At 72.8% G+C, this 57,341-nt stretch carries 43 protein-coding genes and 3 pseudogenes (1 of these 46 running past the window's edge); 21 read left to right on the top strand and 25 right to left on the bottom strand.

Features of this window, described 5'->3' with window-relative positions; all coding sequences use genetic code 11:
• Window positions 1-303 carry the 5' portion of an Ohr family peroxiredoxin gene (locus ACFW9Z_RS23140; RefSeq protein ID WP_384643949.1) on the bottom strand. The gene continues 108 nt to the left of window position 1, outside the view, so only the first 303 of its 411 coding nucleotides appear in the window; the start codon lies at window positions 301-303; the stop codon falls past the left edge of the window.
• 115 nt (window positions 304-418) lie between these two features.
• Between ACFW9Z_RS23140 and ACFW9Z_RS23135 the strand changes: the two genes are divergently transcribed.
• The gene (locus ACFW9Z_RS23135) at window positions 419-907 is read left to right on the top strand and encodes a MarR family winged helix-turn-helix transcriptional regulator (protein WP_384643948.1); all 489 of its coding nucleotides are present in this window, start codon (window positions 419-421) and stop codon (window positions 905-907) included.
• Window positions 908-989: 82 nt separating this feature from the next.
• Complete coding sequence (locus ACFW9Z_RS23130; RefSeq protein WP_384643946.1) at window positions 990-1,616, top strand: hypothetical protein; 627 nt, start codon at window positions 990-992, stop codon at window positions 1,614-1,616.
• Between the two features lie 169 nt (window positions 1,617-1,785).
• On the opposite strand, the gene ACFW9Z_RS23125 is transcribed toward ACFW9Z_RS23130, so the two are convergent.
• The gene (locus tag ACFW9Z_RS23125; RefSeq protein WP_384643944.1) at window positions 1,786-2,652 is read right to left on the bottom strand and encodes an oxaloacetate decarboxylase; all 867 of its coding nucleotides are present in this window, start codon (window positions 2,650-2,652) and stop codon (window positions 1,786-1,788) included.
• 295 nt (window positions 2,653-2,947) lie between these two features.
• The gene (gene thpR, locus ACFW9Z_RS23120; protein WP_384643943.1) at window positions 2,948-3,583 is read right to left on the bottom strand and encodes an RNA 2',3'-cyclic phosphodiesterase; all 636 of its coding nucleotides are present in this window, start codon (window positions 3,581-3,583) and stop codon (window positions 2,948-2,950) included.
• 68 nt (window positions 3,584-3,651) lie between these two features.
• On the opposite strand from thpR, the pseudogene ACFW9Z_RS23115 reads away from it, so the two are divergent.
• Window positions 3,652-4,131, top strand: a pseudogene (locus ACFW9Z_RS23115) (ATP-binding cassette domain-containing protein); the annotation flags it as partial.
• Between the two features lie 61 nt (window positions 4,132-4,192).
• Window positions 4,193-4,831: pseudogene (locus ACFW9Z_RS23110) on the top strand (ABC transporter ATP-binding protein); the annotation flags it as partial.
• Window positions 4,832-5,547: 716 nt separating this feature from the next.
• Here the strand turns inward: ACFW9Z_RS23110 and ACFW9Z_RS23105 are convergent.
• The 4 genes from ACFW9Z_RS23105 to ACFW9Z_RS23090 all read right to left on the bottom strand — a co-directional run bounded on the left by ACFW9Z_RS23105 (window position 5,548) and on the right by ACFW9Z_RS23090 (window position 9,104).
• Window positions 5,548-6,468, bottom strand: coding sequence for an NAD-dependent protein deacetylase (locus ACFW9Z_RS23105; protein WP_384643941.1), 921 nt, complete (start codon window positions 6,466-6,468; stop codon window positions 5,548-5,550).
• 63 nt (window positions 6,469-6,531) lie between these two features.
• Window positions 6,532-7,716 (bottom strand): GDSL-type esterase/lipase family protein, encoded by a 1,185-nt coding sequence (locus ACFW9Z_RS23100; protein ID WP_384643939.1) that lies wholly within the window; start codon window positions 7,714-7,716, stop codon window positions 6,532-6,534.
• Window positions 7,717-7,794: 78 nt separating this feature from the next.
• Complete coding sequence (locus ACFW9Z_RS23095) at window positions 7,795-8,367, bottom strand: TetR/AcrR family transcriptional regulator (protein ID WP_384644136.1); 573 nt, start codon at window positions 8,365-8,367, stop codon at window positions 7,795-7,797.
• 143 nt (window positions 8,368-8,510) lie between these two features.
• Complete coding sequence (locus ACFW9Z_RS23090; protein ID WP_384643938.1) at window positions 8,511-9,104, bottom strand: NADPH-dependent FMN reductase; 594 nt, start codon at window positions 9,102-9,104, stop codon at window positions 8,511-8,513.
• Window positions 9,105-9,218: 114 nt separating this feature from the next.
• Here ACFW9Z_RS23090 and ACFW9Z_RS23085 point away from each other — a divergent pair, with 114 nt between their 5' ends.
• On the top strand, window positions 9,219-10,052 hold the full coding sequence (locus ACFW9Z_RS23085; protein WP_384643936.1) for a helix-turn-helix domain-containing protein: 834 nt from the start codon (window positions 9,219-9,221) through the stop codon (window positions 10,050-10,052).
• A gap of 59 nt (window positions 10,053-10,111) precedes the next feature.
• Here ACFW9Z_RS23085 and ACFW9Z_RS23080 read toward each other — a convergent pair whose 3' ends face one another.
• The 3 genes from ACFW9Z_RS23080 to ACFW9Z_RS23070 all read right to left on the bottom strand — a co-directional run bounded on the left by ACFW9Z_RS23080 (window position 10,112) and on the right by ACFW9Z_RS23070 (window position 11,614).
• Complete coding sequence (locus tag ACFW9Z_RS23080) at window positions 10,112-10,657, bottom strand: DoxX family membrane protein (RefSeq protein ID WP_384643934.1); 546 nt, start codon at window positions 10,655-10,657, stop codon at window positions 10,112-10,114.
• 107 nt (window positions 10,658-10,764) lie between these two features.
• Window positions 10,765-11,133 (bottom strand): DUF4180 domain-containing protein, encoded by a 369-nt coding sequence (locus tag ACFW9Z_RS23075; RefSeq protein WP_384643933.1) that lies wholly within the window; start codon window positions 11,131-11,133, stop codon window positions 10,765-10,767.
• Window positions 11,126-11,614, bottom strand: coding sequence for a helix-turn-helix domain-containing protein (locus ACFW9Z_RS23070; RefSeq protein WP_384643931.1), 489 nt, complete (start codon window positions 11,612-11,614; stop codon window positions 11,126-11,128). Before ACFW9Z_RS23070 ends, ACFW9Z_RS23075 begins: the two co-directional genes overlap by 8 nt.
• A gap of 178 nt (window positions 11,615-11,792) precedes the next feature.
• On the opposite strand from ACFW9Z_RS23070, the gene ACFW9Z_RS23065 reads away from it, so the two are divergent.
• The 4 genes from ACFW9Z_RS23065 (at window position 11,793) to ACFW9Z_RS23050 (ending at window position 16,027) form a co-directional block, all read left to right on the top strand.
• A complete protein-coding gene (locus ACFW9Z_RS23065; RefSeq protein WP_384643929.1) occupies window positions 11,793-12,227 on the top strand; it encodes a hypothetical protein in 435 nt (144 codons plus the stop codon).
• A 289-nt stretch (window positions 12,228-12,516) separates the two neighbouring features.
• Entirely contained in the window at window positions 12,517-13,755 is a 1,239-nt protein-coding gene (locus ACFW9Z_RS23060; RefSeq protein WP_384643927.1) for a lycopene cyclase family protein, read from the top strand.
• Window positions 13,752-14,468 carry a class I SAM-dependent methyltransferase gene (locus tag ACFW9Z_RS23055; RefSeq protein WP_384643925.1) on the top strand — a complete coding sequence of 239 codons (717 nt, stop codon included), beginning with the start codon at window positions 13,752-13,754 and terminating at the stop codon, window positions 14,466-14,468. The genes ACFW9Z_RS23060 and ACFW9Z_RS23055 overlap by 4 nt, the downstream gene beginning before the upstream one ends.
• On the top strand, window positions 14,468-16,027 hold the full coding sequence (locus ACFW9Z_RS23050) for an FAD-dependent oxidoreductase (RefSeq protein WP_384643923.1): 1,560 nt from the start codon (window positions 14,468-14,470) through the stop codon (window positions 16,025-16,027). The genes ACFW9Z_RS23055 and ACFW9Z_RS23050 overlap by 1 nt, the downstream gene beginning before the upstream one ends.
• 76 nt (window positions 16,028-16,103) lie before the next feature.
• On the opposite strand, the gene ACFW9Z_RS23045 is transcribed toward ACFW9Z_RS23050, so the two are convergent.
• From ACFW9Z_RS23045 to ACFW9Z_RS23030, 4 genes are read right to left on the bottom strand one after another with little or no spacing between them, the layout of a single operon-like run.
• Entirely contained in the window at window positions 16,104-17,132 is a 1,029-nt protein-coding gene (locus ACFW9Z_RS23045) for a DUF5914 domain-containing protein (RefSeq protein WP_384643921.1), read from the bottom strand.
• Window positions 17,129-18,166, bottom strand: coding sequence for a phytoene/squalene synthase family protein (locus ACFW9Z_RS23040; RefSeq protein WP_384643919.1), 1,038 nt, complete (start codon window positions 18,164-18,166; stop codon window positions 17,129-17,131). The genes ACFW9Z_RS23045 and ACFW9Z_RS23040 overlap by 4 nt, the downstream gene beginning before the upstream one ends.
• Window positions 18,163-19,668 (bottom strand): phytoene desaturase, encoded by a 1,506-nt coding sequence (locus ACFW9Z_RS23035; protein WP_384643917.1) that lies wholly within the window; start codon window positions 19,666-19,668, stop codon window positions 18,163-18,165. The genes ACFW9Z_RS23040 and ACFW9Z_RS23035 overlap by 4 nt, the downstream gene beginning before the upstream one ends.
• Window positions 19,665-20,957, bottom strand: coding sequence for a polyprenyl synthetase family protein (locus ACFW9Z_RS23030; protein WP_384643915.1), 1,293 nt, complete (start codon window positions 20,955-20,957; stop codon window positions 19,665-19,667). Before ACFW9Z_RS23030 ends, ACFW9Z_RS23035 begins: the two co-directional genes overlap by 4 nt.
• A gap of 398 nt (window positions 20,958-21,355) precedes the next feature.
• Between ACFW9Z_RS23030 and ACFW9Z_RS23025 the strand changes: the two genes are divergently transcribed.
• The 4 genes from ACFW9Z_RS23025 to ACFW9Z_RS23010 all read left to right on the top strand — a co-directional run bounded on the left by ACFW9Z_RS23025 (window position 21,356) and on the right by ACFW9Z_RS23010 (window position 23,671).
• Window positions 21,356-22,045, top strand: a complete 690-nt coding sequence (locus tag ACFW9Z_RS23025; RefSeq protein ID WP_384643913.1) for a HemK2/MTQ2 family protein methyltransferase — start codon at window positions 21,356-21,358, stop codon at window positions 22,043-22,045.
• On the top strand, window positions 22,029-22,352 hold the full coding sequence (locus tag ACFW9Z_RS23020) for a CDGSH iron-sulfur domain-containing protein (RefSeq protein WP_384643911.1): 324 nt from the start codon (window positions 22,029-22,031) through the stop codon (window positions 22,350-22,352). The genes ACFW9Z_RS23025 and ACFW9Z_RS23020 overlap by 17 nt, the downstream gene beginning before the upstream one ends.
• Window positions 22,352-23,359, top strand: coding sequence for an iron-containing redox enzyme family protein (locus ACFW9Z_RS23015; protein ID WP_384643909.1), 1,008 nt, complete (start codon window positions 22,352-22,354; stop codon window positions 23,357-23,359). Before ACFW9Z_RS23020 ends, ACFW9Z_RS23015 begins: the two co-directional genes overlap by 1 nt.
• A gap of 135 nt (window positions 23,360-23,494) precedes the next feature.
• A complete protein-coding gene (locus ACFW9Z_RS23010; protein WP_384643907.1) occupies window positions 23,495-23,671 on the top strand; it encodes a DUF6381 family protein in 177 nt (58 codons plus the stop codon).
• A gap of 10 nt (window positions 23,672-23,681) precedes the next feature.
• Here the strand turns inward: ACFW9Z_RS23010 and ACFW9Z_RS23005 are convergent, their stop codons facing one another.
• Together ACFW9Z_RS23005 and ACFW9Z_RS23000 are read right to left on the bottom strand one after the other, a co-directional pair.
• Window positions 23,682-24,437 (bottom strand): transporter substrate-binding domain-containing protein, encoded by a 756-nt coding sequence (locus ACFW9Z_RS23005; RefSeq protein ID WP_384643906.1) that lies wholly within the window; start codon window positions 24,435-24,437, stop codon window positions 23,682-23,684.
• A 110-nt stretch (window positions 24,438-24,547) separates the two neighbouring features.
• On the bottom strand, window positions 24,548-26,962 hold the full coding sequence (locus tag ACFW9Z_RS23000; protein ID WP_384643904.1) for a polysaccharide lyase 8 family protein: 2,415 nt from the start codon (window positions 26,960-26,962) through the stop codon (window positions 24,548-24,550).
• Window positions 26,963-27,312: 350 nt separating this feature from the next.
• Between ACFW9Z_RS23000 and ACFW9Z_RS22995 the strand changes: the two genes are divergently transcribed.
• The 6 genes and pseudogenes from ACFW9Z_RS22995 to ACFW9Z_RS22970 form a co-directional block, all read left to right on the top strand.
• Window positions 27,313-28,416 carry a substrate-binding domain-containing protein gene (locus tag ACFW9Z_RS22995; protein ID WP_384643902.1) on the top strand — a complete coding sequence of 368 codons (1,104 nt, stop codon included), beginning with the start codon at window positions 27,313-27,315 and terminating at the stop codon, window positions 28,414-28,416.
• A 240-nt stretch (window positions 28,417-28,656) separates the two neighbouring features.
• The gene (locus ACFW9Z_RS22990; protein ID WP_384643900.1) at window positions 28,657-29,964 is read left to right on the top strand and encodes an ABC transporter substrate-binding protein; all 1,308 of its coding nucleotides are present in this window, start codon (window positions 28,657-28,659) and stop codon (window positions 29,962-29,964) included.
• Window positions 29,965-30,078: 114 nt separating this feature from the next.
• A complete protein-coding gene (locus ACFW9Z_RS22985) occupies window positions 30,079-31,053 on the top strand; it encodes a carbohydrate ABC transporter permease (RefSeq protein WP_384643898.1) in 975 nt (324 codons plus the stop codon).
• Window positions 31,050-31,979: a carbohydrate ABC transporter permease gene (locus tag ACFW9Z_RS22980; RefSeq protein ID WP_384643896.1), complete on the top strand. Its 930-nt coding sequence runs from the start codon at window positions 31,050-31,052 to the stop codon at window positions 31,977-31,979. Before ACFW9Z_RS22985 ends, ACFW9Z_RS22980 begins: the two co-directional genes overlap by 4 nt.
• Before the next feature lie 47 nt (window positions 31,980-32,026).
• Entirely contained in the window at window positions 32,027-33,013 is a 987-nt protein-coding gene (locus ACFW9Z_RS22975) for a hydroxyacid dehydrogenase (protein ID WP_384644135.1), read from the top strand.
• 45 nt (window positions 33,014-33,058) lie between these two features.
• Window positions 33,059-33,916: pseudogene (locus ACFW9Z_RS22970) on the top strand (alkaline phosphatase family protein); the annotation flags it as partial.
• 100 nt (window positions 33,917-34,016) lie between these two features.
• On the opposite strand, the gene ACFW9Z_RS22965 reads toward ACFW9Z_RS22970, so the two are convergent.
• The 3 genes from ACFW9Z_RS22965 to ACFW9Z_RS22955 all read right to left on the bottom strand — a co-directional run bounded on the left by ACFW9Z_RS22965 (window position 34,017) and on the right by ACFW9Z_RS22955 (window position 38,205).
• Window positions 34,017-34,886, bottom strand: a complete 870-nt coding sequence (locus tag ACFW9Z_RS22965; RefSeq protein WP_384643894.1) for a ketose-bisphosphate aldolase — start codon at window positions 34,884-34,886, stop codon at window positions 34,017-34,019.
• Between the two features lie 58 nt (window positions 34,887-34,944).
• Window positions 34,945-35,829, bottom strand: a complete 885-nt coding sequence (locus tag ACFW9Z_RS22960) for an SIS domain-containing protein (RefSeq protein WP_384643893.1) — start codon at window positions 35,827-35,829, stop codon at window positions 34,945-34,947.
• A 165-nt stretch (window positions 35,830-35,994) separates the two neighbouring features.
• Complete coding sequence (locus tag ACFW9Z_RS22955; RefSeq protein WP_384644133.1) at window positions 35,995-38,205, bottom strand: HelD family protein; 2,211 nt, start codon at window positions 38,203-38,205, stop codon at window positions 35,995-35,997.
• Window positions 38,206-38,534: 329 nt separating this feature from the next.
• On the opposite strand from ACFW9Z_RS22955, the gene ACFW9Z_RS22950 reads away from it, so the two are divergent.
• Window positions 38,535-38,789, top strand: coding sequence for a hypothetical protein (locus ACFW9Z_RS22950; RefSeq protein ID WP_384643891.1), 255 nt, complete (start codon window positions 38,535-38,537; stop codon window positions 38,787-38,789).
• Between the two features lie 94 nt (window positions 38,790-38,883).
• Here the strand turns inward: ACFW9Z_RS22950 and ACFW9Z_RS22945 are convergent, their stop codons facing one another.
• The 3 genes from ACFW9Z_RS22945 to ACFW9Z_RS22935 form a co-directional block, all read right to left on the bottom strand.
• Window positions 38,884-39,312, bottom strand: coding sequence for a pyridoxamine 5'-phosphate oxidase family protein (locus ACFW9Z_RS22945; protein ID WP_384643890.1), 429 nt, complete (start codon window positions 39,310-39,312; stop codon window positions 38,884-38,886).
• A gap of 153 nt (window positions 39,313-39,465) precedes the next feature.
• Window positions 39,466-40,380: a serine hydrolase gene (locus ACFW9Z_RS22940; RefSeq protein ID WP_384643888.1), complete on the bottom strand. Its 915-nt coding sequence runs from the start codon at window positions 40,378-40,380 to the stop codon at window positions 39,466-39,468.
• Entirely contained in the window at window positions 40,377-41,339 is a 963-nt protein-coding gene (locus ACFW9Z_RS22935) for a LysR family transcriptional regulator (RefSeq protein WP_384643886.1), read from the bottom strand. The genes ACFW9Z_RS22940 and ACFW9Z_RS22935 overlap by 4 nt, the downstream gene beginning before the upstream one ends.
• Before the next feature lie 190 nt (window positions 41,340-41,529).
• Here ACFW9Z_RS22935 and bla point away from each other — a divergent pair, with 190 nt between their 5' ends.
• On the top strand, window positions 41,530-42,516 hold the full coding sequence (gene bla, locus ACFW9Z_RS22930; RefSeq protein WP_384643884.1) for a class A beta-lactamase: 987 nt from the start codon (window positions 41,530-41,532) through the stop codon (window positions 42,514-42,516).
• A 31-nt stretch (window positions 42,517-42,547) separates the two neighbouring features.
• Here the strand turns inward: bla and ACFW9Z_RS22925 are convergent, their stop codons facing one another.
• The 3 genes from ACFW9Z_RS22925 to ACFW9Z_RS22915 all read right to left on the bottom strand — a co-directional run bounded on the left by ACFW9Z_RS22925 (window position 42,548) and on the right by ACFW9Z_RS22915 (window position 57,080).
• Window positions 42,548-43,768 (bottom strand): pyridoxal-phosphate dependent enzyme, encoded by a 1,221-nt coding sequence (locus ACFW9Z_RS22925; protein ID WP_384644131.1) that lies wholly within the window; start codon window positions 43,766-43,768, stop codon window positions 42,548-42,550.
• A 130-nt stretch (window positions 43,769-43,898) separates the two neighbouring features.
• Window positions 43,899-56,357: an amino acid adenylation domain-containing protein gene (locus ACFW9Z_RS22920; protein WP_384644130.1), complete on the bottom strand. Its 12,459-nt coding sequence runs from the start codon at window positions 56,355-56,357 to the stop codon at window positions 43,899-43,901.
• 201 nt (window positions 56,358-56,558) lie between these two features.
• Complete coding sequence (locus ACFW9Z_RS22915) at window positions 56,559-57,080, bottom strand: hypothetical protein (RefSeq protein ID WP_384643882.1); 522 nt, start codon at window positions 57,078-57,080, stop codon at window positions 56,559-56,561.
• Window positions 57,081-57,341 lie beyond the last annotated feature (261 nt).

The raw sequence follows: 57,341 nt of genomic DNA, 5'->3' as shown, positions 1-57,341 counted from the left end.
GTCGGGCAGCTCCACGCGCATGACGACCGCGAGCCCGAAGCCGTCGCCGTCCTTGCCGATGGAGACCTCGGCGGTCACGGAGACGTCCTTGGTGTCGGCCTTCATCTCGCGGCCGACCGCGGCCATCGCGCTGGCGAAACAGGCCGCGTACCCGGCGGCGAAGAGCTGCTCGGGGTTGGTGCCCTTGCCGTTGCCGCCGAGCGCCGGCGGCAGGGCGAGGGGCAGGTCGAGCCGACCGTCCGAGCTCACGGCGCGGCCCTCGCGGCCGTTGGCGGTCGCGGCGGCGGTGTACAGCGCGTCCATGGGGTGGTCCTCCTCGTCGGGACTGCGACCGGGGTGGTCGCAGCCATGGGTACAAAGATTGCACATCATTAAGTTGTGCACAACTCAATAGTGTGGCCGGCGGTACGCTGGCTCCATGACCTCCGCCCCGGGCACCTCGCCCGACCTCTCCGCCGTCCCTGACGAGGAGCTGCTGCGCCTCGACCACCAGGTCTGCTTCTCGCTGCACGCCGCGTCACGCGCGTTCGGCGGCTACTACCGCCAGGCGCTGAAGGGCCTCGGTCTCACCTACCCCCAGTACCTGGTCATGCTGGTGCTGTGGGAGGACGGCCCCCAGCCGGTCAAGGCCATCGGGGGGCGCCTCCACCTGGACTCCGGGACCCTCTCGCCGCTGCTGAAGCGCCTGGAGGCGGCGGGGCTGGTCCGGCGGGAGCGCAGCCGCGAGGACGAGCGCTCCGTCCTGATCGAGCTGACGGACGAGGGCGCCGGGCTGCGTGAACGCGCGCTGAGTGTCCCCCGGGGAGTGCTCGCCGCGACGGGCCTGTCCGTGGGGGAGGTGCTGGGGTTGCAGGAGGTGCTTGGCCGCGTCACCGCCGCCCTGGGGGAGGCCGCGGACGCTCGTTGACGGCGCACGGCCATTGGCGGCGCGCGGTGCTGAATGACAAATTTACTTGTCACCACGCATCAGTGACAGTCATGCTTGTCGTATGGATGAAAACGGTGCCATCCCCACCCCGGGCAAGCACGACGAGAACTTCTGGCCCCTGGTCATGAAACTGGTGGAGCCCGCCTGGAGCGAACCCGGCGACGACGACACGTTCGTCATGGACGAGAAGGTGCTCGACGCGGTCCGGGCGCTGGCCGAACGGATCTCGACACGCGCACAGGCCTACCGCACCGCCGACAAGCCCTTCGATCCCGCGCTCCTGGCTGCCCCGGATCTGCAACTGGCCATGCTGAGGGCCCTGTACGAGGCCAAGCGGTCCGTCGACCGGCTGGCCGAGAGCGCGGCCACCGCCGCCGGTCGCAGCGGGGCCAGCTATGCCCAGCTGGGCGCGGCCTGGGGCGGCATCAAGCGCCAGTCCGCCCGCCTCAAGTGGCCCCACGCGGTGGTCAAGAGGTCCGCCGGTGAGTCCGTCCCGCTCCGCTACGCAGGTGGTGCCGCCGTCATCCACCATGATCCGGGCGTGGACGCCTGGTGGTACACCGCAACGGGAGCGGACCGGCAGGAGGACGAGTCCGAGGCCGTCTGCGCCACTTCGGCCGAGGCCATTGCACGGGCGACCGAGTTCCTTCTCTCCCACGCCAAGCCCGCAGGGCAGGAGAACGCATGACCGGACGGGCACACATCTGACGCGACGAAAGCTCCGATGAGTCCGACGAGCCCCGACAAGTCCCCGCGAGTCCGACGAGCCCCGGCGGGTTCGTCGGGCACGCGCCTTCGGCGAGGACGCGGAGCTGTACGAGCGGGTCGGCCGTGCCACACCGTCACCGACGCCCGCCTCAGGAGGTGGCGATCCCCTGGCCGAGCGGGTGGTGCCGACTGATGTTCTGCTCCAGCAGGGCGGTCGAGGCCCGTACGCCGACCGACGTGCCGGGGGAGAACTCCGGGAGCCGCCCGTCGGCCCGCTTCAGTTCGCCGAGCGCGCTGTCGATGGCGGTGTGCGCGGCGAAGAGGCAGGGCGTGCTGTAGATGGCGACCTGGCATTCCAGATCGGTCAGTTCGGAGAGCGAGAGCCTCGGCGACCTGCCGCCCGCGATCTGGTTGAAGAGGAGGGGCTTGTCGTCGATGACCTTCCGGATGCGCCGGATCCACTCCACGTCCCGCACTCCGTCGACCAGCACCACATCGGCATCGGTCTCCGCGAGCGCCTGGGCGCGGCGCAGGATGTCCTCGTCCTCGGTGGCATCGGTGCGGGCCACGACCACGAGGTCCCGCCGGCTTTCCAGGACGAGGTTTAGCTTCTCCAGGTACTCCGCCAGCGGCAGGACGCTCTTGCCGTCCGCGTGGCCGCACCGGCGCGGGCGCTTCTGGTCCTCCAGGATGACGCCGGACGCTCCGGCCCGCTCCAGCCGCTGGACCACGTGGCACGCCACCTCCGGGTCCACGTACCCGTCATCGATGTCCACCAGCAGATGGTGGGAGGGGAAGGCGAGCCGGAGCCGTTCGACGAACGCGACCATGTCCGGCCACGCGATGAAGCCGATGTCCGGCAGCCCGTAGTGGGAGGCGGCGAAGCCGAAGCCGGACACGAAGAAGCCGTCGTAGTGCCGGGCGGCGATCGACGCCGAGTACATGTCGTAGATGCCGATGAGCGGGGTGGTCCCGGGCGTCCGGATCTGCTCGCGCAGCGCGCTTCCGTAGCGCATGTCTCTCTCCTTGCGTGCGGCCGTGAACGGGCCGGCGGCGGAACGGTTCGCGCAGAGGGGAGTGATCCCTTTGCGGGTGCTGGCATAGATATACCGGCCGGAAGAGTGCGCCGCTCCTCGACACGCGGGCGGGGCGCCGGGGCCGGGCGGTCCTCAACTCCCTTGAGGCGAGCGGGCGGGGCGTCCGGGCCGGGCAGGCCTCAACTCCCTTGAGACGCGCGGGCGGGGCGTCCGGGCCGGGCAGGCCTCAACTCCCTTGAGGCACGCGGGCTGGGCCGCCCGGGCCGGACGGTCCTCAACTCCCCTGGCCGAGGCTCCCGTGGCCGAAGTCCCAGGCCTCGATGTCCCGGTAGTGGATCGGCCCCGGGCCGCGGCCGGCGTTGCTGCCCACCAGGTGGAGGCGTTCGGCATCCCAGCCGCGACCGGTGAACGTGTCGAGTCCGGCGGCCGCCTCCGCCACTGCGGAGTGGTCGCCCCGGCGGGCACGGGCCAGCGTCAGATGGGGCCGGAACGGCCGCTCCGCGAACGGGACACCGCACTCCTTCACCAGGGCGCGTACGTCGGTGGCGAGCCGGTGCAGCCCTTCGAGGTCCCCCGTGATCCCGCTCCACAGGACGCGCTCGTCGAAGTGCCCGCCGCCGTTCAACGCCAGGCGCAGGGAAGGGCGTTGCTCCGCGAGCGCGGCGAGCGGGGGAATCAGCGGCGGGACGGTGGTGACCGGAAGCTCACCGAGGAACGCCAGGGTGATGTGCCAGTCCTCGATGCGATTCCACCGCAGCCGCGGATACGTCTCGTAGGCCGGGCGCAACGCCCGAGCCAGCTCCTCCTTGGCGTCGTCGGGCGGAGCGAGGGCCAGGAACACGCGGATGGTCGGGGCCGGTACCCGTTCGTTGGCAGCGGTCCCGGAGACGGCTTCGGACGATTTGTTCACCCGCCGTACCGTACGTGCCGCCCCTGACGCTCCCGGCACGAGGGGGCCGACGACCGCGTTCCCCAGCGATGGACGACGTTCACCCCCTCCGCAGCCTGCGGCGCTTTTCGGTCAACTACGTTACCGAGACGGGCCAGATCATCTTCCGCTCCCGGGGCTGTCCACCGGGTCGAGTAGGTCTTCCCGGTTACGGCAGCCGGTCGGGGGCGGTTGTCGCACGCGTCCCGGCCCTGCTGTCACCGCCCCTTTTCCGGCCGTACGCAGGGGACGCGCACGCTGAGTCCTGCCGCCTTCGGCCGCCCCGTTCATGCAGGAGAGGGACAACCGCTCACGTGGGCAGGAACGTGGCGATCACCGCCACCCAAGTCGGCAAGACGTTCCCCACGGGAAAGCAGACCGTGACCGCGCTGCGGGACATATCGCTGTCCGTCCCTGCCGGTACGCTGACCGCTCTGACCGGCCCCAGTGGCTCCGGCAAGAGCACGCTGCTCCATCTGATCGCGGGCCTGGAGCGGGTCGACTCGGGCACGCTCGACGTCCTGGGGAGCGGGCTCCACGCCTGCACCTCGGCCGAGTCGGCCGCGCTGCGGCTGCGGGAGATTCGGCTTCGTCCACCAGGACTTCAGCCTTCTGGCCGACCTGACGCTGATCGAGAACGTATGCCTCCCGCTCGAAGCCCTGGGCACCGCGCGAGGCGATGCGACCGTGGCGGCGCGCGCGGCGATGGGCCGGGTCGGTCCGGCCGGGCTGGAGGAGCGGTTTCCCGCCGAGGTCTCCGGCGGCCAGCAGCAGCGCGCCGCGATCGCCCGCGCCATCGTGGGGGAGCGCACGCTCGTGCTGGCGAACGAGCCCACGGGTTCCCTCGACTCCAAGACGGGCGCGGAGATCATGGGCGTGCTGGCCCAGCTCCGCGACGAGGGCGTCACCGTCGTCCTCAGCACCCACAACCCGGCCAACCTCTCCCACGCGGACCGGATCGCCGTCCTGCACGACGGCACGCTCGTCGCCTTCGACGACGCCGATGACACCGACACCGCCGACTCCACCGAGGCCGGCACGGCCACGCCGGCCGCCGGGGTGTTGGCCTCGGTCGCCCCTTCCGTGGAACAGCGGGCCACCAGCACCCTGGGCCGTGCCGACGGACTCGTCAGCCACTCGGACCCCGAGGTGACAGCCGAACTCGCACAAGAACTGCGGCGGTACGCCCCGGGCATCACCATGCTCGCCATCGACGCCAACAGCGAATGACGCACGGCCGATACCGGCTGCTGGAGGGGCAGTTCCCTGCGGAGCCGGGGGGATCGCGGTGAGCCGGGCCCTCGCCGACGACCACGGGCTGAGCCTGGGCGACAGCCTGCCCTACCGCTGGAAGCGCGACGCACCCGCGCGGATCGTCGGCCTGATCGAGAGCCCGCAGGCACACCTCCTACGACTACCTTGCCGCCCCCGGCCAACTGCGGGCCTGGCCGAGGACCGGAGACGACAGCACCAATCCGGCGTCCTCGGCCTACCTCGCGGTATCCGGCAGGGCTCCCCGCCCGTGAGCGGGCCCGCACCACTCCCCGCGCCGCCCGGCGGGCCCGCCTGTGGGCGCCGGTGCTGTGCGGACTCGCCGCACTCGGCATCACCATCGCGGTGGCCTTCCAGGACGACGAGACGATCTCCGCCGCGGCGGCCGTCTCGGCCATCGTGTTCCTGGCCGCCGCCGCGCTCACCCGCACCGGAGACGCGCTGCGGGCCCTGGCCCGGCTGGCCGACCGCACGCTCGGCGCACGGATCGCCCTGCGTGCCTTCGCCCGCGACCCCCGCCGACCCGTCTCGGCGATCGTGATCGGGGCCGTCGCGCTCGCCCCTCGGAAACACCCTCAACCGCACCGAAGCCTGACGCGAGTGCGCCGGGCCGTCCACGGCTCGACCGACGAGAGCTGTGCCCTCTACGGCTTGGCGGACGTGAGCCGTGCTCTCTACGGCTCGACCGACGCCGGACCCGGCGGCTCCGGCACGGCGACGGGGATGCCCAGCCGGTTGGCCACGGTGGTGAGGGCCGCTCCCAGCGGGAGCGCGATACGGGTGACGGCGTGCCGGTCACCGCGGGTCGGGTCCCGGTTGACGATCAGCACCGGCTGCCCGGCCCGCTCCGCCTGCCGGACGAACCGGAGGCCGGACATCACCGTCAGCGAGGAGCCGAGAACCAGCAGCGAGGTCGCCTCACGGACCAGTCGGCGACAGTGCTCGACCCGCCGCGGAGGCACGGTTTCGCCGAAGAACACCACGTCAGGCTTGAGGATGCCGCCGCAGACGGTGCAGGGCACCACGTGGAAGTCGCCGACCTGCTCATCGGTGAGGTCGGCGTCACCGTCCGGATTGATCGCGGCGGCCACGGGGGCGAACCCGGCGTTGGCCTCCTCCAGCCGACGGGCGAGTTCGCGGCGCGGGCTGACGGCCTCGCAGGTGAGGCAGACGACCCGGTCCAGGCCTCCGTGCAGCTCCACGGCCTCGTCGCTTCCGGCCGCCTGGTGCAGGCCGTCCACGTTCTGGGTGATCACCCCGGACAGCAGACCGTGCCGCCCGAACGCGGCCACGGCCCGGTGCCCGGCATTGGGGCGGGCCCGGCCGAAGGTCCGCCAGCCCAGATGGCTCCGCGCCCAGTACCGGCGCCGCGCCTGGGCGCTCGCGGTGAAGTCCTGGTACGTCATCGGGGTGTGCCGGCTCAGGCTCCCGCCCTCGCCCCGGTAGTCGGGAATACCCGATTCCGTGGAGAGGCCCGCCCCGCTCAGCACCAGCACACCGCCGCCGCTCAGCGCATCGGTGACCGGTTCCAGGTCGGTGGTGGCGGGCGACAGGTCCTCGGGAGGGGTCCAGCTGAGCGTGGGGCGCATGCGCATGCCTCCAGGGTACGGAAACGGGCTGCCGTCACCCGTTCCGTACCGCTCGGCTTCGGGCCGGGGTCAGCGGGCCTCCGTGCCGAAGGGCCCGCCGGGGGCGAAGGCGAGGCGGGCGAACCGTTCGGCGATGCGCCGGTGAGCCGCCGGGTCGGGGTGGAGGGCGTCGGGCAGCGGCAGTTCGGCGTGGTCGCTCTCGCCGTAGAGGGCGAGGCCGTCGAGGTAGTACAGGTGCGGGTCGGTGGTGGCGCGCTGCTCGACGATCCGGGCCAGCTCGTCCCGGATGACGGTGAGGGTCAGCTTCCCGGCGGCGGTCTCCGCGGGGTTACCGGTGGCCGTGAACCGCAGGCGCCCTTCGCTCAGCGCGCTGGGGTCGGGGGCGCTGGGGCCCGGTGTGTGCTCGTGGATGGGGCACAGGACCGGCGAGACGACCAGCAGCGGAGTGGTGGGGTGCCCCTCGCGGATGGTGTCGAGGAAGCCGTGGACGGCCGGGCCGAACGCGCGCAGCCGCATCAGATCCGCGTTGACGAGATTGATGCCGGTCTTGACGCTGATCAGGTCGGCGGGGGTGTCGCGCAGGGCGCGGGCGGTGAACGGGTCGAGCAGGGCGCCGCCGCCGAACCCCAGGTTGATCAGTTCCGCTCCGCCGAGAGCGGCGGCCAGGGCGGGCCAGGTGCCGGTGGGGGCTGTTGCGGTTGAGCCCTGGCTGATGGAGCTGCCGTGGTGCAGCCAGACCCGGCGGCCGGTGGGCCGTGCGGGGGCGAGGGGCGCGTCGGTCCGCAGGGAGACCAGCCGGGTGGCCTCGTCGTGCGGCAGCCAGATCTCGACGTCCTTCTCGTGCTCGGGCAGACCGGTGAACCGGAGGGTCGCCACGGGGCCGGGCCGGGCCTGCGCGGTTCCCGAGGCCATGTCGATGGTGAGCGTGTCACCGTCGGGAGCGCCGGCCCGGCCTGCGGGACGGCCGTCGACGAGGAGTTCGTACACCCCGTCGGGGCGAGGCGGCGCTCCGAGGTAGACCCGCTTCGTGGCCACCACGTCCAGCTCGACGGCGGTGGCCCGGGTCCGGAAGACCAGCCGGACCCCGGACGGCTGCGACTGGGCCATGGCCAGTTGGCCGTCGGGTATCTGCGCCCGGGCGTTCGCGGGCAACCGGTGGGGGAGTACGCCGCGTTCGGTGTGCTCCAGGTCCAGGGCACCGCGCACGATGCCGGGGCTGATGGGGGTCGTGGTCCAGTCGTTCCGGGTGTCCATGTTCTGCGTCTCTTCGGTCGGAGTTCGGGGTTCTGTGTCCCTTCGGTCAGGAAGGGAAGGGGCGGGGGAGGTCCGGGCTCAGGCGGATTCCGGCCAGTTGCGCAGGAGGGCGTCGAGCGCGTTGAGGATCTCGGTCCAGCTCTCCTGGGAGGCGGGGGCGCTGTGGCTGAAGCCACCGGCCGACTCCAGACCGACGTAACCGCTGAAGACGCTGCCCAGCAGCCGCACCGCGTGCGTCTGCTGCGGCTCGGTCAGGTCGTAGCCGCGCAGGATCGCCCGCATCATCAGGGCGTGCCGGACCCCGGCGCTCGCGGCGGCCGTCTCCGGGTCGAGCCGGAACCGGGCCGCGGTGAAGCGGCCCGGGTGCTCATAGGCGTAATCGCGGTAGGCGTCCGCGAAGGCGATCAGCGCGTCCCGGCCCGCCCGTCCCGCGAGAGCGGTGGACGCCCGGTCGGCCAGCTCCTCCAGGGCGAGCAGGGCGATCTTCGTCTTGAGGTCGTGGGCGTTCCTGACGTGCGAATACAGGCTCGCGGTCCTGACACCCAGCCGCCGGGCGAGCTCGGAAGGGGTGACGTACTCGAAGCCGATCTCGTCCGCCAGCTCCGCCCCCGCCCGCAGCACGCGCTCCGCCGCCGGTCCGGCCTTCGCCATCTCACCCTCCGAACGCCCCATGATGATTGCCTAAAGAAATATACGTTTGCCTAAGCCTTTTAGGCAAACGGGTGCGGGGTGCAGGTAGGGGGGTGGGGGGCCTGCCGTCGCACACGCGGCGGAGGCGGCGGCAGGCCCCGTACTCAGGAGGGGAACGGCGCCGCGTGGCGCGCCGAGCGAAGTGCGGTCGCCCACCAGTCCAGCTGGTCGAACAGCGCCTTGGCGTACCCCGGGGTCTCGGGATCGAGGGGGCTGCCGTCCTGCCAGGTGATGAAGTAGTTCGGGAAGGCGAGGCACTCGCGGATGGTCACCGCGTGCAACTCGGTGAGGACGTTCTCCAGGTGCAGGGCCGCGTGCCGGCCGCCTGCCGCGCCGCCGTAGCTGACGAACGCGACGGGCTTGGCCGTCCACTGGGTGAAATGCCAGTCGATGGCCGCCTTGAGGGAGGCGGGGTAGCTGTGGTTGTACTCCGGCGTGACGATGACGAACGCGTCGGCCTCCTCCAGGGCCGAGGTCAGCGCCGCCATTCCGGCGGGGCGGGGGTAGTCGTCACCGGCGAACATGGGTGACGCGGCGGGCAGGGGCAACGGGATGTCGATGTCGGCCAGATCGACCACGGTCACGTCGAAGGCGCCATGCGTATCCGCCTGTCCGGCGACCCAGGAGGCCACGGTCGGGCCGAACCGGCCCTCGCGGACGCTTCCGATGATGATCACGAGCTTGTGCTTGTTGTCCATGGCCACCACGGTCCGGCCAGGGCGTGGGTTCCCACCAGGCCGTGGTCAGACTGGCCCCCGCAGGGCCACCCTGAGCGCTCCCGCCATCCCGGAACCGCGTCGTATCCTCGCGGCATGGGTTCGCCATTGGGGGATTTCATCCGTGCGAGGCGCGACAGCGTGCAGCCGGAGTCGTTGGGGCTGCCGGACTGGGGGCGCCGCCGGGCGCCGGGGCTGCGGCGCTCCGACCTTGCCGTGCGGGCGGGCGTCAGCGTCGAGTACCTGACCCGCCTGGAGCAGGGCCGTGACCGCAATCCTTCGGTGGCGGTGGTGCAGGCCCTGGCCGACGCGCTCGGTCTGGACCCGTCGGAGCGCGAGCACCTGCGCTATCTGTCGAAGATCACCGGCGGCGAATGCACCGCGCACACCCGGTCCGCGCCGCCGCGCCGCGAGGTCCGGCCGTCCGTCCTGGAGACGCTCGGTCTCCTCGAACCGGGCATCGCCGTGGTGACCAACCGGCTGGGCGACCTCCTCGCCCGGACCGACGGCTTCGAAGCGGTGACGAGGGGCACCGGGCTGCTCGACGCCGACCCGCCCAACCTCACCCGTTACGTCTTCACCGACCCCCGGGCCCGGGGGTTCTTCGCCGACTGGGACGAGGTCGCGGACGAGCGGGCCTTCGACCTGTGGCGCGGGCCCTCGTCCGAGAGCTTCGAGTGGTTCACCGCGGAGCTCGCCCCCCTCGCCGGCCCCGACTTCACCCGCCGCCTCAACGGCCATGTGATCCCGAGGAGGGGGCCCCTCCGCCTCAACCACCCGTCCGGATGCGAACTGGAGTTGGTCCGCGAGGTCCTCGAACTTCCCTCCGACGAACAGCAGTTGATCGTCCTCCTCCCGGCGGACGAGAGCACGGCACAGGCCGTCGACCGGCTGCGCGGCCGGTCGCCCGGCCGACTGCGGGCCGTCTGAACCATGCGCGGGTCCGTGCCGGGATGGCGGGGAGGACCAGGGCAGACGCCTACGGGTTCTTACAGATGCTTGCGGGTCGTTTCGACGGCGCCCGCGATGCCGTCCACGGCGCTGCCTGTCGCCGCATGCACCTGACGGGTGACGGCGTGGGAGGCGTGGCCCGCCGCACTGCGGGCGCGGTAGGCGAGCGAGGGCTTGCCGTGGGTGTCGGCGGCGGCGATGAGGAGTCCGCCGAGCAGGGACGCGTTCTTGAGGAACTGGACCCGCTGGGCCGCGCGCTTCTCGGGGTCCTCGATCGTCCAGTACCGGTGGGCCGCCAGGGTCGTCGGCACCAGGGTCGCGGCGAGGGCCGCCGACGCCAGTCGCGGCGTACGCCCCAGCGCGAGCAGGAGTCCGGCGCCGAGCTGCACGGCACCGTTGAGGCGTACGAGGCTCGCGGGATCCTCCGGCCACAGGGAGGTCCGGGGCGCGAGCAGGGCGGTGACACGATCGGTTACGGGCTCCGCGACGGGGACCAGGCGCGCGGGGTCGCGCACCGCGCCGTATCCGCCGCTGATGAACATCGAGGCCAGCAAGGGCCGGGCGACTCTGCGCAGAACAGTCATGGCCGTCGAGTGCCCCGCCCGGCGGGGAGCACACGCGTCCGTGCGGGTGGTGGACGCCGAGCGCGGCCGAGGGGCCGTCACCGGGCACCCCGCTGCGGGGTGTCCGATCACGGTTGGGCCAGACGGGCGGCCAGGGCGTCCAGATCGGCCACGAACCAGATGTCCCGGCCCCGGTTGGCCTCGCGGACCAGGTCGGGCAGGGCGGCGCTCGCCGTCAGATGGCGGGTGATGTCCCCGACGACGACCAGCCGCAGCCGGTAGTTGGAGAACTTCTGGAGGATCCCGCCGGCGACCCCGGTGCTCAGGTCGAAGAAGCGGTCGTCCAGCCGTTCCGCCGGGACCGCGACCACCTCCGCACCCTGGAAGGCCGGGCCGATCAGATGATCGAGCGCGTCCTGCACGGTGGCGATCGTGGGGCCCTCGGGGCCGCAGGCCAGGACCGGTGTCCCGTGGTGCTCCATCAGCAGGTCAGGCACGGTGCGTCTCCTGTCCGCCGTCGGTGGTGAACATGCCGTTGTCCGGGCCCAGCAGACCGTCGACCAGATGCAGCAGCTCGGCGGTGTCGGCGGCGCCGCCGAGGATCACGATCTTCATGCGGGCCCGCTCCCTGTCGTAGACCGTCTGGACGCGCAGAGGCTCCCGCGCGTCCCGGGGGGACTGCGCGCTCGCGGTGACGAAGGTGCTCAGCCGGTGTGCGGCGTCGGGGCCGACCCCGTCGACCTGCACGATGCTCGACACCTCCAGATGCCCCCGCCCGCCGGGATCACCGGAAGGCGCGTCGGTGGACGGGCGGCTGGTCAGGGCCTCGAAGTCCTCGCGGCTGATCCGGTACTGCTTGCCGATCCGGACGGCCTTGAGCCGCCCGTCCCGCACGTAGTTCCGAACGGTCCGCACATGCAGACCCAGCCGCTCGGCCACCTCACCGATCGAGTACAGCTCACGTTCCGCGCTCTCCATACGCCGGACTGTACCGAAAACAACCCTGTTGAAGGAACGATAGGGAATGTTGGAGAGTGTTGAGGGAGGGTGGGGATCCCTTGGTCCGGGTGGAGCCCCCGGCAGGTGTGCTGAGCCCCTGACGAGGAAGGTGGGGAGCGAACCACCGCTCGGATGCCGCATGCCGACCAGGAGATCCATGAACGCCGAAACCCGGCCGCCCGACCCACGGCACCAGCGCCCCGAAGGTGTCACCGACACCACCGTCGAAGCGCTCGGTGCCCTCTCGAAGGCGCTGGAGACCACCGAGCGTGCCCGGGGCGCCCTCTACACGTTCCACCAGCTCACCGGCAGCGCCGACCTCAGCCTCGACGACGCGGTGCGGCTGCTCCGCGAGGCCGGGCACGGGGCCCAGGCCGACCGGGTCGAGCGGGAGATCCTGGGCCGCAACGTCATCCCCGGCCACTGGACCTTCCAGATCGTCGAGGAGTACAACTCCACGTACTACGAAGCCTTCCGGACGGTCGAGCAGGAGATCCGGGGCGAACTGGCCGAGGGTCGCGACCATCTGTACGAGGCCGAGATGAAGGAAGCCCGCCGCACTCAGGGCCACCCGGACCACACCGCCGGCTAGCCGGTTGCCGGGTTTCCGGCGACCAGGTTTCCAGCGACCGGGTTTCCAGTGGCCGGGATTCCGGTGGCCGGGTTTCCGCATTCCAGTGGCGCGCGGGCGCGTCGCGTGCATCCGTCCGGCCCCCCGGTGCGGAAGGATGCGGTACCCGCCCAGCCGGGGAGGACCCCATGCCCGTCCGGCCGGAAGGATCCGTCCCCGCCCAGCCGGAAGAGTCCGTCCCCGTCCGGCCGGAAGAACCCGTCCCCGTCCGGCCGGAAGAACCCGTCCCCAGCCAACCGAGAGGGAAGCCGTGCCTGACCCCGACGTCGTCATCGTGGGCGCCGGAGCGGCCGGGCTGAGCCTGGCGTACCGGCTGTGCGCGCCGGGCGGCGCCGTACCGCTGTCGGTCGTCCTCGTCGACGCCCCGCCGGGACCCTTGAGGCCGCCGCCGCGCACCTGGTGCTTCTGGGAGCCGCCGGGCGGCGACTACGACTCCGCCCTCGCCGCGTCCTGGTCACAGCTACGGGTGCGGGCGGCCGACGGGGCGGCCACGGTGATCCGGCCCTCTCCCTTCCGCTACAAAATGCTGCGGTCCGACGCCTTCGAAGCCCTGGCAGACCGGCGGCTCTCCCGTGCGCCGGGGTTCCGCCGGATCGAAGCTACGGTGACCGCCGTACGCGACACACCCGACGGCGGCGGCGAAGTCCTCGCCCACGACACGCGGGGCGAACCCCTCCTCCTGCGCGCCCGCCGGATCTTCGACTCCCGCCCGCCCCACCGCCTGCCGCCCGCCCGCACCACCCTGCTCCAGCACTTCATGGGCTGGTTCGTCCGCACCGACCGCCCGGCCTTCGACCCGGCGACCGCCGACCTGATGGACTTCCGTACACCGCAGCCCGCGCGAGGGCTCTCGTTCGGCTACGTCCTGCCCCTCGGCCCGCACACCGCCTTGGTCGAGTACACCGAGTTCTCGCCCGCCCCGCTGGAACCCGAGGGCTACCTGCGCGCCCTGCGCCACTACACCCAAGAGGTCCTGGAGATCGGGGAGTTCCGGGTCACGGCGCAGGAGCGCGGTGTCATCCCCATGACGGATGGTCACTTCCCGTCCCGCGCAGGGCAGTCGGTGTTCCGCATCGGCACCGCCGGAGGCGCCACCCGCCCCTCCACCGGCTACACCTTCGCGGCCGTGCAGCGCCAGAGCAGGGCCATCGCCGCTCAACTGCGCGCCGGACACGGGATGCGGATACCCGCGCCGTACGGGGCGTGGCCGCGCGCGATGGACGCCGTCATGCTGCGGGCGCTGGACAGCGGCCGGGTGGCGGGAGCCGATTTCTTCACCCGCCTCTTCCGGGGCGTCCCCGGCGAACGGCTGCTCCGCTTCCTGGACGGCAGTTCGCGGATCCACGAGGACCTGCTGATCGGCCTGCGCACACCGGTCGTCCCGATGCTGCGGACCGTCGCCGAACTCCCCTTCAGGGCAAGACGCGAACCGCCCCCGCCCTCCTCCTCACCACGACCACCGACCGGCCACGAAGAGAGCACCCCATGACCCTGTTGCGCGGCGACGCACTGTCCGCAGCCTTCGACCACGGCTCCGCCGCCTACGACCGCCTCGTCGCGGCCAGCCCCGGCTACCACGCCCATCTCCGCCGATCCGCACGCCGGTTGGGGCTGCCGGACGGTGGACGCGGGCTGCGCGTGCTCGACCTGGGATGCGGTACGGGTGCCTCCACGGCCGCGCTCCTCGCCGCCGCCCCGCACGCCCGGATCACCGGCGTCGACGCGTCCGCGGGCATGCTGGAGCGGGCGGCGGCGAAGGCCTGGCCGGCAGGCGTCGACTTCGTGCACGCCCCGGTCGAGGAGCTGGCCGGACGGCTGCAACCCGACTTCTACGACGCGGTGTTCGCCGGATACCTCTTCCGCAACCTCGCCGACCCCGACAAGGTGCTCGACCTCGTACGCCATGTACTCGCCCCGGGCGGCCGCCTCGCCGTGCATGAGTACACACTCGGAGGGTCCCTGCTCCACCGTGCGGTGTGGAACGCGGTCTGCGCCACGATCATCCAGCCCGCCGGACGGCTCACCGGGGACGTCGAGCTCTACCGCCATCTCCGGTGCAGCGTGACCGAGTTCGACACGGCACCCGCCTTCGCCGCCCGGCTGCGCCGCGCCGGATTCTCCGACGTACGTGTCCTCCCGCTGCCCGGCTGGCAGACCGGCATCACCCACACGTTCGTCGGCCGCGCGGGGGAGGGAGCGTGATGTTCCTGCGGGACACGGGAACGGGCCACCGTCGCGGCCGCGACCGGCAGGCGGCCGTGGTGCCGGCCCCGGACGGCCGCACCCGGTTCACACGGCAGGAAGCCCCCACGGCAGCGGTCGTGGGCGGCGGCATCGCCGGGATCGCGGCGGCCACCCTGCTGGCCGAGCGCGGCGTACGCGTCACCCTCCACGAGCGCGAACGGAGCCTGGGCGGACGGCTGTCGGGGTGGCCGACCGAACTCGCCGACGGCACCACCGTCACCATGAGCCGCGGCTTCCACGCCTTCTTCCGGCAGTACTACAACCTCCGCGGCCTGCTCCGCCGGGTCGACCCGGGCCTCGACTCGCTGACCCGGCTGCCCGACTACCCCCTCCGGCACAGCTCCGGCCTCCACGACAGCTTCGCCCGGGTCCCGCGCACCCCGCCCCTCAGCGCCCTGGGATTCGTCGCACTCAGCCCCACCTTCACCCCGCGCGACCTGGCCCGGATGAACCCGCGCGCCGCCCTGCCGCTGCTCGACGTACGCGTCCCCGAGGTCTACGACCGGCTCGACTCCACCAGCGCCCACGACTTCCTCTCCGGCATCCGATTCCCCGAAGCCGCCCACCACCTGGCCTTCGAGGTGTTCTCCCGCAGCTTCTTCGCCGACCCGCGCGAACTGTCGGCCGCCGAGCTGGTGTTGATGTTCCACATCTACTTCCTCGGCTCCAGCGAGGGCCTGCTCTTCGACGTCCCCGACGAGCCGTTCCCCACCGCCCTCTGGGATCCCCTCCGCCGCTACCTGGAAGGCCATGGCGTCCACGTACGGACACAGACACCGGTCCGGCAGGTGCGGCCGCTGCCGGACGGCGGGCTCGACCTCACCACCGACGACCGCACCACGCGGTACGACGCCCTCGTCCTCGCCCTGGACAGCGGCGGCCTGCGCCGGGTCGTCGCCGCCTCCCCCGAGCTGGGCGACGCCGACTGGCGCGCCCGCGTCGAACGGCTGCGCACCGCCCCGCCGTTCCTGGTCTCACGGCTCTGGCTCGACCGGCCGGTGGCGTACGACCGGCCGGGCTTCCTGGGCACCAGCGGCTACGGTCCGCTGGACAACGTGAGCGTCCTGGACCGCTGGGAGGGCGAGGCCGCCCGCTGGGCCCGGCGCACCAGGGGCTCGGTCGTCGAACTGCACGCGTACGCCGTCGCACCCGACGCGGACCGGGGAGCCGTCCAGAGCGAGGTGCTGCGGCAACTGCACCGCATCTACCCTGAGACGCGGAGCGCCCGCATCCTCGACGAGCGCCACGAATGGCGGGCGGACTGCCCGATGTTCCCCGTGGGCGGCTACGCGGACCGGCCGGGCGTCCGCAGCCCCGACCCCGCCGTCACCGTGGCCGGTGACATGGTCCGCACCGGGCTGCCGGTGGCGCTGATGGAACGCGCGGCCACCAGCGGATTCCTCGCCGCGAACGCCCTGCTGGAGCGATGGGGCGTACGCGGGCAGACGCTCTGGACCGTCCCGCGCACGGGCCGCTCGGCCGCCCTGCGCCGGCTCGCGGCCCTGGGGGCCGACTGACCGGGGAGAGCTGCCGGGGGAGGCAAGGAGCGCGGCGGCCGCCCTTCGGGCGACGACGGCAGTTTGACGACAGGCCCTAGCCCGGGAACCGCCCGCTGTCGCGCAGCTCCCAGCGCCTCTCCGCGTACGCCAGGTCATCCCGCCACAACCGGCCCGCCGAGGCACGCATCAGGGGCCGCAGCAGCGGAGCGGCCGCCCGGGCCACCGCGAAACCGCGCCGGTCCGACGCCGCGACCAGCGCCTCCGTCACGGCGGTGCGCGGCCTGCCGTGCGCGTCAGGGGCCAGGGGAGTGGCATGCGTCTCCACCACGGACCCCGCGCCCTCGCCCGCGACGATGTGCATGACGACCGTACGGGGCTCGGGTGCCGTGAACCGCGCCCGGACCGGCACCACCAGACGGCCCGCCACCTTGAAGGACACATCGACGGTGAACCCGTCGTCGTCCGCCGGGTCGCCCTCCGCGCCGTCCGAGGGCGTTCCAGTGACGGTCAGGTCCACGAACGAGTACGGGTGGAACCATGCCCCGTGCCACGGGTCGAGCCGGTTGGCCACTACGTCCTCCGGCTCGCAGCGGCCGACGCCCGAGTAGACCGCCTCCACGGCGTCCCGGACCTTCGGCCGGACCGGAACGTACGGCCGCTCCGAAGGCGTCTCGCCGCCCACCGCATCGAGCCGTACCCAGAGCAGCACCCCGTCGTCGAAGGCCGGATACGGCTCCCATCCGGCGAACGGGCCACCGTCCAGGGCCAGTCCGTGCCAGTGGCAGACCAGCGTCCCGCAGCGGACAGGGCTGTCGCGCAGCGGCGCCCCCAGGTGCGGGCAGGCCCCCGGACCCGCGCGGAGCCTCCCCTCGCCGTCCCGCCACGCGACCACTTCGGTGGCGGCGACCGTCACCCCGAGGGTCCGCCCGGGAGGGAGGGCACGCGAGGCGCCGACGACGTACCAGTTGCCGGACGGACGGCCCTGCGCGCGCTTGAGGGCGTCCGCGATGAGCCCCGGTTTCGCCTCCCGCCACGTGGGCGCCTGCCGCTCCCACGGGACGGGCGCCCGCCGCAGCCGCAACGGAACACGGCCGGGGCGGGGACGTCCTGCCGCCGGGCTCATACCGCCTCCTCCCGTACGGGGGTTGCGGTGCGGTCCACCACCCGTGGCCGGGACGGCTCGGAGACGTACGCCCCTGCCTCGACCGCTCCCCGGCGCAGCCTCCTCCTCCCCGCGCGTACGGCGACCGCCCGTACCAGCCCGTCCAGCGCCACGGCGGCCCGTCGTCGGCGCGGGACGACCGCCCGTCGGTGCAGGACCGCGTACCCGTCGGCCTCGATCGCGTCGAGAATGCCGCTGTACAGCACGAACGCCGTACGGATGCACGGCCGCGACACCGGATCGAGCATCGCGACCCCGGGCAGGGCGTCCCGGTACACGGCCCGGTTGTGGGACGCGGCGGCCCGCAGGACATCGGTGATCCGCCCGTCCCGCGCCCCCGTGCTCCGGCTCCATTCGAAGCGCTCCCGGTCCACCCCGTGCGCGGCCAGCAGCTCGGCCGGGAGATAGAGCCGGCCCCGGTCCAGGTCCTCGCCCACATCCCGCAGGAAGTTGGTGAGCTGGAAGGCGACACCGAGCGCGGCCGCATGCGGAGCGGCCTCCTCGCGCGGCCCCACCGTCCCGAGCACCGGGAGCATCTGGAGGCCGATCACCGCGGCCGAGCCGTGCATATACCGGCCGAGCTCCTCGTACGAGGCGTACCCGCCGACCGTCAGATCGCTGCGCATGGACGACAGGAACGCCGCGAAGTGCCGGTGGTCGATCCCGTAACGCCGTACGGTGTCGGCGAGCGCGCGGATCACCGGCTCGGTGGCCCGGTCCCGCCGCAGCCCCTCCGCCAACTGGGCCTCCAGCGCGAGCAGGGCGCGGGCGCGCTCCCCGGGGGCGGCCGAGGAGTCGAGATCGTCCACGATGTCGTCGGCATGGCGGGCGAAGCCGTACAGCGCGTGGACGGCCGGGCGCCGGTCCACCGGAAGCAGCCGGGTGGCGAGGAAGTACGTCCTGCCGTGGCGCGCGTTGAGCTCCCGGCAGCGGGTGTACGCCGCGCGGAGTGCGGGTTCACGGATACCTGCGGCGTCGAGTTCACGGACGGTCATGCGGCGGTGCCTCTCCAGTCGGTACGGGGGCCGGTGATCCTCTCCGCCGCCAGCTTCCCGGAGATCAGCACGGTCGGCACGCCGACGCCGGGCGTGGTGCCGCACCCCGCGAGGACGGCGTTGGCCGTGCCCCGCACCAGGTTGCGCGGGCGGAACGGGCCGGTCTGGGGGAAGGTGTGGGCCACGGAGAACGGGGTGCCCGCCGCATGCCCCTGCGCGGTCCAGTCGACCGGCGTGACCAGCCCCTCCTCCTCGATCGCCGCACCGAGACCGGGCATCTCGCGGCGCTCCAGCTCGGCCAGCAGCTCGTCCCGGTAGCGGGGCCCCAGCTCCCGCCACTCCCGTACCCCCGGCCCGGTCTCGGTGTTGGGGCAGGGTGCCAGCACGTAGTGGAGGTGCTTGCCCGGCGGGGCGAGGGAGGGGTCGGTCGCGGTGGGCCGGGTGATGAGGAGCGAGGGGTCCGACATCAGCTCTCCGGTACGGGTCAGTTCGCGGAAGGTGCTCTTCCAGGCCGCGCCGAAGGAGATGGTGTGGTGCGCCAGATCAGGCCAGGTGCGGTCCGTGCCCGCGTGCAGGATCACCGCCGACGGGGAGTGGCGCAGGGGGAGCGGCCGGTGGGGGCTGCGGCCCAGCAGCCGGTAGGCGATGGGGAGGTCGGGGGTGAGCACCACCGCGTCGCAGGGGATGCGCTCCTGGTTGGTGACGACGGCGGTGACCCGGTCACCCGAACGCTCCAGCCGGGTCACGGACTGCCCGTACCGGAAGGCGGCGCCCGCCTCGGCCGCCGAGTCCGCCAGCGCCCGCGGCAGTGCGTGCATCCCGCCCTTGGGGAAGTACACCCCGGCCACCGTGTCCATGTAGGCGATGACCGCGTACGCGGCGAGCGCCCGGGCCGGCGGGACGCCCGCGTACAGCGCCTGGAACGAGAAGACCCGGCGCAGCCGTTCGTCCGAGACGAAGTGCCCGATCCGCGCGTCGAGCCGGCCGAAACCGCCGAGGGCGGCGAGCCGGACGAGGTCGGGATGGGCGAGCTGGAACGGTGAGTCGAAGTTGGCGTCGATGAAGCGGCGCATCTGCACGTGGTACAGGCGCTCCAGCCATCTGCGCAGCCGCCGGTAGCCGACCGCCTGCCGGGCGCCCGCGAACCGCTCGACCGCCGCCTCCATCGCGGCCCCGTCGGTGTGCACGTCCAACTGGCTCCCGTCGGCGAACCGGGCCCGGTAGGCGGGGTCCAGCGGGATCAGCTCCAGCCGGTCGGCCAGCCGGTCCCCGACCGCGGCGAACGCCTCGTCCACCAGGTCCGGCATGGTCAGCACGGTCGGGCCGGTGTCGATACGGAAGCCGCCCGACTCCAGCAGCCCGGCCCGGCCACCGGGCCCGGGGTCCCGCTCGACCACGGTGACCCGGCGGCCCGCGCCGAGGAGATGGAGCGTCGCGGCCAGCCCCGCCAGACCGGCGCCGACCACCACCACATGGTCGACGGGGCCCTTGACCGTGATCACCTGGTGCTTCCTCCTTCGGTCGCGGTCAGTACGCGGGCTTTCGTCGCCCGCCCGTGGTGCCCGCGCGTTTCGTCTGCGGTCGCGGTCGCGGTCGCGGTGGCGGTGGCGGGATCGGGGGAGCCGTCGGACCGGTCCCCGGAGACCGTGTGCAGCAGGCCGAGCAGCTGACGGCCACCGTGCGCCTCCACGTCGACGGCCTCACCCAGGCGGCGTACGGCCTGGTCGCGCAGGCGCTCCGCCTTCCGCTCCACATGGGCGTGTGCCCCGGTCGCCTCGAAGACACCGCGTACGTCCGCGAGATCGTCCTCGGTCAGGTCGGGGTTGCCGACGGCCCGGCCGAGGACGGCCAGCGCCCCTTCGTCGCCCGCGGCCTCGGCCCGCGTACGGGCGACGGCCAGGAGATAGGTCGGCTTGCCCTCGCGGATGTCGTCCCCGGACGGCTTCCCGGTCAGTCCCGGGTCGCCGAAGACCCCGAGCAGATCGTCCCGGAGCTGGAAGGCGAGGCCCGCGCACCGGCCGGCCGAGCACAGTGCGGCCGTGGTGCGCTCGTCGGCACCGGCCAGGGCGGCCCCGATCGCCAGGGGCCGCTCCACGGAGTACAGGGCGCTCTTCAGACAGGCGGTCCGCAGCGCCCCCGCCGCCGAGGAACCTCCGGTGGCCTGGCCGTGCAGGTCCAGGTACTGCCCGGCGACCATCTCGGTCCGCATCGCGCGCCAGATGGTCCCGATCCGCCGTCGTACGGGAGCGGGCAGCGCCGTCTCCGCCACGGTGTCGTCCGCCCAGACGAGCGCGAGATCCCCGGCCAGCACGGCGGCGGAGGTGCCGAAGGCGGAACCCCGCTCCGAGTCCGGCGAGAGCCCCGCCCGGGTGGCGAGCCCGATGTGCACGGCGGGCTTGCCCCGGCGCAGCCGCGAGCGGTCCATCACGTCGTCGTGGATCAGCGCACAGCTCTGGATGAGCTCCAGCGCGACCCCCAGCCGCAGCGCGGCGGCGGTGGACCCGGCGTCCGCCGCACCGCAGGCCCGCATTCCCCACCAGAGGAGCCGGGGGCGCATGCGCTTGCCGCCGTCCAGTGTGAAGGCGGCGACCCGCCCGGCCAGCTCCCCGGAGAACGAGGCGTCGATCTCCGAGGCCTGGGCGACCCGTTCCGCCAGGACCGCCCGCGCCGTACGCAGGACGGCGCCGACCACGTCCGTGTCGACGGCCCCGGCCCCGGCCGCCGAGGGGCCGGGGCCCGCCGGGAGCGGGCAGGCGGCGAAGGAGTGCTCCACGGCCTCGATACGGCCCATCTCACGTCCTTCCGGTCATGGAGGTGGCGAACGGTTCGTCACTCCTTCCGGACTCGTACCCCGTTCGGATGCGCTACGGCGGGACCGATCGATCGGGCGAGGTGCCGTACGGGGAACACGGGAAAGGCGAGCGCCGGTCCGAGATGATCACGCCGGCCGCACGCTCCCGGCGGAGAAACACCTGGGGACACGTTCCGGGGGACGCCACCCCGCCCGTTCGGTCTAACTCCGTGAAGGCGCTGACGTACAACACATCGCGCATCCCCCGGTCCGGGGCCCCGGAACGATCCCCGGTCACGCTGTGCGAACCCACGAATGGCGCCGCCGCCGGAACGAGCGGAGCCTTGACGGGTGGCATGCCCCACGATCCGCGCGTCCGACGCGTGCAGGAGGTACCCATGTCCGCTGCTGTCCCCACGCTGACCACGTCCCGGGGGCCGGGTGTCCGCACCCTGCCCGGTGTCTACGCACCGCAGCACGACACGCACCTGCTGCTGAGGGCCCTGGCCCGCGAGACCGTCCGCCCCGGCTCCGAAGTGATCGACCTGGGCACCGGCAGCGGCCTCCTCGCGGTGGCGGCCGCCCGCCGGGGTGCGCGTGTGACCGCTGTCGACGTGGCCCGCCGGGCCGTGCTCACCGCCCGGGTGAACGCGCTCCTGGCCCGGCAGCGGGTGAGCGTGCACCGGGGCGACCTGACGGACCCGGTGCCGGGGCAGACGTACGACCTGGTGCTCAGCAACCCGCCCTACGTCCCCTCGCCCCTCGGACCGCCGCCCCGGCGCGGGAACGCCCGGGCCTGGGACGCGGGCCACGACGGGCGGGCGGTGGTCGACCGGATCTGCGACGCGGCCCCGTACCTCCTGCGCGGGGGAGGCGTCCTGCTCATGGTCCACTCCGACCTCACCGGTACGGAGGCGACCCTGCGGCGCCTGTCGAGCGGCGGGCTGCGGGCCGAGGTCCACGACACGGCGAGCGTGCCGTTCGGGCCCGTCCTGATCTCCCGGCTCTCCTGGCTGCGCGGGCGGGGCCTCCTGGACGACCGCACCGACGAGGAGAAGCTGGTGGTCATCCGTGCCGAGCAGCCCTGACCGGCCCGACCGCCCCGACCGGTTTGACCGCACCGCGCGTACCACCCGCGTCACCCTCGGGGCCGAGGGGCCCCTCCTGGTGGAGGGTCCGGTCGAGGTGGTGGGCGACGACGGCACCCGCTACATCTCGCGCCGCTTCACCGCTGCCATCTGCACCTGCCGCAGGACCCGTACGTACCCGTGGTGCGACACCAGCCACCGACGCCGGGTGAAACCGGAACGGGAGCCTGCCGCCGACGAGACCGGGACCGATGAGGCCGACGAGACCGGGACCGATGAGGCCGACGAGACCGATGGAGCCGCCTGATGCCCGCCCACCGTGAACCGAGGCGACGGAGCCCCCCGCTGCCCGCCCCACGCGGACCGCTGTCCGGCGAGGTCATCGACGCCCTGCGCGGCGGCGCGGACCCCCGGGCCCACGCGGTCGGTGAGGCGGACCCCCTCGGTGACGACGTTCAGCTCGCCCTCTACGTCCTGTACGAACTCCACTACCAGGGCTTCGCCGACGTGGACGACGAGCACGAGTGGAACCCCGCCCTGCTCGCGCTGCGCCGCTCCCTGGAGGCACCCTTCCTCGCCGCCCTCCGCGCGGGCGCCCCCACCGACGGCGGTGCGGACACCGCCCTGGCCGGACTGCTGGTCGAGCCCGTCGGCGACGACGGCCGCAGCGTCAGCCACTTCCTGCACGACGACGGCGAGCTGTGGCAACTGCGCGAGTACGCCGCCCTGCGCTCGCTCTACCACCTCAAGGAGGCCGATCCGCACGCCTGGGTGCTTCCCCGGCTGTACGGGCGTGCCAAGGCCGCGATGGTGGCCGTCGAGTTCGACGAGTTCGGCGCCGGACGGGAGGCCGACATCCACGCCCGTCTGTACGCCGACCTGATGGCGGACCTGTCCCTGGAGACGGCGTACGGGCACTATCTCGATCTCGCGCCCGCCGATGTGCTCGCCACCGTCAACCTGATGTCCCTGTTCGGGCTGCACCGCTCCCTCAGGGGCGCTCTCGTCGGCCACTTCGCCGCCGTCGAGGTCACCTCGTCACCCGGCTCGCGGCGGCTCGCCTCCGCACTGAAGCGCGTCGGCGCGGGACCGGCGGCCCAGCGGTTCTACGACGAACACGTGGAGGCCGACGCCGTGCACGAACAGGTGGTACGCCGTGACGTCATCGGCGGACTGCTCGCCGACGCACCGCATCTGGAGCCCGACATCGCCTTCGGTATCGCGGCCACCGGGTTCCTGGAGGACCGCCTCGCCGCCCGGCTGCTCGCCGCCTGGCGCGGCAACTCCACAGCGCTGCGCGGTCGGCTGAACTGAGCGGCGGCGACGCGACGGCCTCCGCCGTGGGCGGTCACCGTACGTAACCGCACGAGATGCGATCCGGCCGCACTCCGGTGACGCTGGGGCTCCGGTCGCGCACGCAACGCCTGTTGCCGACGGAGGACACCCCCCATGAACCTGCCCGACACCCCGCTGGAACGAGTCCGCCGCACCCGTGAACGCGCCGAGGAGCTGGGCCGCGCCGCCGACCGCGCGACCGACCCCGAGCACCGGCAGCGGCTGCGCGAGAAGGCCCGGCGCCTGCTCCGCGAGGAGATCGAGGGCCCGGCGGGGCCGGAGGCAAGGTGAACCGTGGAGATCAGGAGGGGGAGTGAGCGGCCGGTGCCACCAAGGCGCCCTCCACACCGTGGCGCTCCAGCGCATCGGCGACGAAGCCGCTCTCCTTCATCTCCTCCACGAAGGACGCCAGCACTTCCTGTGCCGCCGTACCCCGCGCGTCCGGGATGCCCACCGCCTGCTGGATCACCATGAAACGCCCCGGCAGCACCCGTACCCCGGGCGCGCGCCGGGCCTCGGCCTCCAGCAACTGCCGGATACCGGCGGCCACTTCCACCTCCCCCTCCCGCACGGCGGCGAGCGCGGCCGACGCACCCTGCAGCCGCACGATCCCGGCATGCTCGATCGCGCGGGTCAGGAAGAGGTCGTAGGCGCTGCCCGAACCGACCGAGATACGGGTCCCCTCGCGGTCCACCTCCCCGTTCTCGGTCAGCGCGGACGACTCGGGCACCAGGTAGGCGCCCTCGATCAGCACGTACGGAGCGGTGAACAGCAGTCCCTCGCCGCGCGCCGGGTCGACGGCGAAGAACCCGAGGTCCGCCTTCTCCTCCCTCACCGCGTCCACCGAAGCGGCCGCCTTCTCGAACACCACCAGCTCGACCGGCACCCCGAGCCGCCGCCCGAACGCGTACGCGAGGTCGACCGACACCCCGACCGGATCGCCACCCGCCGGGCCCCGGTCGGCCAGGATCGGATTGCCGAGGTTGATGGAGGCGCGCAGCGTGCCGTGGGGCGCGAACGCGGGGACGAGGGCCGGGGCTATCTGCTGTCGGGTCATGCGCGCGAGTCTACGAGCCCGGTGTCCGGCATGATCAGAAGCGCCCGGCCCCGGTCACCTCGGCCCCCGGCCACTCGGCGCACCCGCCTGAGACACCGGGCGGGCTCTCGTCAGGACAGCCGCACCCTGACGGTCTGCGTCGCCCCGCGCGTACCGGAGAGGTCGCCGAACACCAGCCGCAGGGACGCTCCTGTGGTCGCGGACGTCACCGTCACCGGCTTCGAGACGACGGAGGAGACGGCCCTGTTCCAGGTGAGGGTCAGGCTCGTCCGCATCCGCATGGGGTCGCTGACGCAGATGGTCGCCGTGCCGTCGGCGTGCTCGGTGACCATGACGGAACAGGGCGCGTCCGCCACGAGAGGCCCGACGCTTCCGCCGAACCAGAAGTTGACGGCGGTCAGCCCGAGCGAGGGGACCGACACCCCCTGCTGGTCGTCGGTGTTGGCCAGCACCCGCAGCCAGTTGCTGTCGGCGGCCCGGGCGGCGGTCCGCTGCTGGGAGGCGCCGGGCAGCAACTGGTAGGCGTACGAGGCATCCGCCGGGTTCTGGCCGTGGTCGACCCAGAGGGTGAGATAGGTGCGGGTCAGCGTGTCCGTGGAACCGCCGGTGTTGATGTCCCGCCACCGCCCGGACCGGTTCTCGCGCAGCGCCTTCACGGTCGCCCCGCCCGGGAAGACGTAACCTCCGTGCCCGCCGAGATGGGCCCAGGAGGCGCCGGTCAGGGTCGCCGACCACGGGCGGGCGACGGGTTTCACCGAGCCGTCGACGGTGAAGGGGGCGTTGCCGACCGGGCCCAGGTTGCGGTTGTCGACGGTGGTCTCCACGGCGGCCCCGTCCTGGCAGCGGATGCCCGCGCCCAGGCAGACCACGGTGTCGTCCAGGAAGAACCACGACTTCTTCGCCAGCAGCGTGCTGGAGAGCCCCCTGAGGTACTGCCCCACCGCCGCCCGCTTCTTGTCGGTGACCCCGCCGACCCAGTTCACATCCGGGCGGGCGGCGCCCCAGTCGCCGCCCGCCCCATTGGCCAGCACCTTGCGCGAGGCCGTGGTGCCGGGGAGCCGGTACGGGTCGACGGTCGGCCAGAAGGCGTCGCTGTACTGGCCGTTGGCGAACGTGTCGCCCCACCAGTAGAGCATCCCGGACCCGGTGTGCCAGCCGCGCAGGTTCTCGCCGTTGCCGGTCTCGTAGTACGTGATCCGCCGGTCGGCCATGCTCAGGGCGGCGGCCCAGCCCGGACGGCGGTGGGTGGCCCGTGCCATGTCGGGGAAGAGGCGGTGGCCCTCCGGCTCGGGGAGCGGGGTGAGCGAGGTGTCGTCCAGCACGGACTTCAGGCGGGCCAGGGCGGTGAGGCCGAGGGAGGGGTTGCTCAGCGGCGGGCTGTAGTAGTCGCGCTGGGCCCAGCCCTTGACGAGCGAGCGCCACCGCGCGTTCTCGGCGGCCGAGGCGCCCCGGCCGAGCAGCACGATGGAGGCGAGGACCGGATGGCCGCGCCGGTGGTCGTCGACCTCGCCCCGGCTGATGGCGCGGCCCGCGACGGAGTCCATGACGAGCCCGTTGTAGAGGAACGGCGCCCAGGCGTTCTCCACCGCGTCGAACACCACCTGCCGCTTCGGGTCGGTCACCTCCCACGTGGTCCCCTTGAGCAGCGCGAACAGCAGCCCGAGCCCGCCGAGCATCACCGAGCCGTAGCTGCCGGTGTACGGCACGGTGGTGTGCTGGATGAACGAGCCGTCGGCGTAGAGGCCGTCGCCCTGGGTGACCAGCGGGAAGACCGGGGAGAGGGCGTCCCGGGCCAGGGCGAGCTTGGCCGCCGTCCCGCCGACGACCCCGCGCAGGGCCAGCACCCGGCACAGGTCGACCCGGTTCGCCCCGGTGCTCGTACCGGTGTACGAGGCCACGGCGGAGTCCGGTACGAAGTGGTCGACGGCGGCGCAGTACCGCCCGAGCTGCGCCGGGGTCAGGGCGTCGTACATCAGGACGCACACGTCCAGCAGCGCCTGGGGTGCGCCGATCTGCCAGCTGTACCAGTTCCCGTACCGCACCTGCCCGGCCTTGTAGACCTGGGAGTTGAGGTGTTCGAGGCCGGTGACGATCGCATCGCGCAGTGCGGAGTCGCCCGTCAGGCCGGTGCCCTGCTGCCGGTAGGCCTGGGCCATCGTGTTGAGGCGGATGAAGCTCTCGGCCATCCTCGCGGAGAAACCGAACGACTCGGGGTCCGTGTTGGGATCGGGGTCCGCGTACACGGCGTCCGGCCACAGCGACCCGTCCGCCGGGGCCATGGTGTCCAGCCGCTGCCGGGCCTGGGTGCCCAGCACCGCCAGCCGGCTCCTGAAGGGTTCGGCGGTCGGACTGAACCCCTCGCCGAGGATCAGGGTGCTCCAGGTGGCGCGCAGCGCGGCGTACGGATCGTCGGCGGCGGCGGCCGCCGCGGCGCGGGGCGCGGGCAGGACGAGGGCGCTGCCGCCTGCGGCGGTGAGCACGGCGGAGGTGGCGAGGAACGTACGGCGGGACCAGGCAGATGTCATGGGTGAGCTCCGGGTCGGGTGTCTCGTTTCCGGCGGAACCGGTGCGCCGAGCGCTGACCAGATCCCTGGATCCGACTGTTCTGAGCGGGCAGGGCACTTTCTAACAGCCGTCCGGTAATCCGCTCAATGACTTTGGCCGAATTGATCGTGTTGATCGCTTCCTCGGGGGTGTATGCCGCCGGCTCGGGCGGAACGGCCCACATCCTCGCGGCCGGGACGGAGTCGCCGGTGGGATCGTTTCGAGCGGATGTGATCGATATGGTTGAGGGGTGCCGGGACGGAGGCAGTGCGGCCCCCGCCCCGCGCCACCGGCCCCACCGCCACAGCCGTCTCCGAGACCAGGGGGATCCATGCGACTCCATGTCGACCAGCGCCACGAGCGGGTGCTCCAGCTCGTCCGCGAACGAGGCAGCCTCCGCGTCGCCGAACTCGCCCAGGAGCTCGGCATGTCCGCGGTCACCCTGCGCAGGGACGTCGAGACGCTCGCCGCCCAGGGGCTGGTGGAGCGGATGCACGGTGCCGTGGTCTGGCCCTCCGGGGCGCCCGGACCGGCCCCCGCCACGGCCGCGCCCTCCGCCGAAGGGCTTGTGGTGGGCATGGTCGTCCCGACCACCGAGTACTACTACGCGGACGTCGTGCGCGGCGCCCGGGAGGCGGTGGAGGCCGCCGGCGCACGCCTGACCATCGGGCTCTCCCACTACCTCCCCGACGAGGACGCCGCCCAGGCCCGCCGCCTCCTGTCCACCGGCGCCGACGGCCTCCTCCTGACGCCGAGCTGGGAGCACGGCCGCCCGGAGCCGGGCGAGGGGCTGTGGGCCGCCGAACAGGAGACCCCGGTCGTCCTGGTGGAGCGCTGGGCCCCCCTCGGCCACCCCGCGGCGGGCCTGGACCGGGTCCGCTCCGACCACGCCCACGGCGCCGCGGAAGCGGTCGCGCACCTGGCCGGGCTCGGTCACCGGTCCATCGCGCTCGCCGTCCAGGAGAGCCCCACCGCCCCCCGGCTCAGGGCCGGTTACGCGGCCGCCGTCACCGCCCTGGGGCTGAGCCCGGTCGCCGCCTCGCCCCTTGAGGACGCGCCGTCGCGCTCGGAGGCCGACCGTTTCGAGCGGACGCTGGAGTACCTGTGCGAGGGGGTGGCGAGCGGCAACGTCACCGCCGCGATCGTGCACAGCGACGCGGACGCCATCGTGCTCATCCCGCGCCTCCAGGCCCGGGGTGTGCGGGTGCCGGAGGACCTAGCCGTGATCGCGTACGACGACGAGGTGGCGAGCCTGGCCGACCTGCCGCTCACCGCCGTGGCGCCGGACAAGCACGCCGTCGGCGCGGCGGCGGCGAAGCTCCTGCTCTCCCGGCTGGGCGTGTCCGGCGACGGGTCCACCGGCCGCCGCCACCTCGACATCCTGCCCACCCTGCGGGTGCGGGTCTCGTGCGGAGCGGCCGCCGCCCGCTCCTGACGTGACGCGCCCTCCGCCGACGTAACACGCTCCTCCGCAGGCCGTACCCCGGGTCAACAGGCCCTGTGGGTACGGCTTTTCGCGTGCTCGGGTGCGGCAGGGGCCTGGTTTCCCTCCCCGCCACCTGATGATCGATTCGATTGAATTGGTCGTTTGCTCTTGACGGTGATCGGTTCCGCGCAAAATGATGTGTGCCGTTCGCCTCATCTCCCGCAGTTCGAGGTCCCGTAGGAGCCGGCCATGCCCTGTACGAACCGCCGCACCACCCGTCTCGCCCTCGCCGCGTCCGCCGTCTCACTGGCCCTGCTCACCGCCGCCTGCGGTGGCTCGGGCTCGGACGCTTCGGGCCCCGGCGACGGCAAGCCCGTCACCCTCACCTTCTGGTCGGCCACCGCGGGCGCCAAGGAGACGGCCGAGGCGTTCAACAAGACGCACTCCGGCATCCAGGTGAAGTTCTCGCTCGTCCCGGCGGGCCCCGAGGGCGTCACGAAGCTCTCCAACGCGGTCAAGGGCGGCAACGCCCCCGACATCGCCACCATGGACTACTCGGCCCTCCCCGAGTACGCCAGCGAGGGCAACCTGGAGAACCTCACCGCAAGCTCCGGCGAACTGGTGAAGAAGGAGTTCCCCGAGGCGGTCCAGTCCCTGGTCAACCTCGGCGGCTCCACCTGGGCCGTCCCCTTCGACGTGACGCCCATCCAGCTCTACTACCGCAAGGACCTCTTCAAGAAGTACGACGTCCAGGTCCCCACCACCTGGGCGGAGTACCGCAAGGCCGCGGAGAAGATCAACCAGGGCGACCCGGGTCTCACCATCACCAACTTCGGCGGCGGCGACCCCGCCCTCCTCTCCGGTCTCGCCTGGCAGGCCGGGGCCCAGTGGTACGGCACGAAGGGCGACGCCTGGAGGGTGAACATCGACGACCCCGCATCGCGGAAGGTCGCCGCCTACTGGGACGGCCTCCTCAAGGACGGCCTCGCCTCCAAAACCCCGCTCTGGGGCGAGGGCGAGACCAAGGAGCGCGCCACCGGCAAGGTCGCCACCATCATCGGCGCCGCCTGGAGCGCGGGGAACTTCCCCGTCAGCTACCCCGACAGCAAGGGCAAGTGGGGCATAGCCCCGCTCCCCACCTGGGACGGCACACCGAGCACCGGCATGTACGGCGGCACCTCCTACATCGTGCCCAAGGGCAGCAAGCACACCGAAGCGGCGGCCGAGTTCATCAAGTGGGTCACCACCGACCCCAAGGCCATGACCGCGCGCCTCAGCTCCCTCAAGACGCCCAGCAGCGCCCTGCCCGCCAACGAGGGCATGCGGGCCGCCGCGGCCAAGGAGTTCGACGGCTCCTACTTCGACGGCCAGGACGTCTACCAGCTCGCCGGTGAGGCGGCCGACACCATCCTGCCCGGCTGGACCTGGGGCCCGGTGCAGCAGCAGGTCACCTCGGCGCAGATGGCGGCCGGGGGAGACCACACCAAGATGCTGAGCGCCGGACAGGAGAAGGGCGAGAAGGCGGTCACGGACCGCGGCCTGAAGCTCGACAAATAGCCCGGCGCCCGGCCGGCGGGGCGCGTGACGGGGTCCAGCAGATCAACGGTTCCCACCGCCCCGCCCCCGGCGCCCGCCTCTCCCCGCCCGCCCAACCTGCCGAAGGAGCACCAGGTGGCAGCCCCCCTCACCCGGCCGGCCAAGACCCCTCCACGCCGGACCGCACCGCCGCCGGACGGCCCCGCCGCACCGAGAATCCCGGGCGCCCGGCGCGGACAACGCCGGGCCGTGGCCCTGTTCATGGTGCCGTTCTTCGCGCTGTTCACCGCAGTCACCGTCCTGCCGATGCTGTACGCGGCCTGGATGAGCCTCTTCCGCGAGGAGTCCTCCGGACTCGGATTCGGCGGCACCGAACGGGTCTTCGCCGGGTTCGGCAACTTCGCCGAGGCCCTCGGCGACGAGGCGTTCCTCCGCTCCTTCGGAAACATCGCGCTCTACTGCGTCCTGTACATCCCCGCCATGGTCGGCGGCGCCCTCATCCTCGCCCTGCTCGTCGACTCGACCATGGCCCGGGCCCGCCGCTTCTTCCAGATCGCCTACTTCCTGCCGCACGCGGTACCGGGCCTGATCGCCTCGCTCATCTGGCTCTACCTCTACACGCCGGGGCTCAGCCCGATCACCGAAGTGCTCGACACCCTCGGCGCGGACTGGAACTTCTTCGGCCAGGACGAGGCGATCTACTCCGTCGTCAACATCTCCGCCTGGCAGTGGACCGGCTACAACATGATCATCTTCTACGCGGGGCTCCAGGCGGTCCCGCGCGAGGTCCTGGAGGCCGCGACCGTCGACGGCTCCGGCGCCCTGCGCACCGCGTTCCAGATCAAGGTCCCGATGATCCGGCCCACCGTCGTCCTGACCCTCCTCTTCACCTGCGTCGGCGCCATCCAGCTCTTCGACGCCCCCAAACTCGTCCAGCTCCGCGCCAACACCATGGGCGAGGACTGGTCGCCGACCATGTTCATCTACACCGCGGCTTTCAAGGGCCACGACTACGGCCTGGCCGCCGCGAGCTCCCTGATCCTCGCCCTCGTCGCCGGCCTGCTGTCCTTCGTCGTCACCAAGCTCGGCAACCGGTGGAAGGCCTCATGAGCACCCAGACAGCCACCCCCGACGCGCCCCCGGCCCCCACGCCCCGCACCAAGGCCGGACGCCGGCCCTCGCCCCCGCCCGCCCGGCGCATCCGGGGGCTCACCTCACGGGTCATGGTCAACGGCATCCTGGCCGTCGTCGCCGTCTACACCCTCATGCCGCTCACCTGGCTGCTCATCGCCGCCACCAAGAACTACCGCGACCTCTTCGCGACCAACCCCTTCAGCCTCGGCGACTTCCACCTCCTGTCCAACCTGAACGCCCTCTTCGCGTACAACGACGGGCTGTACGGCCGCTGGCTGCTCAACAGCCTCCTCTACACCCTGGTCGCGGCCGTCCTCTCCACCCTGGTCTCCGTCGCGTGCGGCTACGCCTTCGACAAGTACGTCTTCCCGGGCAAGGAGAAGCTGTTCGGCGTCGTCCTCGTCGGCGTCCTGATCCCCTCCACCGTCGTCCAGCTCCCGCTGTACCTGATGGCCTCGGAGCTCGGCCTCGTCGACACCTACTGGGCCGTGCTGATCCCCAGCCTCGTCAACCCGTTCGGCGTCTACCTGGCCCGCGTCTTCTCCGAGGGGTACGTACCGGGCGAGGTCCTGGAAGCCGCCCGCGTCGACGGGGCGGGGGAGCTCCAGACCTTCACCAAGGTCGCCCTGCCGATGCTCGCGCCCGGCTTCGTGACCATCTTCCTGTTCTCGTTCACCGCCAACTGGAACAACTTCTACGGCGCGCTGATGATGCTCAACGACGAGCGGCTCTACCCCGTCAACCTGGGCCTGTTCATGTGGAACCAGAACGTCTACCAGCAGCCCGAGCTGTACCCCCTGGTCATCATCGGCTCCCTGGTGGCCGTCGTCCCGCTGATCGTCGCCTTCCTCTGCCTGCAGCGCTTCTGGCGCTCGGGCCTCACCGCAGGAGCCGTCAAGTGAGCAGCCCCGCCGCGTCCCTCCGCCCGCGCCCCCGCACTGTGCTGGCGATGAGCGCGGAGACCCGCGACGCGATCCTCCGCCCGGAAGCCCTGGAGCGCCTCGCCCGGATCGCTGACGTACGACCAGGCCTCCTCGTCACCGACTTCGGCGCCGACGACCCGGACCAGCGCGCCGCACTGCGGGACACCGAGGCCCTCCTCACCGGCTGGGGCTGCCCGCGCCTGGACGCCGCCGCCCTGAGCGCCATGCCCCGGCTGCGGACCGTCGTGCACGCGGCGGGCTCCGTGAAGCACCACATCACCCAGGACGTCTGGGACCGGGGCATCACCGTCTCCACGGCCGCCACGGCCAACGCCCTGCCGGTCGCGGAGTACACGGTCGCCGCGATCCTCTTCGCCAACAAGCACGTCCTGGAGAGCGCCCGCGTCTACCGGGAGACGAAGAGCCGGGTCAACCTCCTCCGTGAGTTCCCGGCCATCGGCAACTACCGCCGCACGGTCGGCATCGTCGGCGCCTCCCGCATCGGCCGCCGCGTCGCCGAACTGCTGCGCCCCTTCGACCTGCGCCTCCTCGTGCACGACCCGTACCTGGACGACGACACCGCCCAGGCCCTCGGCGCCGAGCGCACCGACCTGGACACGCTGGCCGCACAGAGCGACGTGGTCACCATCCACGCCCCCGAACTCCCGCAGACCCGCCACCTGTTCGACGCCGGACGGCTCGCCCTCATGCGGGACGGCGCGACGCTGGTGAACACGGCGCGCGGCTCCCTGGTCGACACCGACGCCCTGGTCAAGGAGGTGGTCACCGGCCGGCTCAACGCCGTACTCGACCACACCGAACCCGAGGTGCTGCCCGCGGACTCACCGCTGTACGAGCTGCCGAACGTCCTGCTCACCCCGCACATCGCCGGCTCCCAGGGCGGCGAACTCCACCGGCTGGCCGACGCCGCCGTCGACGAGCTGGAGCGGTACGCACATGGGCTGCCGTTCGCCCACGCGGTGGACCCCCGTACCCTCCACCAGCAGGCATGACCCCGCACCCGTACCTCTCCGCACCGCTCTCCCGGAAGGCCCGCCATGTCCCGCGCCCGCCGTGTGCTCGTCGTCGGCATCGACGGAGTACGCCTCGACACGCTCGGCCGTGTCCCCACCCCGCACCTCGATACGGTCGCCGACGCCGGGTTCCTGGCCCCCGTCACGATCGACGAGGCCACCCCCACCATGTCCGGCCCGTGCTGGGCCACCATCGCCACCGGCGTACGCGTCACCAAGCACGCTGTGTGGAGCAACGACTTCAGCGGCCACCGCCTCGGCGTCTTCCCGGACTTCACCACCCGGCTGGCCCGCCAGGACGGCCGCAGCACCTATGTCGCGGCAGCCTGGGAGCCGCTGGTCACCGTGGCCGACGGCGGCCCCATGTTCCGCCGCCCGACCCGGCTCACCCACCATGCCCCGGCCGACGACTCCCCGCAGGCCTGGGAGGACGCGGATGAGGCGACCGTGCGCGACGCCGTCGCCGTCCTGACCAACGAGGACCCCGAGGCCTCCTTCGTCTACCTCGGCGCCCCCGACGAGACCGCCCACCACCTGGGCTGCGGCGCCGCGTACGAGCAGGCCGTCGCCACCGCCGACCGCCGCCTGGGCCGCCTCCTCGCCGCGCTGCGCAACCGCCCGACGTACGACGGGGAGGCCTGGACCGTCCTCGTCGTCACGGACCATGGGCACCGGGACGAGGGCGGTCACGGTGGGGACAGCGAGGTGGAACGCACGGCGTGGCTGGCCTGTGCGGGCCCGGACATCCCGGCGGGCGCCCGGCCCGCACGCCCGGTCCGGCACGAGGACGTCGCGGCCCAGGTGTACGCCGCGCTCGACCGGACCCCCGACTCGCACTGGACCCTCGACGGCACGGCCGTACCGATGCAGCCGAAGGCGGTGCAGGCAGTGCAGGCGGTGCTGAGCGCCCGGCAGGGCTCATAGGCGCAAGGAGTGACGGGAGGGGGCGGGGCACGGAGCCCCGCCCCCTCCCTCCTTGTTCTTACGCCGCTTTCGCGGAAGGCTCGGACAGCACCGCCATCAGCCGGCTCACCGTCCGGGCCATCGCCTCCCGGCCCCGGGCGAGATACGCGCGGGGATCGACGCCCCGCTCGTCCTGCGCGAGGCGCTCCCGTATCGCACCGGTCATCGCGATGTTCAGCGCGGTGCCGATGTTGACCTTGACGATCCCCCCGGCCACGGCCCGCGCCAGCTCCTCGTCCGAGGCGCCCGACGAGCCGTGCAGCACCAGCGGAACCGGCACGGCCGTACGGAGCCGCGCCAGCAGGCCGTGGTCGATCCGGGCGTCCCGCGAGGTCATGGCGTGCGAGGTGCCCACCGCCACGGCCAGCGCGTCCACCCCGGTGGCGGCGACGAAGGCGAGCGCCTCCTCCGGCTCCGTACGGGCACCGGGCGCATGGGCGTCCAGCGGAGCCTCCCCGTTCTTGCCGCCGACCTGGCCGAGCTCGGCCTCCAGCCAGAGCCCGTTCCCGTGCGCCCAGACGACGGCGGCGCGGGTGGCCACCAGGTTCTCCGCGTACGGCAGCCGGGCGGCGTCGAACATGGCCGAGCTGAACCCGCACTCCGCCGCCTGGTGCAGCAGCTCGGGGGAGTGGACATGGTCGAGATGGAGGGCGACCGGGACACCGGCCGCCCGGGCCGTCTCGTGGGCGGCACGGGCCAGGGGGCGCAGCCGGCCGCCGTGGTACTTGACCGCGTTCTCGCTGATCTGGAGGATCACCGGTGCCCGGGCGGCCTCCGCTCCCTCGACGATCGCTTCCGCGTGCTCCAAGGTGATGACGTTGAACGCGGCGACCGCACCGCGCCGGGCTTCGGCTTCGGCGATCAGCTCGCCGGTGGCGGCGATGGGCATGGCAACTCCGGGGTGAGGTCCGGCGGGTAGTGGTGAGGGCCCGTCAGAGGGGGGACCGTCAGGGGGTGCTGAGGATGACCGAGCGCGTCAGGTGGCGCGGCCGGTCCGGATCGAGGCCGCGCACATCCGCGATGGCCAGGGCGAGTCGCTGCACCCGGACCAGCTCCGCCAGCGGGTCGAGGCCGCCGGCCACCCAGCAGGCCCCGGTCGCGTGGACCTCGTCGGAGAGCCCGGCGGGGGCGTCACCGAGCATCCAGGTGGCCGTGGAGCGCGTGGAGATGCTGATCGGGCCGTGCCGGTACTCCATCGCCGGATACGCCTCGGTCCAGGCGAGCGCCGCCTCGCGCATCTTGAGCGCCGCCTCGTTGGCGAGCCCCACGCTCCAGCCCCGCCCGAGGAAGGTGAACTGACCGCACTCCACGAGCCCGGCAGGCAGCGGCTCGGCGAGCGCGACCTGCGCGTCCTCCACGACCGCTTCGCTGTGCAGGCCCAGATGGGCGCGGAGCAGAGTCAGGGCCGAGGTCGCGAACCGCGTCTGCACGACGGACTTCTCATCGGCGAAGTCGAGGACCACCGTGTCGTCGGCCAGCGCCGCCATGGGCGTGTCCGGATCCCCGATGACCACGGTCCGCCGCGTGGTGCCCCGGGCCTGTTCGAGCAGGCCGAGCACCTCGGTCGTGGTGCCGGAACGGCTCAGCGCCACGATCCGGTCGTAGCGGCGGCCCGCGGGGAACTCCGACGCGGCGAAGGCGTCGGTCTCGCCCTGACCGCTGCCCTCACGGAGGGCCGCGTACGCCTGGGCCATGAAGTACGAGGTGCCGCAGCCGACGACGGCGATGCGCTCGCCCGCCGCGGGGAGCTCCCCCGAGAGCCCGGCCGCCAGGTCCGCTGCCCTCTGCCAGCAGCCGGGCTGACTGGCCAGCTCCCGTGCCACATGCGTCATCTGATCTCCCCATCCCACGCGTGATGCTCGAATCTGCATTTTAGGCGCGCGTTTCGAGCATTATCAAGCATGGGTCATGAGGTGGGTGCACTTGCGTGACGGGCGCAGAACGAAAACGCCCCCCGGACGGACCGGGGGGCGTGATGGACGGGAGGCAGGGAGGGGTCAGCGCAGCGCCGGGGGCAGCGCCTCGCGGTGGATGATGCCCAGCCGCTGGGTGGCGCGGGTCAGCGCCACGTACAGATCGCTCGTCCCGTACCGGCCGGGCTCCACGACCAGCACATGGTCGAACTCCAGCCCCTTGGCCTGCCGGGGATCGAGCAGCACCACCGACCGCGTGAGGTCGGGCTCGGCGCCCGCCGTGAGCCCCTCCAGGGGCGCCGCGATCTCTTCGTGCAGCTCACGCGGGGCGATCACCGCGAGGCGCCCCTCCTGGGGCGTCGACTCCGCGACGGACTTCGCCACCGCGCCCGCCAGGTCCTCACCGGCATCCAGCGTCCACGGCTCCTCGCCGGTGGACCGCACCGAACCGGGCGCCACGAAGGCGGGGTTCCGCTCCCGTACGACACGGGCGGCCAGCTCCATGATCTCGGCGGGCGTACGGTAGTTGACCCCGAGCGTCACATGCTCGAAGCGGTCACCCACGTACGGGTCGAGGATCTTCTCCCAGGAACCGACACCGGCCTCCTCGGACGTCTGGGCCGGATCGCCGACCAGGGTCAGCGAACGCGTCGGCGACCGGCGCATCAGCAGCCGCCACGCCATCGGCGACAGCTCCTGCGCCTCGTCCACGATGATGTGCCCGAACGCCCAGGTCCGGTCGGCGGCGGCCCGCTCGGCGGCGCTGCGGTGGTCGGTCTCCTCGTGCCGCTCCGCCATGCGCTCGGCGTCGATGATGTCGTGGGCGGCGAGCACCTCGGACTCCTCGTCCTCGAACTCGTACGTCTCCGAACCCCGCGACAGCTCCAACAGCCCCTGCGCGTAGGCGATCCGCTCCTGCCGCTCGGCCTCGGCGGCGGCCCGCTCGGCGCTGTCGTCGACCCCGAGCAGCTCGGCCGCCTCGTCCAGCAGCGGTACGTCGGCGGGGGTCCACGCCTGGTCGGTGGCCGCCCGCCGCAGCGCGTCGGCGTCCGCGTCCGGTACGTACACGGGGTCGGCCAGATACCCGGCGAGGAACTCCTGCGGGGTGAGCGCGGGCCACAGCGACTCGATGGCCTCGTGCACCTCCCCGCTCATCGCGACGGCCTTGCCGAGCTGCGCGATGTCGTCCGGCCCGAGGAAGTTGGGCCCGCCGTACGGGTCGGCGCCGATGCGCTCGGTGAGCTGCGCGGTCAGGGCGTCGATGATTCGGAAGGCGAAGTGCGGGCGGGCCAGATTGTGCGGCAGCAGGGTGTCCCGGGCCGCCTGCCGGGCCTCGTAGGCGATCTCCCAGTCGATGATCAGCTCCCCGTCGTCGTGCGGGATGACCAACGGGGCGCCCGGCTCGGGCAGTTGCTGCCGGTCGCGTACGGCGAGTGCGAGCGCCTCGGCCATCTGCGCGCCGCCCTTGACGGCGGCGGCGCGGGGTGTGTCGGTGCCGGTGGCGTGGACGCCGGGGAAGAGTTCGGCCTGGGTGGCGAGCAGGACGCCGGTCTCGCCGAGCGCGGGCAGCACCTCCGCGATGTAGCTGAGGAAGGCCGGGTTGGGCCCGACGATCAGCACGGCGCGCTTGGCCAGCACCTCGCGGTGCTCGTACAGGAGGAAGGCGGCCCGGTGCAGCGCGACCGCCGTCTTTCCGGTGCCGGGCCCGCCCTCGACGACGAGGACCCCGCGGTGCGGGGCGCGGATGATGCGGTCCTGCTCGGCCTGGATGGTCCGTACGATGTCGCCCATCCGTCCGGTGCGGGCGGAATTCAGCGCGGCCAGCAGAACGGTGTCGCCGTTCGGGTCCTCGAAACCGGTGCGGTGCTCGTCCCCGAGGTCGAGGATCTCGTCGTGCAGTTCGGTGACCGTGCGCCCCTCGGTGGTGATGTGCCGGCGCCGCCGCAGCCCCATCGGCACATGCCCGGTGGCGAGATAGAAGGGCCGCGCGACCGGCGCGCGCCAGTCGATCAGAAGAGGCGTGTGCTCGGTGTCGTCCTCGCGGATGCCGATACGGCCGATATGGTGCGCGGCCCCGTCCGAAAGATCGATGCGTCCGAAACAGAGCGAGCCGTCCACCGCGTTGAGCGCGGCGAGCAGACCCGAGCGCTCCGCGACGAGCACATCGCGCTCCAGCCGGGCCTGGAGCCCGGTCCCGACCGGCGTCAGCGCCTCCTCGACGTCCTGGGCCGCCACCCCGCGCAGCTCGTCGACCCGCGCGTGAACACGGTCGATGAATTCCTGCTCTTCCTGCAATTCGACGGCTTCCCGGTTTGACAAAACGGCTCCCTGCCGGATATGGTTCTTCTTATAAGGCCTCCGTGTGGGGCCTTTCTGCGTGAACACAGAAGAACCGAATATACGCGAGGAAATCCCCGGTACGCAATTGCGGACCGGTTTTTTTATGCCCCCGCCCGGACGTCTGCACGCCCCGCCCGCACGTCTGGGGAGTGCCGCACGGGGCGTTACGGCCGTCCAGGTGTATTGCCCCCGGACCGAGCGTGTCCGCCCCGCGGCCGCACCTGCCGTGCGTAATGGTTGGGGCTCGACACCATCCGTTACGCATTTGCTGAGAAGGAGCACCCATGCTTCGTCGTATCGCCTTCACTCTTGCGACCGTCGCCGCGGCCGGCCTCGTGGCGGCCACGCCCGCCGTCGCCGACGGCGGCTGGGAGGGCGGAAAGGCAGGCGCCGGCTACCAGGCGATCGAGGGGCACCGCGGAAGCGCCGAGTACACCAACCTCGGTGGCCCGTACGGGATCACCTACGCCAACGAGAACCGCGAGCACTTCGCGGCCGAGCGCGGCTACTGGTACGCCCAGTACCTTCAGGGCCACTGAGCCACCGGCAGCAGACAGGGCCCGCCCCTTCGAGGGCGGGCCCTGTCCCCGTTTCCGGGACCGTTTCCGGACCGTTCGCGGGGCTGCCCGCGGCTCAGACGGTGCCGAGGTCCGAACTCAGCCAGTGCTCGGGCCGCAGATGGATCACCACCTGCTCGCCGTGTGCCTTCCAGGCGAAGTCCACGTAGCCGTCGACCTTCTCCGGGGCCAGATAGCGGGACGCCATCTCGACCAGCTGCTCGCGGGTCGCGGGGAGCGTCGAGACGACCGGGCCCTCGACGGACACGTAGCGGATGGTCGGTGCGACCCGCTCGACCATCAGGGAGAACCGCCCCGCGGCGGCGATCAGCCGGCCCTTGCGGGAGTCGCGCCCCGTCATGATCCAGAGGTCACCGCCGGGTTCGTACTGGTACCAGATCGGCACGGCGAGCGGTGCGCGGCCCTCCTCCGCCGCGTCCACGGCCAGCGCGGCGATATGCGGTTCGGCCAGGAACTGTTCACGCTCGTCACGGGTCAGAGCCACGGGGCACTCCTTCATCGACGGGTAGTCAGATATCCCAGGATGCCGCACTATTCGCGGATTTGGCCGCCATGGCCCGGGCGTCGCGGGTCGCCTCAGCCTGAGCGTCAGCCTCAGTGTCGCGGGTCGTCCCGGAAGGAAACGGGCCCGGCCGGGTCAGACATCCTGGCTTCTCCGCAGCTCCTCCACGGCGACCCTGGCCACCGCGCCGATCACCGCGTCGGCGCGCGGGAGCTTGGTGTCGGCGCGGGCGGCCTGGGTGAACACCACGGCCGTGTAGACGCTGCCGTCCGCCAGTTCCACCACCCCCGCCTCGTGGCGCATCGAGCCGAACGTGCCGGTCTTGCCGTAGACCGTCACATCGTCGTACGGGAACCCGGAGGCGAGGCGGTGGGCCCACGCCTGGGTGCCCATCACCGCGCGCATGAACGAGCAGCTCTCCGGCGACGCGGCCTCGTCCGTCCAGATCGCCCGGAGCAGCCGGGCCATGTCGGCCGGTGTGGAGGACGCCTTGTACGCGGGGTCGTAGACGTCCGGCGGTACGACGGTGTCGTTGTCCGCGACCCGCGCCATGGCGGCGTCCAGCGACCCGGCGCCCGTATCGGTGACCAGCCGGTCGAACGTGTTGACCACCCCTCCGTGGATCCGGGTGTGCGGCAGACCGAGCTCGGCGCACACCCGGTCGACGGCCCCGGGACCGACCGCACGCAGAACCGCGTGGGCGGCTGTGTTGTCGGAGACGCTCATCATCTGGACGACCAGATCGCGCAGGGACATGGTGACCGGGTCGCGGAGGAGGGAGATGCCCGTGGGGCCGGGAACCCGGTCGGCGGCCTCCAGCGTGAGCCGGTGGCGCGGGTCGACCAGCCCCGCGTCGGCCAGCCGCCAGAAGGCGGCCATGAGCGGCACCTTGTAGACGGAGCCCATCGGCACCTGCTCGTCCGGGCCGACGACCACCCGGGCCGAGGGGCGGTCCAGCTCCGCCACGTGCAGCCAGCCCCGGACGCCCGCGTCGTCGAAGAGGGAGCGGATGGTCCGCTCGACCCCGCCGCCTCGCCGCGAGCCGTTCACCGGGCCGCCTGACGTGCGAGGACGTCCTCCAGCAACTGCGCGGTTGCCGCAGGGTCTTCCGAACCGGAGCCGGAGCCGGAGCCGGAACCAGAATCGGAACCAGAGCCGGAACCAGAGCTGGAACCCGAACCGGATCCGGAACCGAAGCCCCAGCCGGTCCGCCGGGGGTTCCAGACGACCCGCAGCCGCAGGGGGAGCGGAGGGTCGGTCGCCCGCCGTCGCTCGACCTGCGAGGCCATCAGCCCTTCGTCCGCCGTGACCAGGACCGCCTGGCCCGCCGCCACCAGCGCCAGCCCGGCCCGTTCATCGGCGACCACCACCGTCTCCACGCGGCGCCCCCGGCTCGCCAGCGTGTCGACGAACAGGTCATGGGCGGCGGGCGCCTCGCCCCGGGGACGTACGGCCACGGGCAGTTGCCAGGGCGCCGTACCGCCAGCCTCCGCCGACCGGGCTGGGGCGAGGATCCAGGTCGGCAGGAGGACCACTTGCCCGGCGGCGAGCCCGTGCAGGACGGCGGGGTGCCGGACCACGGCCAGATCGAGGCGGCCCGACGCGACCTCGGAGAGCAGGGTCGCGGTGGGCGCCGTCACCGTGCTGATCCGGGTCCGGTCACCGGAGCGGACCGGGGCGGCCGCCACATCGGCCGCGAGGGGCGCCGGCACCTCGGGGGCCAGCCCCAGCCGCAGGCGCCGGCCGTCCGCGTGCTCGCGGGCACCGGTTTCCCGCAGCTCCGCCAGGGCGGCGAGGGCCCGGCGGGCGTGCGGGAGCAGCAGAGCACCCTCCTCGGTGAGGAACACCCCGCGCTCCCGCTCGAACAGGCGGACACCGAGCAGCGCCTCCAGTCGGCGCAGCCCCTGGGAGAGCGGCGGCTGCGTGATCCCCACCCGTTGGGCGGCGGCGCCGAAATGCTCCTCCTCCGCCAACGCGATGAAGATTTCCAGGTGCCGTTCGGTCAGCACTGCACCTCCCTGGCATGCGGTGATACGGCTTCTGAATCACCCCGATGCCAAGATCGTATTCGACATGCGGACCGGCGGCGGGCTTGACTCCCCAAGAGCCCGACCACACGGCCCCGGCCCCGGCGCCACAGCCGTGCGCCCGGCCGGGCCCGTGTGCCGCACGATCACCGTAGAGAAGGGGTTTTCTGCCGTGCCGACCCGTACACCCGCCCATCTCCCACGCCGTTCCGCGCTCGCCGCACTGGCTGCCGTCGCCGTGCTCCCGCTCACCGGCACCGGCTGCTCGACGGCCGAGCGGGACACCGCGTCCCCACGCCCGGCCGAGGGGACGAGCGGTCCGGGAGGGCCGGGCGGTTCGGGCCCCGCGCCCACGCCATCGGCCTCGACCCTGCCCCGTACGGACCGCGACTTCGCCGAACTGGAGCGGAAGTTCGACGCCCGCCTCGGCGTGTACGCGGTCGACACGGGCGACGGCCGGACCGTGGCCCACCGCGCCGACGAGCGGTTCGCCTACGCCTCCACCTTCAAGGCCCTGCTCGCCGGGGCCGTACTGGCCAAGAACAGCCTTCCGCAGATGGAGCGCCGCGTGCGGTACGGCAAGGAGGACCTCGTCACCTACTCGCCCATCGTGGAACAGCACGTCGACACCGGCATGACCCTGCGCGAACTGTGCGATGCCGCCGTCCGCTACAGCGACAACACCGCGGGCAACCTCCTCTTCCGCCAACTGGGCGGCCCCCGCGGCCTCCAGGACGCCCTGCGCGGAATCGGGGACCGCGTCACCCGCTGCGACCGCTACGAAGTCGCCCTCAACGAGGCGATCCCCGGCGACCTCCGCGACACCAGCACACCCCGGGCCCTGGCCACGGACCTGCGTGCGTACGTTCTCGGCTCCGCCCTCCCCGCCGAGAAGCAGGCCGTCCTCACCGACTGGCTGAAGCGCAACACCACCGGCGACGACGCCATCCGCGCGGGCACGCCCCGGGGCTGGGAGGTCGGGGACAAGACCGGGGCCGCCGACTACGGCACCCGTAACGACATCGCCATCGTCTGGCCCCCGGGCGCCGCCCCGATCGCGCTCGCCGTCCTCTCCAGCCGGGACGCCAAGAACGCCGAACGTGACGACGCCCTGCTCGCCGGGGCCGCGCGGGTCGCCCTCGGCGCGTTCGCCCGGTAGGGCGCTGCCGCGCGGGCCGTACGGGGGCGGCTCAGCTGCGGATCCCCGCCGCCCGCAGCCGCGCCCGTACCGCCTCCCACGAGGGGTCCGCCGGAGTGAGGCGGTCCTCGCCCACGCGTGTGTCCTTGAAGCCGCTGGACGTGGTGACGCACACCACCGGACCCTCGACGGTCTCGTCGTCCGGCAGCGTGCGCAGTCCGGCGAGACCCGCCGCGGACGACAGCTCCACCCACAGGCCCTGCCCGGCGAGTTCCGCCTGCGCGCGGTGCATCGCCTCGTCGTCGACGGTCAGCGCGCGCCCTGCGCTGCCGGTGAGCGCGCGCACCCCGCGGTAGCTGTTCACGGGGCAGCTGATGCCGTACGCCTCCGTGTCCGCCACATCGACCCAGGTGGCGGGGAGACCCTGCCGCAGGGCCGCCGCGAGCGGGCCGCCGGCGGCCGGTTCGCAGCTGAACAGGCGCGGAACGCCGGAGACGAGGCCCAGGCGGTGAAGCTCCGCGAACCCCTTCCAGATGCCGAAGAGCAACTCGCCGTAGCCGGTGGGCACGAACACCGCGCCCGGCTCCCCGAGATCGGCCGCGATCTCGTACGCGACCGTCTTGTAGCCCTCGGCCCCGAAGGCGTGCCCGGTGTGGAACGGCGTGAGGTTGCTGACCGGGTGGAAGCCGAACTCCTCGGCGATCCGTTCGGTCAGCGGCCAGCGCTCCGCAACCGCGACGGGCAGCACCACCGCCCCGTACGCGCTGAGGAACGAGGCGACGGCGGGCGGCAGTTCGGACGAACCGAGCACCACACAGCGCAGCCCGGCCCGCGCCGCGTACGCCGCCGCGGAGGCGCCGTGGTTGCCCGAGGAGGCCACGACCACGCCCGGAGCGCCGGAGGCCAGGGCGGCGCTCACCGTGCAGCGGTTGAGCCGGTCCTTGTGGCTCCACGTGGGGTTGCGTGACTCGTCCTTGACGTACACGCCGTCGCCGATCTCGACCAGCGGCGTTCCGCCCTCACCCAGTCCGGGTGCGTCCAGCGGCGGCAGCAGCGGAGCCCAGCGGTCCAGGCCCGAGCGGGGACGCCCCTGTCCGGTGAGGAAGTCGGGCGGTACGCGTGTGTAGTCGTAGTCGATCTCCACGGGGTACGACATGGTGTCCGAGCTGGTCTGCGGGCAGCCGCGCGTCAGCGGCGGCCACAGCGGATAGCGGATGTCCGGGTCGCCGAGGGAACGCTGAGCGGTGGCCAGGGAGGTCGAAGTCGAAGCCATGGTCATGGTTGTGGATTGTAGGAACCGGCAAGGCTTACGTTTCACCCCCGCTGTCCCTGCTAACCCCGTCACCCCCGCCACCCCTGTCATCCCCGTCATCCCGTCATTTCTGTTATCCCCGTCATCCCTGTCATTTCTGGAACGCCCTCTCCGGGATCTGCCGGACCGTATCCGCATCGATGGTGTGGGTGAGCAGATGGAGCGGTGCGGCGCGCGTTCCGGTGGCTTCCGCCGCGTCCCAGTAGGCCAGGCCGGTGGACGCACCGACCGGGCCGAGCACGAGCGGTACGTCCGTTCCGGAGGCGTGGAGCAGGGACTCCAGCCGGCAGGACGCGATGGTGTCCGGGAGCGAGGGCTGCGCGAGGTAACCGGCCACCGCGGCCGCCGGCAGCCCTTCGGCCACGTGCCGTTCGACGGCCCCGATGTCCAGCAGCCCGCCGCCGACCACCAGCACGTCCTTCGCCCGGCCCATCCGGCCGATCGCGCGAGCCGTGTCGAAGCAGTGCGGGAACGAGTCGTCGACCACCGTCGTACCCGGTTCCAGGCGGTCGACGTCGAGGAGAGTGCCGCCGCCGCTGACCGCCGCGACGATCAGCCGGGCTCCGTACACCGGGTCGGGGAGGCCCCGGTCCGATTCGAGTACGTCGACGGCATCGGCGAGCCCGTGTTCGCGGAGGCGTTCGGCGAGTTCCTTGAGGCGTGGGCGGCTGCCCGGTACGTCGCAGAGCAGGAGCCGCGCGGGCGGACTGGGGGCCCGGCTCAGCAGCAGCTCCAGCGAGGAGGAGCCGATCGAGCCGAGTCCCACGAACGCGACGGTGAGGTCCCCCAGTTCCTGCCGGGTGGCGTCGAGTGCGGCGTGGACGGTCTTGACGACGGAGACGACGGTCGCCGCGTGGCCGGTCGTGACGGCGATGGTGTTCCTGGTCGTACCGGAGGTGTTGATGGCGGCGGCACGTCGGACGTCGAATCCGTAGCCGGTGAGTGAGGGGATCATGCCGGCGAGGGAGACGGACCGGGCACCGAGGGACGCGGCGAGGTCCATGCCACGGACGGTGTGCTCCAGGAGGGTGTCCCCGGGGGCCAGTTCGTCCGCGAAGAGCGGGGCGCAGACGAAGCCGGAACGCCCCAGCGGTGTGCTCAGGGTTTCCAGGAGCCGTGGGCGCCCGTCGGGGAAGAGCAGGGTCCGCAGCTCTTGCCGGGGGAGCGCCGCCTCCGGCAGCCGTGCCAGCCGGGCGAGGTGGGCCGGGGACGGCAGGTAGCCGATGAGGGCGGCGTCCATGCGCTGTTCCTGCCGGGAACCGCTCGGCCTCGGCACGGTCCGGCTCCCGGTGCGGCGCTCCGGGGCTGACACGGCCGGGACGGGAGAGTCCACCGCGTGCGCCAAACCGTCGCGCACTCCCTCCGCCAACACGGCCAGCCCCTCCGGGGTGAACGCCGCCGCCGAGGCCCGGAAGGTGAGCCGCAGCCGACCAGCGTCCAGGCCCACCGCCAGGAATACATCCGTACCGACCGGAGGAGGCGTGTACTCGCTGTCGCCGCTGTCGCCGCTGTCGCCGTCCTCGCGGCCGACCGTCAGCGTCTGCCCGCTTTCCGGTCCCAGGGCCGAGAAGTCCAGGTAGGTGAAGAAGAACTGCGAGGCCAGCGGCAGCCCACTGGGCAGCACCGGCACGGGACCGTCGTGGACCTGCGCGGCCATGGCGTCGGCCGCGACGCGCCGCAGATCGTCCTCGAAGCCCGCGGCGGAGGGCCGCCCGGACCCCGGAGCGGCCGGCCGCAGGGGCACAGCCGTGGCGTAGGGGCCGAACACCCGGTGCGCGTCCGGCAGGGAGGGGTCCCTGCCGCTCACAGCGAGACCGAGCACCAGGTCGGCCTGACCCGTCGCCGTCACGAGCGCCCGGTAGTAGGCGGTGAGCACGGGGGCGTAGAGGGTGGCGTCGGCACGGGAGGCGAGGGTACGGAGCTCCGCCACCTGACCGGCCTCGATCGTGAACCCGTAGATGTGGAAAGGCATGTGACGGCCCGTCTGCACCTGCTCACTCCCGCCGCCCGCACCACCCAGCACCGGCAGACGGTACGGCGCACTCAGCCGCGCCCACCGGTCGTCGTCGCCCGGTTGCCGCGTAACGGCACCTGAGCGAGGGCCTCTTGAGGCGGCCGACTTCTCCCGTACGGCGAGACGGGCGGCGTGGTCGCGGAAGGTGCCGAGCAGCGGGGCCAGGGCCGGTTCCTCGCCCCGGGACAGCGCGTCGTAGACCGTCGTCAGCTCCCGTATCAGCAGCGCCGCGCTGTAGCCGTCGCCGATGATGTGGTGGGCGTGGACCACGAGGACGTGGTCGTCGGGTGCGAGGGTGAGCACCCGCAGACGCAGCAACGGCCAGGCCCAGGGCTCGAAGCGGCGCGCGCGTTCGGCGGAGACCCGGTCCTCCAGGTCGTGCGGGTCGGCGAGGGTCTCGAAGTCGACCGGCAGACGCAGTGACGGCGGGAGTTCCTGCTGGACCGCCGGTCGTGCCCCGGCGGGGAAGACGGTGCGCAGCATGGGATGACGGGCGACGAGGGCGTCCACCGCGCTCTGGAAGCGGGCGGTGTCGAGCGGCCCGCGCAGGCGCAGCCGGGTGATCCAGGACGATGCCGTACCCGGTGCGATGGCCTCGGCCAGCAGGAAACCCCGCTGGGTGGGCGTGAGCGGGAAGGGCGTGGTCCCGGCCCCGGTCCCGGCCCCGTCAGTCACCGCTGGGCGTACGACGTCTGCCTCTCGCACCGACGGGTCGGCTGCTGCGGCGTCCACGGCGCTCGCGAGGGAAGCCAGTGTGCGGTTGCGGTAGATGACGGTCGGCCGGGGGAGGGCTCCGCCCTGCTTCTCCAGCCGGGCGAACACTTCCAGGACGAGCAGGGAGTCGCCGCCGAGGGCGAAGAAGTCGTCCTCACGGCATACGTCGTCGGTCCGGAGCAGTACGGACCAGATCCGGGCCAGCCGCACCTCGGTCGGCGTCAGAGGCGGTGTACGGGGGAAGCCGCCCGGCTCCGCAACGGACTCCTCCCCGCCCTCCGCAGGTATGCCCTCCCCGAGAGCGAGCAGCCGACGGCGGTCGATCTTGCCCGTGCCCGTGAGCGGCATCCTGTCCACCCAGGTGATGCGGGACGGCAGCATGTACGGCGGCAGCGTCTCGGCGAGATGAAGCCGGAGCGCCACGGCATCCGCACCGGACGCTCCCGGCCGGGAGGTGACGAAGGCGGCGAGACGCCCGTCCCGGAGGAGGACGACGGCCTGGGTGATGTCCGGATGGGTCTGGAGCACCGCCTCGATCTCGCCCGGCTCGACCCGGTTGCCCCGGACCTTCACCTGGTCGTCCAGGCGCCCGAGGAAGTCCAGGGTGCCGTCCCCGGAAGCCCGTACCCGGTCGCCGCTGCGGTACCAGCGCCGCCCTCGCCGGGTGGTGAACGCGGCGTCGGTCAGGGCCGGTTCACCGAGGTACCCGGGCGTCAGTCCGATCCCGGCGATGAGCAGCTCACCGGCTTCACCGGGCTGCCGGGGCTCCCCGTCGGGGCCGACGACCTCCACCTCCGTCCCGAAGACGGGTCGGCCGATGGGCAGTTGGCGTACGTGGTCACCGGGCCGGGCACGGATGATGTGGCAGGTCGTGTTGATGGTCGCCTCGGTCGGGCCGTACAGGTTGGCGATGTGCTGGCCGCTGCCGAAGAGATCGAACCAGCGGCGTACGTGGGCGGGGGACAGGGCCTCGCCGCCGACGTGGATCCACCGGAGCGCCGACAGGTCGGGCCGGGGCGCGCCGGACCGTACCCGCTCCTCGGAGGCGGTGAGAAGCTGCTCCCACAGGGTGGGTACGGAGCTCCACACGGTGATCCGGGTGCGTTCGACGTGGGCCAGCAGCAGTTTGGGGTCGCGCAGGAGGTCCCGGTCCACCGTCACCACGGTCGCGCCGACGAGCAGAGGGGCGAGGAGCTGGCGGACGGAGGCGTCGAAGCAGAGCGAAGCCGTCTGGGCGAGCCGGTCGCGCTCGTCGTACCCGAAGGTGCGGATGGCCCAGCCGAGGTAGTTCTCCATCGAACGGTAGGTGATGGGGACGGCCTTGGGACGGCCGGTGGACCCGGAGGTGAAGATGACGTAGGCGAGCGAGTCCGCGTCGACAGGGCGGTCCGGGGAGGGCGTTCCGGGGTCGGTCGGCCGCTGCGGGGCGGACTCGGGCGCATCGACGGACACCAGGGTGACGTCACCGAGGGCCTCGCCCACCGCCCGGGTGGCCGCGTGGCAGAGCACCGTACGGGCGCCCGAGCGGGCGAGCTGGTCCGCGAGGCGTGCGGCGGGGTGGCCGGAATCGAGCGGCACCCAGCCCGCACCGGCACGCAGGACGGCGACGACCGAGACGACGGCGTCGGCACCGGGCTCGGTGAGGAGCCCGACCAGACTTCCCGGGGTGACACCGGAGGCCAGGAGGCGGGCTGCCAGGGCGTGGGAGGCACGGTCGAGTTCCCCGTACGTCAGAATCCCTGTGCCCGTGCCCCTGCCTGTGCCCGTGTCGACGGCGATCGCGTCGGGGGTGGCCCGGAACCGGGCGAGCAGCCGTTCCACGATGGTGGCGAAGCCGGCCTTGTCGGCAGGGGCAGGGGCAGTGACAAGCGTGCTCAGCTCGTCGTGGAAGTCGCGGTCCAGACGGGCCACCGTCGCCGGGTCGAAGAGGCGGACGGGGAAGTTCCACGAGAAGCGCAGAGTCGTGTCGTCCTGCCAGCACAGCAGACTGAGACGGGTCGCGGGGGTGCCCGTCCCGGCCGCGGTCGGCCGTACGGTCACTGGGCACCGCCCGTCGAGGGCGGCCGGGAATCGGGCGAAGCTGAAACCGGCCGGGCTGACGGTCCGGGGCCCGGCGCCCGGGAGACCGGACGGCAGCAGCCGGGCCAGATCCAGGCTGGTGGGCGCCGCATGCCGCTCGCTCTCCAGCCAGACCCGCCCGATCCGCTCGGCCAGGGCCCACACCGACTCGTCCGGGTTGGTCGCGCACAACAGGGGCAGGGTGTCGGCCAGCGGCCCCACGAGCCGGTCCAGACCCGGCAGCCGACCGTCCCGCCGGGCACGGGCGACGTTCACCGCGATCTCACGCTGTCCGCTCCAGCGGGCCAGACAGCGGACCTGGGCGGCGAGCAGCAGGTGGAACAGGCTGACACCGTGAGCGGCGGCGCCTTCCTCCAGTGCGGTGGTCAGCGCCGGGCCGAGGGCGCTCTGATGGGCGGCCAGGGGAGCGGCCGGGAGGGCGTCGGGATCACCGTCGTACGGCAGCCGCAGTGGATCGCCCCGGCCGGTCAGTCGCTGTGACCAGTAGCGCAGGTCGGCGGCGAGGGCCGTGGCGCCTGCCGTGGAGGACCGCTCCTCGGCGGCAGCGGCCGCGTACCGCGCGAAGTCGGTCCCGAGCACGGGCAGCGGCGGCTCGCACCCGTCCTCCCGCCCATGAACGGGCTGCCCGTGGGCGAGGGCGGTGTACAGCCCCCAGAGCTCCTGGGCGAGGACGTTGAGGCTGTAACCGTCCCCGGCCGCATGGTGGATCACCAGCACGAGATGGGCCAGGTCCGGGCTCTCCCGGGCGAGGACCGCGCGTACGGGCGGTTCGGCGGACAGGTCGAACGGCCGGTTGCGCAGGGCGGTTTCGAGGTCCTCGATACGGCCGGGGCACTCCCGCACCTCGTACCAGGCGGAGAGCGGGTCGGGAGGCGCGACGTACTGCTGGGGTCCCGTCGTGCCGTTGCTGTCCCTGCGGTCCCTGCCGTCCCTGCTGTTCTCGTCCGCGCTGTCCTCGATGCGGACCCGCAACATGGTGTGCCGGGCGGCGAGTGCGGTGAGCGCGTGCCCGAGGAGTTCGCCGTCCAAGGGCCCCTGGACGGTCTGGCGGACGTAGCCGTGGGCCGGGAGGTCCGGGTGGAGCCGACTGCTGGTGTGGAGGGCCAGTTGGACCGGGGTCAGCGGGAACGGCACTCCGTCGGCGACGGGGGAGGCGGCCACCGGGGGCGCGGGTGGCGGGTCGGCCGGGGCGTCGAGGTGGGCGGCCAGTTCGCGGACGGTCCGGTACTCGAAGAAGAGCGTGGCGGGCAGTGCGGAGCCCAGCTCCCGTTCGAGCTGCCGTACGAGGTCGACTGCGGCGAGCGAGTCGAGCCCCAGGGAGAGGAACGGCTCGTCGTCGGGGATCTCGGCGGGAGGCAGCCGGAGTGCGTCGGCCAGGAGCCGACGCAACAATGCGGCGGTGTCTGTTTCTGGCCCCGGCCCCGGCCCTGGCCCCGTCCTTGGACGCGTACCGATGCCGGTGGTCCGCACGTTCGTGGGCGTGGGCGTGGGCGTGGGCGTGGACGAGGGCGTTGGCGCCAGGTCATCCGGAGACGGGGGTGACAGATCGGCGAGCAGCAACTGCGGTGCGTCGACCGCCCAAGCCGTACGGAGCGCCGCCAGCGCGGAAGCCGTGGCGACCGGTCGGCTTCCAGCCTGCTGTACGGGGGCGGAGCCCGGCGCAGCCCCCGTACCGAGTGCGGCGGCCATGCCCGTCCCGGCGAACGCGGCGAGGTTCACGGACTGCCACGGCTGCCCCGCCCGTCGCTCGGACGCGGCGAACGCGTCGAGAAAGGCGTTGGCACCGGCGTAATCGCCCAGGGCGCCCGCCAGACCGGGGAGCAGGGCGGAGACCGAGGAGAACGCCACACAGACCGCCGGGCGGAGCCCGTGCCGTCGCAGCCCCAGGGAGAGCAGCAGAGTGCCCCGGGTCTTGGCGGCCAGGACCTCGGCGGTGTCCTCCGCGCTTCTTTTCCGCAGCGTGCCGGGGCGAACGACCCCCGCCGCATGGAACAGAGCGTCCAGGCGCGGCAGTTGGGAGAGGAGTGCGTCGACGTCCTGCTCCACCGTCACATCGGCCACGTGGTAGTGGACGGTGGCGCCCAGTGCGCGGAGCTCCTCGACGAGCCCGGCGGGGGGCCGGGGCGAGCGCCCGGCGAGTACGAGGGTGGGGCGGCCTCGTCCGGCCAGGTCCCGGGCGAGCGCGCCCCCGATCCCGCCGCCGCCCCCGGTGATGAGGAAGGTGCCGTCGGCGGGCAGCGGGGGCGCCGCACCACTCACCGCCAGGGGTGCGATGCCACGGGTGAGTCTGCGGCCCGCGCGCCAGGCGACCGTGGTGGACCGGCCCGGTGTGGCGTCTGCCAGGAGTTCGGCGAGTACGGCGTCCAGCCGCTGGGCGGGGGTGTCCAGCGAGCAGAGGTCGACGGCGATGGCCGAGCAGCCCGGGGTTTCCTGAGGCAGAGCCAGCAGCAGCCCGTTCAGCACGGCATGGGCCGGCTGCGGCCGCTCGGGCGCGGCCCCCGTGGCATGGACGTCCTCCGTCAACACCACCAGTCGGCCCGCCCGTGCCTCGTCGAGCAGGGCGAGGGCCTCCCCGAAGGCGGCCTGCGCGGCATCCTGCGCCCGGCCGAGCGCATCGGCGTCCTCCTGAGCGGGCGCGGGCCCGGCCACCAGGACCACGGCGTCCGGCGGCTCCGCGCCTTCGGTGTGCATGCGGATGCCCGCGGCGGAGAGCTGCCCGCCGAGCCGGGCGACGGAGGAGGCGTCAGGACCGGTCAGCAGCACGGAAGTCGGCACAGAACGCGGCACGGAAAGCGGCATTCCCACCCCCACCCCCGGCAGAGCGGCGTCCTCCCACACCACCCGGTGAAGCAACGGGCTCCCCGACGGATCGGCCCAGTACCGCCGACGCTGGAAGGGATAGGGCGGCAGCGGAACCCGGCGGTGACCCATGTCGAGTGACGTACGGTCCAGCGGCACACCGCGCGACCACAACCGCCCGATGGTCTCCAGGAGCGCCCCGCGCCCGTCGTTCCGCAGCGACCGGTCGCCGGAACCACCCGGCAGGGCAGGTATCACCATCACCCGCTCACGCGAGGCACCGCCCCCGTCCGCCGGTACGGCCGTACTCCGACCCCCGGCACCGCTGCCACCCGGATCCGCCGCAGACCGCACCTCCGCAGACCGTCCCCCCGCAGCCGCAGCCGCAGCCGCAGCCGCAGCCGCAGCCGGAGTCGGATTCGGAGTCGCAGCGCCCCCCGCCGCCGCGCGGGCCGCCCCCGACAGAGTCGCCCCATGCCCGATCTCCACGAACGTGTCGAACCCCTCCCCGGCCATACGCTCCACGGCGGCCCCGAACAGCACCGGCCGCAGGGCATGGTCACGCAGGTACTCCGGGCCGAGGACCGGCTGCCACTCTGCGGTGACCGTGCTCATCAGCGCGACGGACGGGGCATGGAGCGCGAGCGTGCGTGCCGCGTCGGCGAGCCGGTCGGCGACCGGAAGCATGAGCGGCGAGTGGAAGGCACGGGAGACCCGCAGCCGACGTGCGGGAACACCCCGGGCACCGAGCTCGCGGGCGGCACGCTCCACGACGGGGACGGATCCGGAGAGGACCTGGAGCCCCGGACCGTTGTACGCGGCCACGGCGATGGCACCACCGGCCCCGGCCACCACCTCGGCGACGGCCTGCTCATCCCCACGGACGGCGAGCATGGCGCCGGGCTCGGTGAACGCGCCCATCAGACGGCCGCGTTCGGCAGCGAACCGTACGGCATCCTGGAGGGACAGCACCCCGCTGACACAGGCGGCACCCAGCTCCCCGACGCTGTGCCCGGCGACGGCGTCGGGCTCCACGCCCCAGTCCCGCAACTGGCGGGCGAGCGCCACCCCGGACGCGACGAGCAACGGTTGCGCGACCTCCGTCGCGGCCTGGTCGGCGGGGTCCACGCCCGCGTCCAGGGCCCAGTCCACCAGGGGCCGCCCGTTCACGGGCCCGAGGAGCGCGGACGCCTCGTCGAGGGTGTCGCGGAACATCGGCGCCGTACGGTAGAGGGCCCGGTCCCGGCCCGGGAACTGCGCGCCCTGCCCGGGAAAGAGGAAGACGACGCGCGGCCGGGAACGGGCGATGCCCTCGATGCGTGCGGCCGGTGCGGTGAGCCGATCACGCAGATCACCGTCCGCGACGACGGCGAGCCGGTGGGGGCCGTCGTCCCGGGCCGTGCTCGCGCTCAGACAGACATCCCCTTCCTCCAGCTCCGGGTGTCCGTCCAGGTGAGCGGCCAACTGCGCTGCCGCCTCCCGCAGTCCGGCCTCGCTGTGGGCCGACAGGGTCAGCAGGTGCGGCGACGGCCCGGCATCGACGCCCTCGAACGGGGCACGGGGCGGCGCCTGTTCGAGGACGGCGTGCGCGTTGGTCCCGCCGAAACCGAAGGCGTTGATGCCCGCCACGAGCGGTCCGGACGCGACCCAGTCCCGGGCCTCGGTCACGACGGAGAACCCGGCGGGCGCAAGCCCCGGTGCGGGTGGTGCGTGGTGCAACGACGGAGGGAGCCTGCGGTGGCCCAGGGCCAGCACGACCTTCACCAGGGCGGGCAGAGCGGCCGCGTTGAGCAGATGACCGATGTTGGTCTTCACCGAACCGAGCAGCCGGGGCTCGCCGCTGCCCCGCTCCGGGAACGCGTGGGCGAGCGACCGCAGTTCGATCGGATCACCCACGGCCGTACCTGTGCCATGGGCCTCCACATAGGAGACCGAGGCGGGATCGACACCGGCTGCCTCGTACGCCCGGGTGATGACCTCGCGCTGCCGCAGCGGGTTGGGCGCCATGAGGCTCATCGACCGGCCGTCGTTGTTGACGGCCGTCCCCCGGACCACCGCGAGCACGGGGTCATCGGCGGTGAGGGCCGCGTCCAGGCGCGCCAGCACGATGGCCGCGCCCCCCTCGCCGGGTACGAAGCCGTCGGCCTCGGCACTGAAGGCGCGGCTGCGGCCGGTGGGGGAGAGTGCCTGCGCTTCCTCCAGCAGACGGTGACCGGTGGAGGTCAGGTGGAGGTTGACCCCGCCGACGACGGCGAGATCGCACTCACCGTCCAGGAGGCTGCGCCGCGCCAGGTGCAGGGCCACCAGCCCCGAGGAGCAGGCCGTGTCCACGGCGAGGGCCGGACCGTCGAGATCGAGGCTCTGGGAGACCCGGGCGGCGATGAGGTTGGGCAGGTTCCCGGTGAGGGTGCCGGGCACGGGGCATCCGTCCGCGGCGGCGCGATCCAGAACAATCCGGTAGCCGCTGTCCCCGACGGCCGCGAAGACGCCGATCCTGCGGCCGCGTCGGCGGGGCCCCGCGTAACCGGCCCGTTCGAGGGCCTCGTGCGCGAGTTCCAGGAAGAGCCGCGCCTGCGGGTCGAGCGCGCGGGCCTCGTCCTCGCCGATACCGAAGTAGCCGGCGTCGAAACGGTCCGGCCCGTCGAGCAGGGCCGCCCAGCGCTTCCGGGCCGCTGCCGCCCCACCCTCCCACCGCCCTTCCGGTACGGGGGTGACGGCGTCGTACCCGTCGCTGAGCAGGTCCCAGAACGCCTCGGGCGTGTCGGCACCGGGGAAGCGGCACGCCATCGAGAGGACGGCCGCCGCAGGGGTACCGGAGGAGCGGCCCGGACCGCTCCCGGCTGTTCCTCCGGGCCGCTCGCCCCCGGGGGCGGACGACGGACGGGCGGGGCGAGAGGAACGCGCCGGAGCAGAGGAATCCACTGGGACAATGGTCAGAAGATGTCCGGCGAGCGCGGCGACGGTGCCGTGGTCACGGATCACCGCCGGAGGCAGCGTCACACCGAAGGCGTCCTCCAGCTCGACGAGCACCTCCATGGCCCGCAGAGACGTCCCTCCGAGGCTCCCGAACGGCACGTCCCGCCCGATGGAGGGCGCGGGCAGACGGAGCACACGCGCCCATACCTCCCGTACGACCTTTTCGGTCTCCGCCCGCGTACGAGGAGCGGCAGCCCGCTCGGAACGGCTGGGTACCGGCGTCGGCCCGCCGGTCACCGAGTCGGCAGTGTCCGGGGGGAAAGGGCGGGCGGAACCACCAAGGGTTGCGGGCGGCTCACCGGTAAGGGCACCCTCCGCCCCCACGCGAACAGCCGACGGCCCGCCACCCGGCCCCCAGTCACCCGCCTCGAACCGCTCCCGCAGCCGTTGCCGCTGAAGCTTCCCGCTCGTCGTACGGGGAAACGCCCCCGGAGCCAGGGCCAACACCCGTACATCGTCGTGGAGAAGAGCCTCGCGCACCCGGGAGGCGACCCGTTCGAGTACGTCCTGAGCCCCGTGCGGCGGCCGGGCCCAGGGAACGAACACCACGACGCGTTCCCCACCGGTCACCGGATCGGTCGAACCGATGACCGCGGGAGCGCCCGGAGGCAGCCCGGGGGTCGCCGCGGCGACCGCTTCCATGTCCGGGGCGTGGAAGGTACGCCCGTTGAGGAACAGGACGTCCTTGTGGCGCCCCGTGACACAGAGCCGCCCGTCCCGCAGGAACCCGAGATCGCCGGTACGCAGCCACCCGTCGGCGAACACGTCGGCGCTCACACCGGGCAGGCCGTGGTAACCACGGGCCAGCTGAGGCCCGCTCACCACGATGTGCCCGACCCGCCGGTCACCGAGATCCGCACCCTCCTCGTCGACGATCCGTACGACGCAGCCCGCCACCGGAAGCCCGACGTCCATCAGCTCGACGACTCCCGCGCCTTCGTCCGCCACGGCGTCCACGGCCACCCCCCGGCTCAGCGAGGCGCGGTCCAGGACGAGGGGCTCGGCCACTTCGCCCGGCGGCGGGAACGTCACCGCGAGCGTCGCCTCCGCCAGCCCGTAGACCGGTTGGGCCGCCGAGGGGTCGAGCCCCGCCGGACGCATCTTGCGGGCGAAGTCCCGCCACACCGCAGGCGCGATCGGCTCCGCGCCCACCAGCATCAGCCGCACGGCCGACAGATCCAGCCCGGCGACGACCTCGTCGGGAACCCGCCGCACGGCAAGCGCCAGGGCGAAGTTGGCGGCGGAGAGCACGGTGCCCCGGTGCCGGTCCGCCACCTCGAACCACAGCCGGGGCCGCTTGGCGAACGACAGTGGTCCGATCTTCACCTGCTTGGCGCGGGCGGCCAGTGGGGCGAGGTGGGTACCGATGAGCCCCATGTCGTGGAAGTACGGCATCCAGCTGACCACGACGTCGTCCGCGTCGAGCCCCGACGCACCCCGCATCTGCTCCAGGTTGGCAAGCACCGCGCGATGGGTGACCTCCACCCCCTTGGGCGCACCGGTGCTCCCGGAGGAGAACTGCACGAACGCGACCTGGTCCGCCCCGACGCCGACGGGCTCCCGCAGCACCGGCCCTTCACGCAGCACATCAAGCGTCAGGGAACGTGCTCGACCGGGGAGCTCACCCACCACCGACGAGACGGCCGCGTCCACGACGACGGGCGGCCGCCCCAGGTGCTCCCAGACCGCCAGAACACGCCGGGCATCGGGAGCCAGCGGTACGGGGACGAGCCCGGCGGCGAGCGCACCCCAGAACATCGGCTGGAAGTCCTCGCTGCGGTCGGCCAGCAACGGCACACAGGTCCCCGGCACGACGCCCGCCTCCCGGAAGCCACCGGCCACGCGCAGCGCATCGTCGAGGAGTTCGCGCAGGGTGACGGTCAGTTCGCTGCCGTCGCCGCGTACATGGACGACGACCTGCCCGGGAACCTCACGGACCGCGCCCAGCAGTACATCCAGCAGTGTCATGTCGTCGTTGCCCACGGGTCTATCGGTCCGTTCTCCACACGCGCGCAACGCACCCGCACACGCTGATCATTTTCTTCCCTGCCGAGGGAACCCGCCGCGCCTCTGGGCCACCGCCCCCCGGTGACGATCCTAAAAACGCCCTGGCCACGGGGGATCAGCCGACTGGAGGAGACCGTGTGCGCCCTGAGGCTGACCCGGCCTCTACCGACCGGCCGTGGTGTTCCGTGCCTTGCCCCGCGTCAGCACGTACGTGCTCCCGGCGTCGGGATCGCCGACGAAGAAGAACAAGTGCAACGCGTCGTGCTGGTCGCGGTCCACCTGCAGACTCCACCGGTACGTCGCAGGCGCGGATACCGAGGCGTCCACGGAGTTCGCGTCGCTCCGCGTCCCGGTTGCGGTACGGGTGGTCATGGCGAGGCGGACGACCTGCCCGGCGTCGCCGTCGGTCAGTTCCCACGTCCCGGTGCCGGAGACCCGCCATCCGTCGTCGAAGGCGAAGTCCTGGCCGTCGAGGTGCTGAAAGTCGGCGGTGCCGTCGCGGCGGAGCGTCAGCCGGGTGTCCTCGATGTTCCCCCAACTTCCCGCGACCTCACCCACCGTGGCGTCGCGAATCCCTGTCCCCTCGAAGTACTGCCCCGGACCGGCACAGGCCCCCAGCCCCATCACAGCCGCCGCTACGCCCGCAAGGACACCCCGCCACCCGCGCAGCCCGCTCTTCCTCATCGCCACCCCTCAGGACCACAACCCGAACAGGACGCCCCTCAAGCGGTAGCGCCTTCACGGTTACACCTTGGCAGACGCTTTGAACGCGTTCAGCTCGGGGTGGTCTTGAGCGGCCGTCAGCGCCGCGGCGAGGACTGACGGCTGGTTGGTTCCGGGTTTTGGCCTCGGGTTTGGTTTCTGTGGGGTGCCTGGGTGACTTGGGAGTGCGTTCTTCCGTGGGGGTGGGGTGGTGGGGATGATGGGGGTGTGCGGGCTGGGTGG

It is taken from the genome of Streptomyces sp. NPDC059452 (assembly GCF_042750035.1).
GTDB lineage: Bacteria > Actinomycetota > Actinomycetes > Streptomycetales > Streptomycetaceae > Streptomyces.
Note: the sequence above shows the minus strand (reverse complement) of the source record. Positions and strands in the feature narration are given on the sequence as shown.

Bases quoted from the DNA above. Each gene is read 5' to 3' on its own strand.
- ACFW9Z_RS23095 (WP_384644136.1), bottom strand. From the start codon at position 8,367: ATGGCGAAGGCCGGACCGGCGGCGGAGCGCGTGCTGCGGGCGGGGGCG.
- ACFW9Z_RS23105 (WP_384643941.1), bottom strand. From the start codon at position 6,468: ATGCGCATGCGCCCCACGCTCAGCTGGACCCCTCCCGAGGACCTGTCG.
- ACFW9Z_RS22950 (WP_384643891.1), top strand. From the start codon at position 38,535: ATGCTTCGTCGTATCGCCTTCACTCTTGCGACCGTCGCCGCGGCCGGC.
- ACFW9Z_RS23025 (WP_384643913.1), top strand. From the start codon at position 21,356: ATGTCCGCTGCTGTCCCCACGCTGACCACGTCCCGGGGGCCGGGTGTC.
- ACFW9Z_RS22925 (WP_384644131.1), bottom strand. From the start codon at position 43,768: ATGGCTTCGACTTCGACCTCCCTGGCCACCGCTCAGCGTTCCCTCGGC.
- ACFW9Z_RS23135 (WP_384643948.1), top strand. From the start codon at position 419: ATGACCTCCGCCCCGGGCACCTCGCCCGACCTCTCCGCCGTCCCTGAC.
- ACFW9Z_RS23090 (WP_384643938.1), bottom strand. From the start codon at position 9,104: ATGGACAACAAGCACAAGCTCGTGATCATCATCGGAAGCGTCCGCGAG.
- ACFW9Z_RS23100 (WP_384643939.1), bottom strand. From the start codon at position 7,716: ATGGACACCCGGAACGACTGGACCACGACCCCCATCAGCCCCGGCATC.
- ACFW9Z_RS22920 (WP_384644130.1), bottom strand. From the start codon at position 56,357: ATGACACTGCTGGATGTACTGCTGGGCGCGGTCCGTGAGGTTCCCGGG.
- ACFW9Z_RS23045 (WP_384643921.1), bottom strand. From the start codon at position 17,132: ATGAGCCCGGCGGCAGGACGTCCCCGCCCCGGCCGTGTTCCGTTGCGG.
- ACFW9Z_RS23065 (WP_384643929.1), top strand. From the start codon at position 11,793: ATGAACGCCGAAACCCGGCCGCCCGACCCACGGCACCAGCGCCCCGAA.
- ACFW9Z_RS23005 (WP_384643906.1), bottom strand. From the start codon at position 24,437: ATGACCCGACAGCAGATAGCCCCGGCCCTCGTCCCCGCGTTCGCGCCC.
- ACFW9Z_RS22990 (WP_384643900.1), top strand. From the start codon at position 28,657: ATGCCCTGTACGAACCGCCGCACCACCCGTCTCGCCCTCGCCGCGTCC.
- ACFW9Z_RS23050 (WP_384643923.1), top strand. From the start codon at position 14,468: ATGTTCCTGCGGGACACGGGAACGGGCCACCGTCGCGGCCGCGACCGG.
- ACFW9Z_RS22975 (WP_384644135.1), top strand. From the start codon at position 32,027: ATGAGCGCGGAGACCCGCGACGCGATCCTCCGCCCGGAAGCCCTGGAG.
- ACFW9Z_RS23085 (WP_384643936.1), top strand. From the start codon at position 9,219: ATGGGTTCGCCATTGGGGGATTTCATCCGTGCGAGGCGCGACAGCGTG.
- ACFW9Z_RS22980 (WP_384643896.1), top strand. From the start codon at position 31,050: ATGAGCACCCAGACAGCCACCCCCGACGCGCCCCCGGCCCCCACGCCC.
- ACFW9Z_RS23015 (WP_384643909.1), top strand. From the start codon at position 22,352: ATGCCCGCCCACCGTGAACCGAGGCGACGGAGCCCCCCGCTGCCCGCC.
- ACFW9Z_RS23070 (WP_384643931.1), bottom strand. From the start codon at position 11,614: ATGGAGAGCGCGGAACGTGAGCTGTACTCGATCGGTGAGGTGGCCGAG.
- ACFW9Z_RS22915 (WP_384643882.1), bottom strand. From the start codon at position 57,080: ATGAGGAAGAGCGGGCTGCGCGGGTGGCGGGGTGTCCTTGCGGGCGTA.
- ACFW9Z_RS23080 (WP_384643934.1), bottom strand. From the start codon at position 10,657: ATGACTGTTCTGCGCAGAGTCGCCCGGCCCTTGCTGGCCTCGATGTTC.
- ACFW9Z_RS22995 (WP_384643902.1), top strand. From the start codon at position 27,313: ATGCGACTCCATGTCGACCAGCGCCACGAGCGGGTGCTCCAGCTCGTC.
- ACFW9Z_RS23010 (WP_384643907.1), top strand. From the start codon at position 23,495: ATGAACCTGCCCGACACCCCGCTGGAACGAGTCCGCCGCACCCGTGAA.
- ACFW9Z_RS23130 (WP_384643946.1), top strand. From the start codon at position 990: ATGGATGAAAACGGTGCCATCCCCACCCCGGGCAAGCACGACGAGAAC.
- ACFW9Z_RS23030 (WP_384643915.1), bottom strand. From the start codon at position 20,957: ATGGGCCGTATCGAGGCCGTGGAGCACTCCTTCGCCGCCTGCCCGCTC.
- ACFW9Z_RS23055 (WP_384643925.1), top strand. From the start codon at position 13,752: ATGACCCTGTTGCGCGGCGACGCACTGTCCGCAGCCTTCGACCACGGC.
- ACFW9Z_RS23000 (WP_384643904.1), bottom strand. From the start codon at position 26,962: ATGACATCTGCCTGGTCCCGCCGTACGTTCCTCGCCACCTCCGCCGTG.
- ACFW9Z_RS22965 (WP_384643894.1), bottom strand. From the start codon at position 34,886: ATGCCCATCGCCGCCACCGGCGAGCTGATCGCCGAAGCCGAAGCCCGG.
- ACFW9Z_RS23040 (WP_384643919.1), bottom strand. From the start codon at position 18,166: ATGACCGTCCGTGAACTCGACGCCGCAGGTATCCGTGAACCCGCACTC.
- ACFW9Z_RS23125 (WP_384643944.1), bottom strand. From the start codon at position 2,652: ATGCGCTACGGAAGCGCGCTGCGCGAGCAGATCCGGACGCCCGGGACC.
- ACFW9Z_RS22960 (WP_384643893.1), bottom strand. From the start codon at position 35,829: ATGACGCATGTGGCACGGGAGCTGGCCAGTCAGCCCGGCTGCTGGCAG.